This window comes from Nostoc sp. (assembly GCF_036917395.1).
Classification (GTDB): Bacteria; Cyanobacteriota; Cyanobacteriia; order Cyanobacteriales; family Nostocaceae; genus Nostoc.
This window is the reverse complement of the sequence record NZ_JBALDI010000079.1, coordinates 57,672-115,342: the sequence shown is the minus strand read 5'-3', so window position 1 is coordinate 115,342 and position 57,671 is coordinate 57,672. Positions and strand designations below refer to the sequence as shown.

Genomic DNA, 57,671 nt, shown 5'->3' with positions numbered 1-57,671 from the left:
CGGAATTAAACCCCTACTTCCTCTTGGCAGTTCATCCGTTGTCTTGAATGCTTACTACTTGCCAGACGGTTTCAGCTATGAAGAATTTCACGACCAACTCAAAGCACGAGATTATATTATTTATTCTGGACAGGGAAATTTAGCTCAATCTATCTTTAGAGTATCAACAATGGGAGCCATTACCCAATCCGATATGGAACGCTTTGTTGGCGTTGTTAAACAAATAATTTGTAATTAGTAATATTTCCTCGTTCCCATGAATAACATGGGAACGAAGAACGAATCTCTGGATGATTATTTGTTCTCCTGCCTCCTGCCTCCTTTAATTTAACGAGGTATCAAATCTCCCTAGTACTGCCATATCTTCTGCATCTAACTCCGTCGGAATACCACTGCGAATTAATTCTGAAAAGTTTTCATTGGGAACCATAACAGTCAACGTGTACAAGCGAGTAGAACCAGTATTTTTAATCAAATGAGTCCCAGTGGGAGGCACCAATAAACTATCTCCAGTTTTGATCGTGGTACTCTTGCCGTCACACATGGCGATCGCTTCCCCTTTAATAACGAAAAACATTTCCACCGCCCACTGATGGCGATTTGGCGGTGTTTCTCCACCAACATCAAAAATTTCAATGCAGCAAGTCAAGGAAGTATTAGCATTTGTCGAATCGAAGATAATTGCTAATCGATTAGAGTCGTTGGGACTGATGCGATATACTTGGTAATCTTTGGTAGATTTGATAACCGGAATTACACAACGAGTAGCATTCATTTATTTATCCCCTCGGAAGTGATTGTTGGGTATGAAAATTCCTAAAATCCAAGTCCTGAATACTGAGTTGTTAGTTGTATGTCTAAATCACCCAATTTTAGATTTTAGATTTTAAATTTTGGATTTTGGGATTAAATAATTCAAAAGCGTTCGCCTAAGCGCTTACGCCGTACCCCTACGGGGATCTTGCTACGCGTAGCGTTCCGCAGGAAAATCCAAAATTTAAAAAGTTTGATATCAAGCGAATTTAAACGCAAGAACAAATCTAAAATCTCAAATTATTGAGCAAATAAAGAGCATTCATGCATGAAATCAATCTCAAATCTCAAATCGAATTACTCCTCACTCTTTTAGAGCGCTGTTAAAATTGCTTGCGAGTCCGTGACAAAACCGAAGCATTGTTTGACATTGTACAATGTCGCCAGCCAACAATATTCAGGAGAAGTAGTAGCGGTACAGTCTTTAACTAACACACAGTCATATCCTAAAAAGTTGGCATCACATAAGGTCATTAGCACACATTGATCAGCATTAACACCAGCAAAAAATAGTGTTGTCCTTCCCAGATTCCGCAAGATACTATCTAAGGGCGTATCCCAAAAACCACTCATGCGGTATTTATCCACACGAATATCTTCCGGAATCTGTTCTAGTTCGTCTACTATTGCCGCTGCCCAACTACCTGCCATGAGTACTCTAGCACCATTGCTTGGCAGTGGATCGCCCAATCCCACACCCTCCCCTGTGGGATTATAGACGTGACGCAAACCAGCACTAATATTGAGCAAGTCGGGACGATTCCCCCAATTTACCCAAATGACTGGAATACCAACCTCACGCAGTTCTGGAAGTAAGTTGTTCAAAGGTTCAATAGGCTGACGCGCCGGAGTTACGTCCACGCCGATATGCGCTAACCAGCCATCAGGGTGACAGAAGTCGTTTTGCATATCAATGACGAGGATAGCAGCTTTTGCCAAGTCTAAATGCAGGGTTTTAGTTTCTGTTGATAAAATAACGGGTTGTGGGGTCTTTTGAGGACGAGTGATATCTGCGATCGCATCATTTACTGTCCACGCATTTGGCGCAACTCCCAATGTCCGTAATGGTAAATTCATAAAATTGCAATACCTAAGACCATTTTCTATTTTGTAACTTGAAATTCAGTTGAGAAGACGATTACTTAATCAAGGTTAAATATGCTAAATTTTACCATCCATAATGTTTATGATTGCCGGCCTACCTGATGACAAGGGGCTTAGAGCAACTTGTTTTGCCGTACTGTACTAGTAATTAACTAAAAAGCCAATAGTGGCGTGGGGTTTGAATGTGTTTAAATCTCTAGGAAATATTGTCAGCCAATTTTTAGGATGACAATGCCCTACTTATCTGTAGAGTAGAACTGTTGGGCGTAAAAACGGGCATACCGTCCTTCCTGAGATAATAGGGAGGCGTGGGTACCAGCTTCAACCACCTGTCCTTGTTCTAGTACGAGAATGCAGTCAGCACGACGAACGCTGCTCAAGCGATGGGCAATAATAAACACGGTACGGTTTTGCATCACTCGCTCCAGCGCCTCTTGAACTAATGTTTCTGATTCCGAATCCAAAGCAGAGGTGGCCTCATCCAGGATGAGAATTCGCGGATCGTTGGCAACTGCTCTGGCGATCGCTAATCTTTGGCGTTGTCCTCCAGATAGGTTAACTCCCCGTTCACCCACCCAGGTATGATAACCCTGAGAAAACTGGGTGATAAATGAGTGAGCGTTGGCAATCTTTGCCGCTTCTTGAATCGCTGCTAAATCTAATTTTTCCTGACCGTAACCGATGTTTTCGGCGATCGTTCCCGAAAAAAGAGTAATATCTTGGGGAACAATCCCAATTTGACGGCGCAGGCTGGTGAGTGTAACGTCACGGATATCAATATTATCAATCAGAATTTGACCCGCCTGAGGGTCATAAAAGCGAAGTAAAAGGTTAATTAACGTCGATTTGCCTGCTCCAGAAGAACCAACCAAAGCCATGACATCACCAGGAGAAGCGTGCAGGCAAAGATCCTTTAGCACTGGCTGGTCGGGATTGTAGGCGAAATTGACATGACGATACTCTACCTTGCCAATAACTCGTGGCATTTCCAGAGCATTCGATTTTTCGCTGAGGCTAGGCTGCTTCGCCATCAGTTCAAAGATGCGTTCGACGGAAGCTTCAGTCTGTTTGTACTCGTTGTAATTGCTAATCATCATGTCGATTGGCTGAATCAGTAAAGCCACAGCAGCTAAGAAACTGATAAACCCTTGAGATGTTAGCTGATTCTGAGAAATCTGCCATCCTCCCAATAAAAATAGCAGCATAATACTAACTGCTTCTAAAAAACCGACAACAGGAAACTGAATGGATTTGAGTTGTTGAGTGCGATACTGAGCCTGACGATTGCGTTCTGCTTCCTGATTGAATCGCTTCACTTCATACTCTTGTGCTGCAAAAGCCTGAACGACGCGAATCCCGCTAAATACTTCAGTTAGCAGCGCCGACAAATTGGAAACCTGATTTTGACTCTGGCGAGATAGCACGAGTAATCGCTGACCAAATTCTCCGATCAACCAAGCCATCAGGGGAGCCAAAATCAAACCTGCAAGCGTCAGCGGCCAATTCAGGTAGAGCATGTAAATGGGAATTACAATTAACTGCAACAGATTGGAAAGAAACTGATGCGATAACTTATCAACAATCTCGCCTACCCGGTCGATATCTTCAGTTAGGCGATAAGTGAGGTCTCCCGTCTGTGTGGTTTCAAAGTAATCCAATCCGAGTTTGTGCAGGTGAGCGTAAACTCGCTTACGCAAGTTTAAAACCATTTCCAGAGCAGCAGCGATCATAAAGACATTCTGCCCGTATTGACAAAACCCTCGAACCAAAAATACTAAAGTGGCTAGTCCGAGCCAGTAGGCAATCTGGTTAACATTTCCCTGACCAAGAAAAAGAGCGACCTTACCTGCTAAATAGGGTATTGCTAGGGTGAACAACACAAATCCTAAGATACAAGCTAATCCCCGAATTAACAGCGGCCATTGGGGCCACAGATAAGGCAACAGTTGCCAGTAGCTAGAGCGGACTTTCATAGTTCAATTCTGTATGCTTATATTCTGCCAGCGCCGCAAAGTATCCCTTCCATGATTTATCCAACAATCTCAAAATTTATTGTGCAACCTTATAAACTTTTGTCCTCTTGAATTGGCTGCATTAACTTATCCATCTGATTGGAAGATGGCACTATGACCATAGATAAAAAATTGCCGAATGCAATAATTAGCAGCTTTCCACACATAACATCTTTTTGCTCTCATGCCGGATGATTTAGTTAAATAAACTACATCCTCTTGGGCACAGAAAAAGCTCATTGGTGTCAACTTAAGCCCAAACCCCTTTTAAACCTCGTTAAGAGCCTCTGGCTGGAAATGCTCTTTCATTGCGGTGCCGCTAGTCTTGAGGCGGAGCCTCTTACTAGGCATTCCCAGTCAGAGACTGGGAACGAGACAACGAATAACTCGCTGTTTTACCTAGATTCTGTTATCCTTACCTTCATTATTAAAATTTGGCAGCAACGGTAATTTCTCCTCAGTTTCTCCTAGATAGGTTAGCAGAAAGCGGGCAATTCTCTCAGATGCGCCAGGCGGGCCAAATCGCTCAGGGCCATTTTCTTTGCACTTAGCGAGATAGTCTGAATCTTGTAAAGTCTCAACTACTCGTTGAGCCGCTTGCTTGAGAATCTCAGGGGTTGCTGGCTTAGTGCCGATAGTTTGGGCAGAAATGCCCAACAGCCGTGTTTGCGCCTCGGCAAATTGATAGGTAAATTGAGGACCCTCTCCGGGAATTTGGATAATAGGTTTGCCGATCGCTACAGCTTGCTCCACTGCCAACCCTGCCATACCAATGACGAGAGTAGAGTAACATAGGATGTCACTGAAGGCATCTGAATAACATCTCACTTCCACAATCGGTGATTCGTCAGGAGAATTTTCTGGAGGAGAATAAGTGAGTATACCTTGATTCAGCTGCCAACCTTGACTTTTGGCAATGTCGTCTAGTTGCTGCATCAAATCCGGTATCAAGGCTGCACGAAACTGAAATCCTGACTCAGGCATCACCTTGGCGATTTCTACCACTAGTTGCAACTGCAAACAAAAATTTCGCGCGGCTTCAGGCATCCGTGACCCTGGTAGGAGAGCGATCGCTCTCTCGTCCGGTTTCAGGTGCAAGTCTTTGCCAGTAGGGACGAGCCAATCTAAAGCCGGAATGCCAGCAACCTGAGCTTTAGTTAAACCTTGCCGTTGGAGGTCATAAGCCGTATAGGAATCTTTGGTGAAAACTGTTAGACATTTGGAAGAATTAAGATCATGCCACAGAATCGGATTGAGTCGTAACCGCCCTTCGTAGAGGGCAGAAAGACAAGAGATAAAGGAGACGAAGGGGCGCTTTGTTAAGTAAGCAAATGTCTGAGAGACAAAATCCCCAGTAGCCATAATCAAATCGCAATTGGGAGCATAGTGCAACACCGCTTGTAATTGTCCCCACGTTAACCCAATCAATCCCGATTGAAAATCTTTGAGCAAATAGAGGCGCTTCATGTAAAAGAATCCCCCAGAGGGCATCTTTTGCGTCGGGCCAATAATGGGAATGTTCAAGTTGCGGTAAGCTTTCCCTTCCCCGACAATCGGCATTGCTGCCATATCAAGAGAAGGACATAATTGGCACAGGGTTTGAATAACATGAGAGGTATGGTTGTCCTCTCCGTGGCCGTTACTGATAAATAAGATTCGCTTAGAAGGCATCTTGGTATTTGGATAGCAAAAGGGAAAAAACAGCGAATTTTATCTTATTTTATGGCTCTGGTAGCATTATTGATGCGTGTACCTTGGGCTGATTGTCGGCAAGTTGGGAATGATTAGCGATTGCTCCCATCGTTTGGAGATCAACGAGGATCAAAGACTCGTTAATGAGTATTAAAGGTGGATCAACGAGGATTAAAGACTCGTTCACGAGTATCAAAGGTGGATCAACGAGGATTAAAGACTCGTTCACGAGTATCAAAGGTGGATCAACGAGGATCAAAGACTCGTTCACGAGTATTAAAGGTGGATCAACGAGGATCAAAGACTCGTTCACGAGTATTAAAGGTGGATGAACGAGGATCAAAGACTTGTTAATGAGTATTAAAGGTGGATCAACGAGGATTAAAGACTTGTTCACGAGTATCAAAGGTGGATCAACGAGGATTAAAGGTGGATGAACAAATCTTAAAGGTGGATAAATTTAGTTATATTCAGCCTAAAGGTGGAAGATATTGCCCTAAAATTTATGCTGAGTATGACCCGCAAAATCTTAGATTAACTTTAAACCGCGTTCACCTTGAAAACTGTAGTTCTTTCCGTATGAACAGAGAAAACCCTCATCCCCCAGCCCCTTCTCCCAATATTGCCAGAAGGGGAGCCACAAATAAGTCCCTCTCCCAAGTAGGGAGAGGGATTTAGGGTGAGGGCAAAAACTACAGTTCTCAACGTAGATGAGGTTTAAATCTATTTAACTTTTTAAAATCCCAAACGCAAAAAGTCCCAAAACCAGTTGGCTAGTGACAAGCTGCTACACCGACAAGTTAGTAAAAAAGCAAATTAGTCTCTGGTAGCCAGGAAAGAAGAGGGAATGGTGCTTCAGTTGGCTGATGGCACTATCCAGGCTGGCAGTGCAACTTGCGATCGCATTCTGGGACTGACCGCAGAACAGCTTGTGGGGCAAAATTTGCTTGATCCCAGGTAGCATTTTATTTATGAAGATGGCTCTCCTTTCGGAGGTGAAACTTACTCTGCGATCGTTACCCAGAATACAGGTAAACCTTGCTTGAATGTGGTCTGTGGCTTTTATCAGCCAAATGGTGAGCAAAGAGGGGCTATTGTTACTCTTCACAACTTTTGTTCCAAGCTGGAGGAACTACTCCCGACGCGATCGTGACAACTTTTTCGGAATCTATTGGCGCAGCTTAAGGAAAACTGTAGCTGTGCTGAAGATACTCAACAAGTTGATGCAGATGAATTTCAGGCACTATGGGATACTCTACATTTATCACTTAATTGAGCAGCGAAATTCTAATGTTAATTACGAAATTGCTCAAGGTTGGGGCTACAAGACCAGTATAAATCCAGGCAATGGCAAAGGAGTTATAGTTATGAGCAAAATTGATGCAGATTAGACATCTTCCGAAAATCCTAGTTTATCTGTGAGTTTATTTTCATAAAATTGTCTTTTGCAAAAAAATGATTCCTAGCTAAAAATCTTGGCGCAATCATGCTCGAAAATTTTGATTGCGATCGCTAATTTCCGGTCTAGCATTTGAAAATTTCCCATCAGGGACAACTATCTAAAGAGTGAAAGTTTTTCCTCGGAATCCAGCCCTTAGTTAGTTGTATAATTTTCATCAAAGATGTAACAATACAGCTTATTGCCAAAACACATTTTATTTCTTTAATCTTGCTAAAGATCATGATAGATTGGGCTTGACGGCATTAACCCTCCTGGGCAATCATAAAGAGACGGCTATTATAAGCCAATTTTCCTAGTGCTTGACAACGATTTTATCAGTTATAAAATCGACTACTTGCACTCATTCTCTTGATTGTTGCAACATACCATATTACCACAATATGCCTGTTTATCCTTATTAGTGTTACATGCGGTTCTTTAAAAATCAAATAGGAATCCTATACTATGTGTGGTGAACATTTGGATAAATTTGATCAGATGTCAGAGCAGCTACTTATAATGCCCAACATTTAAATTTTCCAGAGTTAACGGTTGTATTTGTGGTTTCCATATCGAGGCAAACCAAACAATCATCTCGATATTTGTATTCACTTAACCTTGTATCCAGTATTTTCCAATAGTCAATCCAAGAATTTGAAAAGAGGATATTTCCATGTCTAGTTTGTTTCGTTGGTCATCAGCAAGGGTTGCTTTACTAGTTCTAGGAATGACATCTGCTATAATAGCTCCCATCCTAATTTCTACCCCAGCTTCATCTCAAAATACTGTTCCATCTACGACACCATCACCTGACACACCATCGCTCGATACACCATCGCCTGCAACACCATCACCTGACACAACATCACCTGACACACCATCGCCTGCGACACCATCGCTTACAACACCATCACCTACTTCAACAGTTAACTTGTCTGATGTTTCCTCAGATTATTGGGCGCGTCCCTTCATTCAAGCCCTAGCTGACAATAACGTGATTGCTGGCTTTCCTGATGGCACCTTTAGGCCAAATCAAGCTGTGACTCGTGCTGAATTTGCCGCTTTAATTCAAAAAGCTTTCGGTAACCAAAACCGAGTTCGGCAATTAAGCGCAGGTGGATTTAGTGATGTTCCTGCTAACTATTGGGCGGCTTCTGCAATTCAGAGCGCCTATGAAACTGGATTTTTGGCAGGTTATCCTGGGAATGTGTTTAGACCAAATCAAGAAATTCCTAGAGTGCAGGGGATCGTTGCCTTAGCGAGTGGTTTAGGTTTAACTCCTAGCAGCACTGGAACAAGTAGTGACCTCAGCACCTATTACAATGACGCCTCAAGTATCCCGAACTACGCTGTAAATAGTGTGACAGCAGCAACACAATCTAGTATTGTTGTTAATTATCCAGATGTAAAACAACTCAATCCGCAACAGTCCCTGACTCGTGCAGAAGCTGCGGCACTCTTATATCAAGCTTTGGCTAAACAGGGAAGGGTGCAACCCATTGCTAGTAATCTTCCAGCTACTCAGTATATTGTTGGTGGAACTCAAAGAGGTACCGATATTGTTTCTCTTGCTGCATCTAGTAGTTCTTTGACAACTCTGACTTCTTTATTAAAGACAGCTGGTTTAACTGATATTCTTCAACAGCCAGGCCCTTATACAGTCTTCGCTCCTACTGATGAAGCATTTGCGGCTTTACCTGCTGCTACCTTACAACAGTTACAGCAACCAGAAAACAGAGAAGCATTGATTAAGATTTTGAGATATCATGTACTTCCTGGTGCAGTAACTGCTAGTCAATTCTCGCCTGGGGAACTGGCAACCGATGAAGGAAGACCTGTAAATATTAAAATTGATCGCGCTAACAATCAAGTCGAGGTGAATAATGCCAGAGTTATCCAGGCGGACGTGAAAGCTAGCAATGGTGTTATCCATGCAGTCAACCAAGTCCTGATCCCGCCGGATGTTAACATTAGTAAGTTAAATCAGCCACCAACAGGAAGCACAAATGGGACACCTACGGTAGGTAGAGCTACTCGTGGTGGCAGAAGCTACATCGGGGTTGGTGGTAACATTGGTTTGAGCGGCGACGATACAGCTCTGAGCGATACTAACTTTACAGTAATCAGCAAATTTGGTCTGACAAACTTTCTATCAGTGCGACCATCGGTGATATTTGGGGACGATACAGTATTTCTGGTTCCCGTAACTTTGGATTTTTCTCCGCGCAGAGCAGGTTCGGTGGGTGAAAGAACCTTTGCTATATCTCCTTACATAGGTGCTGGCATAGCAATTGAAGCTAACGCTGATACTGATATTGGATTACTGTTAACTGGTGGTCTAGATATTCCTCTCGGTTCTAAACTTACACTAACAGGTGGTGTAAATGCTGCTTTTCTGGATGACACTGATGTCGGACTACAATTAGGAGTTGGCTATAACTTCTAAGTAAATAATAGTATGCATTTCCCATGCATAGGTCGTTTCAGGCTTTTATTAATCATTCTTTGATAGTAAAGAGATCCGCATCGGGGCACAACATTGCTGATAGATGTCAACTTAAGGCAAAAGCCTCTTACCTCTGTGTTCTCTGCGTCTGGAGTGGTTAGATAAATTACTTTTAAACCACAGAGGCACAGAGGAGGGCAGTTGCGTGGGCGGGTTTCCCGACTTGAGCAAACTGCCCGTAGCGCAGAGAGAAAAAACGAGATTTTTCGAGTCACCTTGAAAGGGCTAGTCCTACCAAAAAGGAAATGCACCTGATTGCGGTTCTACCGCGAATAAGGAAGGCGGAACCTCCCAGTAGACATTAAGAGCCTGAGACTGGGAACAGATTTTACTATGCAAAACTGTCCCTCTGCGAGTCGCAGAGGTGCAGACTTGAATTAAAGTTCAAGTCAGGCAGAGGTTCATCAAACTCATGTTGTATTAAGGTCGTTTGATTGCTAAAGTAAGTCCATCAGCGATGGGGACAAGGGAGAGGGTAACCCGTTCATCATGATGTAACTTTTCGTTAAGCACCCGGATAGCTTGGGTTCTTTCATCTTGATTTTGCTCCTGAGCAACTTGTCCTGACCATAAAACATTATCAATAGCAATCAATCCACCTGGACGCACCAATTGCAGCGATCGCTCATAATATCCATCATAATTTTCTTTATCAGCATCAATAAAGGCAAAATCAAATGTCTCGGCTTGCCCAGATGCCAACAATGCATCTAAAGTTTCCAAAGCTGGTGCCAATCGCAAATCGATTTTATCAGCAACTCCGGCTTCTTGCCAATATCGGCGGGCGATCGCAGTAAATTCTTCACTCACATCAGCAGCGATAATCTTGCCATCTTCAGGAAGGGCTAAGGCAACTGAGAGTGAGCTATAACCTGTAAATACACCAACTTCCAGGGTTTTCTTCGCTCCAATAAGCTGTACCAGTAGTCTCATAAACTGCCCTTGTTCTGGTGAAATCTGCATTCCACTTCGGGGATGGCTGGCGGTTTCTTGGCGTAACTTCAAAAGAATCTCCGGTTCCCGCAGCGAAACGGATAAAAGGTAATTATAGAGTTGGTTATCAAGACCAATAGACTGTTTAGGCATGGGAGATCAGAGAATTGAAATAATCTACAGTTATACTATCGCCTAAGAGTGGTTTTTCAGGAATCCCTAATGAGATTAATCTCTGTCGTCTTCGTCTAGGTCTATTTACACGTTGAATCAAGAGTTGGATTGGATGCATGATGCACTTTTATACTTGCCAAAAAGTATTGGGACAATGATCAAATGGTTATGCAGTTCATGAAGGTTATTTATGAACAATTAGGAAATTTAAAAACCTGCCAAAATGGCAACCATATTCTAATTAGCCAAGTTAAATTGTATAAAGATAAACGACTTCAAGGGTTTTATTATCAGGGACTACCACGTAAAAATTACTTTTGTAAAACACTATTTACTAAATGATTTACAAAAATAAAAAACTATTTTTACCAATTATTTGCAGAGGATTTCTCAGTAGATAAATATCAATAATCAGGTTTGACATTTGCTGCAACAGGAATATTAAATATGTATGGGCGTTGTTGTTGAAGTACGCATTAGCCCCCAAATAACGGGCAACGTCTATATATATTCCTGTCACTTCAGCGGCAAATGGCAGAGTGGGAGTTTGAAAGCTGACTGATATGCTTCCTCCCACTCTTCTTTTTATTTAGCGTAGGCATAGCCCGCACTTCGACCCAACTCTTGGAGAGGCTGCGCCCTAAGCGTAGTTATGCCGTAGGCTTTACGGCAAAGCTTAGGGCAACGCAAGCTCAGTGACTGCTGCTGGCATCGCTCTCAAATATGCCAATCAAAAAAACAACCATCAACTCAATTAAACCGCATCCACCTTGAAAACTGTAGTTCTTTCCGTATGAAAAGAAAAAACCCTCATCTCCCAGCCCCTTCTCCCAATATTGCCAGAAGCGGAGGCGGAAAAAAGTCCCTCACCCTAAATCCCTCTCCCAGTAGGGTGAGGGATTTAGGGTGAGGGCAAAAACTACGGTTCTCAACATAGATGAGGTTTAGAACATAAATTCTTTTTATAAATCACTATCCCGTAAAAACTCAAGAATCGCTGCATTCAACACCTCAAAAGCACCAGTTGAGGCATCATGACAGCAGTCAGACAAAATTTGTAATTTGGAATTGGGAATATGCTGATGCAATTTTTCACCATGACTAGCAGGAAACCAACTATCTTGATCACCCCACAAAACTAGTGTAGGACACTTAATTGAACTCAGATTATTTTGAATTTGGGTAAGCATATTGGGCTTATTTGCTTGCCAATTCTCAATTTCTCGCGCTGCTATTTGTAACTCTTCAGCAACTTTCGCAACCGTACCTGGCAGTTCAATAAACGGGTAAGTTATCCAATAGACATCTTCCTGTGTCAAAATTGATGGATCGAATAATACCCCACGTCTTTCTATTGCCATAATTTCTCTAAATAGAGGTGCAAACAAATATGCCAGCCGTAAGGAGTCAATTGTTTGCATTATTTCTAGGGGCATTAGGGCAAGTAACCACATAGCCCAATGGGGTAGATGTTCGGTAAAAATAGGTACGTTTACTACTACAAGCTGCGCGATTAACTGCGGATGTTCTTGAGCAAGAGCAAGGGCAACTAATCCCCCCAGAGATTCAGCTACAATCACTGCGGGTTCATCACATAATGCCTGAATAATTCTTTTAAACTCAATAAGTTGATGACTGTTGTGTTCTCTACGAGACAATGGTTTTTCGGAAAAACCAAAATTTTTGGCATCAAAACAGATTACCCGAAAATATTTCGATAATGGTGTTATACTGTGCCGCCAATTATAGCTCCAACTACCCATGCCATGTAATAAAATTAGCGGTTTCCCTTTACCTTTTTCGCCATAAGCAATTTGTACAGGATACCCTTTAGCATCAGTAATAACTAGACTTTGCTGCCCTTCAGGAAAAGTAGCTTGCCACCAATCTTTCATTCCTTTATCAATAAATAATTTAACCGCCAGTAAAGGCGCTCCACAATATTCTAATTAGTATTACTGGTAATGCCACTAAAACAATGGAGATTAGCAACAATCCAGCCAAAACGGCAAAGATAAACCACCTGTCTGCACTCTTTTGCTGGCTAGGAAACTTTAAGTACTCTTCCAATAGCTTGATATTATGAGTGTTAGCTCTCCAGGCAAAATCAAAAAAGTCTCCCAAAACTGGGACAGCACCTACCAAGCCATCAATGATCACATTCAAAACCATTTTGCCTAAAGTGGCTCTAGATACACCCAGCCGCGCTGCTTCTAGGATGATGTAACTAGAAAACATGACTCCCAAAAAATCACCACCAATAGGTATAAGTCCTAAAATTGGATCTAGACCAAAACCAATCTGTGTACCAGGAATGGTAATAACATTATCCAGCAGCCGACTTAACTGACGCAGGCGCTTCAAGGTGGGTGCTTTGGTATCAGGTTCAATCATCGAAAACCGAGGAGGAGAATCAGGCATAAAGGCGATCGCTAGCTTTGGATTGAATCGTTAGATATTCTACTTCCCTAATGAGCTTTAGCAAAAGTTTCATCAGGGATTTATAGCTATATCTACTATTTTTCGGGGGATTCTGACTGTGCTTTTGGGCGCATATCTTCGCCGACAGTCACGTTCAACTGCTCGCCGATTAATAGAACAGCAGCACTCATCGACAGCCAGAGCATTAAAACTATCACAGCCCCGACTGCACCATAGACTTTATTATAATTCCCAAAATTTGCCACATAAAGCCGAAATAGGGCAGACAAAATTGCCCAAAAAACAGCTGCTAAAATTGCTCCAGGCATCATTGGCGTGCCTGAGTTCCACTGGCTTGGGCCATAGCGATAGAGAAAGCTAAAGGCGACAGCAACAATACTTAAAGCTAAAGGCCAGCGTAACAGCTGCCAAAGATGCAACAAGAAGATCAAAGAACCATTTCCGCGCACTACCATTGCCAATAGCCAATCGCTGGTAAACACTAACAAAGAAGCCAATACTAAAAGCAACATAGTACCGACTGTTAATCCCAGAGAGATGAGCTTGGCTTTCCAAAAGGGGCGTATCTTTTCTGGAGGAATTTGATGGATTTGGTCGAGGGCTGTCATCACGGTACTTACCGCCCCAGAAGCTGTCCAAATTGCTAATACAAAGCTCAGAGAAAACAAACCGCTGTTTTTGGAGTCGGTAATTTCTGTGGTGGCAAAATCACGAATCAGATCCAGTGCTTGTTCAGGTAGAATTTGACTGAGTTGATTCGCCAGTTTGTTAAAGGTGGCTTGCAAAGATTCTGCCAATAAGCCAATGGCTGTGATCAGAGCCAGAATTGCTGGAAATAGCGATAGCATGGCATTGAAGGCGATTTCTGAAGCCAGTCCCAAAAGTCGTCTTTCGGTTGTCCTGGCAAAAGTTTTTTTGAGCGTGTGCAAATTGAGGTGGCGAAAGAAGCGGAAAAAACGAGGCTTTGGCATGATTTAGAGTTAAAACTAGTTGGGTTTATTAGCGATCGCATTTATCTTTTTACCGCAAGAATACCAAGTGGGGAGCAGAGGAGAGTTCCTGACTAATGACTAATGACCATTGACTAATGACTAATAACTAATAACTATTTATTTATGAATCAAGATTTAACACAAGAGTGGTTGACAGAAATCCAGGTACTCAAAGAGCAGATGGCGGGACTTCAACACGAGCGCGATGCTGCTTGGGAAAGTGCCCAAAAATGGCGTCAGCTTTACAACACAGAAGCAGAACAACGCCGCACAGATGCCCAACTGTCCCAACAGGCGATCGCATCCCTGAAGGCAGACCTGTATAAACTTCAGGGTATTGAGGTCGAGACAATGGCTGTTGAGACACCAGTAACAGCGATCCAACAAGAAATAGAACAATTAAAATCTGTGGAGGACTTACAAGCTAAACTCATCGCTGTGATCAAAGAACGCTCACGCCTTTTGCAAGCTTTAAAAACTGAGCAGGATAACCACGCCCAAACCCGCAATAGCCTAACTACTGCCTTGGGTGATGCTATTGATAGCTTGACACGGGAACGAGCCGGAGGAGAAAAAGAAAGTCAAAATAATTCGTAATTATTTGGTCATTTTTCCAGACAGGCATCAGAGCTTTCCAAGACGAATGCAAGAATTTTGAATTGTTAACTCTATCTATCCGTTTGTAGTATATTCCCTGACCCTATCCTTGTCTCGGCTGAATGCCAGATGCAATTAATGTCTCTACCGATTTGCTATCCAGAGGTTTAGAGAAAAAATATCCTTGTGCGTACTTGCATTTCATGGCTTTAAGTTGTGCCAGTTGCTCCACCGTTTCTACGCCCTCTGCGATGACATCTATATTTAGATTGTGTGCTAGGGTGATGATCGCTTGAACAATCTCCAAGTTTTCTCCATTAGCACCAATTTTGATAATAAAGGAACGATCAATCTTTAAGGCATTGCTTGGAAAGCGGTGCAGGTAACTCAAAGATGAATAGCCGATGCCAAAATCATCTAAGTGTAATTGGATATTCATCTGTTGCAGTTGCAAGAGCATAAAAGTTGCTGATTGAATATTTTCCATAAGTACGCTTTCAGTAATCTCCAGCTTTAAATTGCTGGCTTCCAGACCAGTTTCTTGCATAATTTGGTTAATTTGATCAATCAACTCGGGTTGTGAAAACTGTTTAGTGGAAAGATTTACACTGATTGTCAAGGGTGGGTCAGTAGGAAATTGTACCTGCCAAGCACGCATCTGACGACAAGCCTCGCGGAGTACCCAATAACCAATAGGGATAATCAACCCAGTTTCTTCTGCCAGTGGAATAAACTTGTCTGGAGGAACTAATCCGTGTTGCGGGTGCTGCCAGCGAACGAGAGCCTCGAAGCCAATAATCTTGTCAGTTTCTAACAAAACAATTGGTTGGTAGTGAATCTGAAACTCCTGGCGTTCAACTGCCCGTCGTAGATCCATCTCTAACTCTAATAGCTTCGTAACTTGGGTATACATGGTTGAGTCGAATATCTCATGGCGCGCCTTACCCAATGCCTTAGCGCGATACATTGCAATATCAGCATCGCGCAGGAGTTCCTCTGGTCGGTTGTAATTACCCTTGTTCAGGGCGATGCCAATGCTGACGGTAGTAAATACCTCGTACCCGCTAAGTTTGAACACAGATGTCAGAGCTTCGTGTATCCGCTCCACTACGCCTGTTACGTCATTGATGTTGTTGAAATCATCAAGCAAAATTGTAAACTCATCTCCCCCTAGACGGGCAACTGTGTCTCCAGAGCGCAAGCAATTCTCCAATCTGCGAGCAAGTGCAGTTAGTAGTTGATCACCAATCATATGACCGAGACTGTCGTTGACAACTTTGAAGCGATCGAGGTCTAGAAAGAGAACAGCGAATGTATAGTTTGCACGTCGTTTTGTCAGCATGAGCGCACGTTCTAGCCGTTCCATAAATAAGGCGCGGTTTGGTAGCCCAGTTAGGACATCGTGAAAGGCATCATGAATTAATTGCGCCTCCGCAAGTTTTAGAGCAGTAATGTTGCGAGCGATACTCAAGACAAAATATACTGAACCATCGCTAGCTAATTCAGGGACAAGACGGGTATGGTAATGTCTTGTTTGCTGGGCGATCGCTAAACTACATTCAAACTCCATCTCTTGCTTAGTTTGGAAAACTTGCTGGAGCTTATGATCGCATATCCGACAAAATTCTTCCGGCAGATTTAACTCTGCGTTTGTTTTGCCGATAAATGTTTCGGCTGATATTCTTGTAACCTTTTCAATAGCTGGATTAACGTAAACATAGCGCAATTGAGTGTTAAATCTGGAAATAATATCAGATGCATTTTCAACTAATGCTTTGAATTCTTGCTGGCGACGCGCTAGTGCCTCCAATATATGCTTCCGCTCAGTGATATCCTGAAAGACTAAAACTGCACCAGTGATGTTACCATTGTCATCTTTGATCGGTGCAATGCTATCGTCAATTGGTATTTCTGCACCGTTTCTGGCAATAAGTATCGTCTGTTCTGGTAGACCTATAGTAACGCCCGACTGAAGGACTTGCGTTATCGGACTTTCAATTATTGTACGAGTTTTTTCATGAGTAATATTGAATATTTCTGTTGCTTTTTTACCAAACGCATCTGAATAATTCCAACCCGTCAATACCTCCGCAATAGGATTCATAAAAGTTATAGATCCAGATGCGTCACTAGTAATCACAGCATCTCCAATACTTTTAAGTACAGTAGTCAGCCATTGTTCATTCTGTTTTAATTTTTTTTCCGTCCGATGTTTGGAAAGGGTAATTTCAATAGTGAACTTTAATTCTTTTTCTTTGAAAGGCTTAATAATATAGCCAAACGGCTCTGTTACCTTTGCTCGATCTAATGTTGATTCATCTGCATTAGCAGTAAGATATATGACTGGAACATTAAAAATATTATGAATTATCTGAGCGGCCTCCACACCATCCATGTTTCCTTTGAGGTGAATATCCATTAAAACCAAATCTAGAGAATTATCTGCTGCCTTCTTAATTGCTTCTTCTCCAGAATCGGCAAGCCCTAAAACAGTGTATCCAAATTTTCGTAGCCGATTTTGTATATCCATTGCCACGATGATTTCATCTTCAACAACTAATATATTTGCTGGTTTCATGATTTTGTTTAACTGATAATTTTAGAAACTTTTAGTCGGAAATATAATTTTATACTTTACTCCGTTCTGACTGATAAAATCGATATTGCCTTGTAGCTGATGTGTTAGACCTTTTACTAATCGCAGACCTAATGATTCTGTAGTTTGAAAGTCAAAATTTTGGGCAAAACCGACACCATTATCACTGATAGTAAGTGTAAAAAAGTTTGCTTCTAGGGAGCAAAATTCAATACAAATTTCTCCCGGTTCTGTTTGGGTAAAGGCATATTTTAGGGAATTTGAAATAAGTTCATTGATAATCAAGCCGCAAGGAATAGCTGCATCAATGGCTAGAAAAACTTCCTCAACGTTCATTTTCAAGGTTATAGTACTGGAATTAACATTGTATGAATAAAATAAATTAGTTACTAAATCTTGGATATAATCAGCAAAATTAATCCTTGCCAAGTCTTGAGATTGATATAGTTTCTCGTGGATCAGAGCCATTGATTCAATCCGGTTCTGGCTATCTTTGAATACCTCAAGGGCTTGATTGTCCTTGAGATAATCTGCTTGCAGGTTGAGCAGACTAGAAATAATCTGCAAATTATTTTTTACCCGGTGATGAATTTCTTTCAATAGCACCTCTTTTTCTTGAAGCGATGCTTTAATTTGCTCCTCTGCTTGTTTACGCTCCTGTCTCACCTGTGCCTCACGCAACTCGCGTGCAACAGCAGGGGTAAGTCGCACCAGATTGCCTTTGATGATGTAGTCATGGGCACCAGCTTTCATGGCGGCTACTGCGGTATCTTCACCAATAGTGCCTGAGACGATAATGAATGGCAAATCAAGCCCACTTTCCTTGACCTGCTTCAATGCAGCAGGGGCGCTAAAGGTCGGCATGGAATAATCGCAGATGACGATATCCCATGTTTGCTCTGCGATCGCAGCTTTCATGGCTGTGGGTGTATCAATCCGTTCAAAGGTTACTTCATAGTCACCACGTTGCAGTTCCCGCAGCAGCAACAAAGCGTCGTCTTCTGAATCCTCAACAAGTAATACGCGCAGAGGTATACCCATACCCATCTAAACTATATCCTCGGTGGTGATTCGTTTAAGACAAACCAGTACAACCCTAGTTGTCGCACTGATTCACTAAATTGGGAAAAATCTACTGGTTTGCGAACATAGCTGTTGGCACCCAAGCTGTAACCATTGATTAAGTCTTGCTCCTCCTTGGACGAGGTGAGAATGACGACGGGAAGGATTCTTGTCCTGTCGTCGGTTCGCAGGTGTCGTAAAACTTCCAGACCATCCATTTTAGGCAACTTCAAATCCAGGAGAATGAGATGCGGCATAAGGCTCATGTCGCGATCGGCGTACACACCTTTACCAAAGAGATAATCTAGGGCTTCCACCCCATCACGTGCCACCACTACCTCGTTCAAAATATTGTTTTTCTTAAGTGCGCGTAAAGTTAGCGCTTCATCGTCAGGATTGTCTTCTACTAATAGAATCATCTTGTTTTATATCTTCTTGTAGTTAAAGGGTGAAGTAAAATGTTGCGCCTTGCTCGACTGCGCTTTCGGCCCAGACACGGCCACCATGACGGTGAACAATCCGCTGCACAGTAGCTAATCCGATGCCAGTACCTTCAAACTCAGTCATGGCGTGCAGGCGCTGAAAGGCACCGAAGAGTTTATCGACATAGGACATATCGAAACCTGTGCCATCATCACGGACAAAATACGCATGGATGTCATCTTGCTGCAAAAGCCCAAATTCTATTTGTGCTTTTTGATGTTTTCCTGTAAACTTCCACGCATTACCCAACAGGTTTTCTAGCACAATCCGTAACAGATGAGCATCACCATTGGTAACCAATCCCGGCGCGATCGCAAACTTTACTTGGCGTTCTGGTTGGGTTTTGTGCAACTCTGTGGCGATCGTCTCCACCAGTGCGCTCAGATCAACCTTTTCACAACGCATCTCACTGCGCGTCAGTCGTGACAGATTTAGTAAATCGTCGATGAGTTGTGCCATCCGCTGCGTGGCTGCACGCACTCGCAAGAGGTAGTTTTGACCTAGTGCGTCCAGCTTGTCAGCATAGTCTTCTAATAGTGCTTGGCTAAAGCCGTCGATGCTCCGCAAGGGCGCTCGCAGGTCATGAGATACAGAATAACTAAATGCTTCCATCTCTTTGTTAGTAGCTTCGAGTTGTGCTGTGCGTTCAATGACTCGCTGTTCAAGTTGGACGTTCAGGCGCAGAATCTCTGACTCCGCGCTTTTGCGCTGATTAATTTCAGTTTGCAATTCTTCGTTAGTGTTTACAAGTTCGGCAGTCCGTTTCTTCACCTCTATTTCTAATTCATTGCGAGCCTTTTGCAGAGACTTCTCCATCCGCTGGCGTTTGACAAGTTCTTGATTGGTGATCATGGCTGCTAAACCGACGATAACAGAAGCTAGAATGCTGCCAAAAATAGTCAGCACAGTTGTTTGACGAGCGCTGGCGTCTGCCTCTGTTGACCGCTTTTTCAACAACTGATTCTCTTCATTCTCCATAGCTATAGTCAGCATTCGGATGTCCTCCATCACCTGCTGACCCTGATCTGTCTGAACTATTTGCAGTGCGGACTCTAACTGTACGTTCCTCCCCTTAATCGTCTGTTCAAGCAAAACCAGTTTTTTGGCAATCATCGGTTCAAGGCTATCGAGCCGCCGCTGTTGATTGGGGTTATCCACAGTCAATTGGCGCAGAGCCTTAACCTTCTGAGTAATCTTGCCAGTTGCAGTGCGATAGGGTTCTAGATACCGTTCTTTGCCCGTGATCAGATAGCCGCGTTGCCCAGTCTCTGCATCTTTGAGCAGTGACATTACTTCTTTAGTCTTTTCTAGCACCTCAAGTGTATGTGTGACCCATTGAGCGTTTTCTTTATATTGAAGCAAACTCAGATAAGAGACGACACCAACACCAGTCATAATTGCCACTGCTATTACAAAACTGCCTGTATTCTTTTTGTAAATAGCCCATTCCATTTTTTACCTTCCTATTTAAAAAAGTAGTCGCTGACTAAAGTGGTAAACCCGTCCCTGCGGCGACCACAAAAGAAGGATGACTAGCAACCCTAGTCTAAGCCGCTATATCTTCGTTCCACCAAATAGCACCCATGAAAAAATTGGCGTTGCTGAATAAGAAGTATGAAAATGATTTTGTTTGATGTCAAAACCTATGTAGAGACGCGATATTTCACGTCTCTACATCTGGATTCATACTTTTTCACGGCACTACTCGTCATAGTCCTGGAAACTGATACCAAGTTTCTTAACTTCGAGAGCGAATTAGCTTTAATAAAGGATATCTGTATTAATTAATTATTGGGAGGGTATATTTTCTGAGTGATGCGAACGCCAATAATAAATTTAATCAAATTATTTAGTATATTTTTGCAGCCATCTTCAAGAGATTTTCGCTTGCAGAAATTATATTAATGTACTATAAAGTATCGGTAATTGCACTTAAAAAAGTTTGATGATATTAGCTTGATATTAAATAGACTTACTAAATACGTAGACTAGATAGAAACATAAAGTCATGTAGGAGAGCAGGATAATAACCCAATATGGTTCAGTTAAGGAAATTTATCCATTGAGGCAGGGGAGGCAGGGAAGGCTGTTCTTGAGCAGGGGGAGAATAAAAGCTTATCCCAAGCTTATTGGATAATAAGCCTTGACTATTAAACGCCAGTTGCTACCTTGCGGGTTCTCCCAAGGAGTACAATTCGGGCTTTACCCACCTACTGCACTGGCTCGTCTTGACTTTCGTACTTCAACCCAACCTTGTAAAGCTGGGGAATAGTTAGTAAATAATAGGGCATGGGGATAATTACCAATTATCTCATGCAACTAACTCAAGGGAAGGTAAAGTACCCATGCTCAGGCGCTTAATTGTGATTGTTACTGCTGTTACACTCTTTAGCAGTTCCTTGACGCTGGCAGAGAGTAAAAAGCCCAAAGTACCGGATAAATTTCCTCCTAGTCCCCTAGAAATTACCACACCCGATCCACTGTTACCACGTTTGCCCAAGGATAAACAGCCGTTAACTCTCGAAGAACAGCAAAAGTTAGAACCAGCGCTGGATGCCTTAAACCAAGAAGCAGCGGCAAAACTGCAAGCAGGGGATCAGGTGGCGGCATTTGAAATTTGGAACCGAGAACTTCGCTTGCGGCGCTTTTTAGGTTCATCACTAGAGGTGCAAGCACTATCACGAGTCGGGGCGATCGCCTGGAAGCAAAACGATAGTCAAGAAGTACAATATATTACGCAGCGATTGCAAGCAATTCAAAAGCAGGTACAATCTCAGAAAAAAACTGCCCAAATTGATCTAGAATTGTGGCGATCGCTAGGGCAAGCTTACCAAAATGTGCGATCGCCTAAACTCGCTCTAGAAGCTTACGACCAAGTTTTGTTAGTGGTGCGACAGCAAAAAGATACAACAGCACTGGTAGAAATCCTCAAGACAATTGGGGAACTAAATTTGAGTTGGTTTGATTATCGCAAAGCTGCGCCAATCTACGAGGAATTGTTGGGTTTAGCTACTTCTGTTGGCGATCGTGTAAACGAGCTAACATATTTGCAACGGCTAGCTGAGATTTACGAGCAGACAAATCAACCACAGCAGTCATTGAATGTACTTAATAAATTAACAGAAATTTACGTCAATGAAAATAATCTTACTGAAATACCAGAATTAAAGCTAGCGATCGCTTCAGATTACGAATCTCTAGCAAAGAAAGATCCTAACTTACTGTTAGAAGCTTTTAAAAATTATCAAGAAGCTTATACTACTGCTTGGCAATTACAGGAGTACGTTCGTGCTGGTGAAGCTTTGCAAAAATTAATTGCGCTGTACCGTTCTCAAGGACAAACAGACGAGGCTTTGCAGGCTAGCCAAATTCTTGTGCAGACAGAGGCGCAAGCTGCCAACTTTTACGGGTTGATGCAAGCTTATGACCAAATTGGGCAATTGTATCTAGAACGTAAAGAGTTTCCTCAAGCACTAACAGCTTTTCAAAAAGGGTTAGAATTAGCGCACCAACTCAAACATCAAGAAGCATACTTTACTGGGCAAATTGAAAAAATCTCGAAAGCAAATTTGTAGATAATATTAGCTCCACTTTATCCATTCGCACCACGGCTATCAGCCATTTCCATCAGATTTTATGATAGCGTAGATTCGTGTTGAAGATTTGGCAGACTGCTACATCGCCGCAGCACGAAAAGGCTCCAAAGGAGGACACTACCTTGCAACGGCTGAAAATCTGAGTATTAGGCAGATGGCAACTTTGTTTGCGGAGGCTGCTCAGGTAAAATTTAAAGCACCAATATTTGAAAATAAAAACAACGTGGTGTTTGATGATTCTTACATCAAAGAAGTACTTCAACTTCAATGGAAATATAAAGCGGCTGATGATGTTAAGGCTTGGGTAGAGCAAATCAAAGAGTTGGGAACTTATTTCTTAGAGGATTAGGACTTACGCACACTCTACAAATTCTTCTCAACTCTTGGAGAGGCTGCACCAACGAGACGCTGTGCATTGGTGGAAGCCTCTCGTAAAAATGGCGCTTCGATAAATTAAGCTTTTTAGCAATTTTTGCGTAAGTCCTGAGAATGTTTGAAGTCGAGTCCTAACAGTATTGACAATCTTTGCCTAACGACCATTTCATAAACAATACTTATATTAATGCATCGGTTGACAATGCGATTGTTGCAGCTGACGATGCGATTGTTACGGCTGACAATGCGATTGTTGCGGCTGACAATGCGATTGTTGCGGTTGACGATGCGATTGTTACGGCTGACAATGCGATTGTTGCGGCTGACAATGCGATTGTTGCGGCTGATAATGCGATTGTTGCGGCTGACAATGCGATTGTTGCGGCTGACAATGCGATTGTTTCGACCTGCAAAAATTAACCTACATCTGTTTACAGCTATAGCGCTTCTCGTTTGTATGCAATACACTCTGACCTCACTTCCATTCCTCTTTATTAAAAGGAGAGAGGCTTTGAGGCTTACCCGCCAACGCTACAAGGGTTGGGGCTGTTCTTGTTAGGTCTGTATTTTATGCAATAGAGAACCGCTATATCTACAGCTGACTTTTGTTGGGGAAGTCTGCGCTTAAATTCCAGCACCTATGAAGTTACATATGCAGACGAACTTTTACACCTGACTCCAAAAGAATATGCCCGGTTGGAACTGCTGGTTTCTAGCGATCGCCCACTAGTAACTTATTCGTGTGATTATTATAGTGATTGAATTAAATGGGTAGCTAATTGGTTGTCAAGTTTAGAATCAACATGGCACGCATGGGGCAGATTTTTTGGAAGCGGCTCTCCCATAAGCTTTTGCCCACTAAACGCCTTGCAATGGTGCAAGCTTGTCTGATTGGTTTAGTCTCTGGATTGGCTGCTGTCTTGTTAGGGCAAGGTGTGGGATTGTTAGGTGGGTGGCGACTACAAATATCCCATCAGTTTCCTGCTTTGTTGGCACTGCCGATAATTGGGTTAGTGGGCGGATTTCTCGCAGGCTGGTTGGTGGAGCGCATCGCCCCTGAAGCTGCTGGTAGCGGGATGTCGGAAGTAAAAGCGGTGCTGGCAAAGGTGCCCATGCCTCTCAACTTGCGAATTGCTTTGGTGAAATTGGTCGGTGCAACGCTGGTGCTAGCATCTGGGATGCCCTTGGGGCGGGAAGGGCCTACAGTGCAAATTGGTGCAGCCTTAGCCAATCAGTTTAGTCGCTGGTTTCCCACCTCCCCTGAACACCGTCGCCAACTGATTGCAGCTGGAGCCGGGGCGGGACTCGCGGCTGCCTTTAATGCCCCGATTGCTGGGGTATTATTTGTTGTCGAAGAACTTTTGCAAGATGTCTCTGACATCACCTTGGGAACGGCAATCCTGGCTTCATTTATTGGTTCTGTTGTTGCCCGTGTTTGTGACACTCATAGTTTAGATTTAAATCTGCATTTAGCGGCTGCTAACACCAGCTTTTATGTGTCGGAAATTCCCTTTTATCTACTGTTGGGAATTTTGGCAGGATTCGGGGGCGTGCTGTTCAATCGCGGAGTTCTCGCCAGTTTGGGTTTAAGTCGTCGCTTTCTCAAAATCAGCTTACCTTGGCGGATGGGACTGGCTGGATTAGTGACGGGATTGGTATTTGCTTGCCTTCCCTCATTATTTCGGGACAACGCTGGATTACGGGAACTGTTGCTGACGGGTGAAGCAAACTGGCAATTAGTGGCGCTAGTTTTCTTTCTTCAGTTCCTACTTATCCTGTTTACTTACGCTTCTGGTGCGCCTGCTGGATTGCTGGTTCCCACACTAGGATTGGGAGCAGCTTTGGGTTATTTGGTAGGAACCTTAGAACACCACTTCCTAGCTGTGAGTTTGGCGACAACTTATGCACGAGTTGGGATGGGGGCATTTTTCTGTGGGGTGGCGCGAGTCCCAATTACGGCAGTGATCATCGTGTTTGAGATGACAACTGACTTTAATTTGGTGTTACCGCTGATGATTGTTTCGGTAACTGCTTATTTGGTGGCGGAAGCCTTAGAAACGGGATCACTATACGACAATTTATTAGAATTTAAAGGCATTCATTTGCCAGAAGAAACCAATTCCCAAGCGCCTTGGACGCAACTAACCGCAGCCAATGTTATGCAACCGAGTGTGGAAACTCTGGGGAGCGGGATGAGTTGGGATGAGGCATTGCAGGCATTTTCCGAATCCTCCCACCGCCACTTTCCAGTATTGGAAAAGGGTAAATTGGTCGGAATCTTAACCCAGCAAGATATCACAAATCTCTCCCAAACAGGTTTAAGTGAGCATCGCACTGTGGCCCAAGTGATGACTCCAGAACCAGTAACTACCTCTCCTGTTGATACCCTTGCCCATGTGCTGCACTTGCTCAACCGTTACAAGATTAACTGTTTACCAGTTGTGCAAGGAAACCGCTTGGTGGGTATCATTACCCGTAGTGATATTATTCGGGTGCAAGCTGCCTATTTCAATGGTTCTGAAGACTTTGCAGGTTCTAAAGCCGAACCATCCCGCGTGATTTACCATACCAGTGCGCCGGAAACTGGACAGGGAAGGTTACTGGTGCCATTGAGTAACCCAAAAACAGCAGGTATGCTGTTGGAAATGGCGATCGCAATTGCCCGCGATCGCCATTATGAAATAGAATGTCTGCATATTATTGTTGTCCCCCAGCACAAGATTCTTGCAGAAACCCAAGTGAATATCAAGGCAGCTATGGGGCCACTGCGGCAAGCAGTGCGTTTGGGACGGACATGGCATATCCCAGTACATACCCAAATTCGAGTTGCTCACGACTTGTCAGAAGCAATTTTGCAAACTATCCAAGACCGCCATATTAATTTCATGCTGATGGGTTGGAAAGGCAGCACAGCCACACCGGGAAGGGTCTTTAGTCGCGTTGTAGATACGGTTATCCGGCAAGCAGCCTGTGATGTGGTGTTAGTCAAGCTGAATAAGCAAACCCACTTGGAACGCTGGTTAGTACCGATAGCGGGTGGCCCCAATGCCCAACAGGCAATTCAATTGCTCCCAGCACTGACTTCAGTGAGTAAAACTCCAGTGGTCAACTTATGTCAAGTGTTTGAACCAAATAAAACTGAAGCGGATACAACAACTCTCAAAAAAGCTGCTGATTTTCTCAAACAACGGCTCAAAGGTTTAGTAACAATTGATCCACTCTATGCAAATTCTGTGTCAGAAGCCGTCTTGGATTGTGCTAGACGCAACCAGAGTGATGTGATTATTTTGGGGGCTTCTCGTGAGGGAATGTTGCAACAAGTAGTGCATGGTAATATCCCAGCAACTATCTGCCGTAATAATAACCAAACTGTGATTTTGGTCCGTGCAGCATCTGCTATTGGAGAAGTTAATTAATCTACTAATAATACATCTTCATATATAGCTGCTATCGCACAACGAAAATCAACGCTAGCTAAATGCACTTCTTCTTTTTCATAAGGGTAAAGTACCCAATGTCCTTCCTGATTGCGGCGGAAGCATTCCACACTCATTCGATCTGGTGAAATTAGCACATATTCTTGCAGTGATTCTAAGTGTCGGTAATTAGCAAATTTCTTTCCTCTGTCAAAGCCTTCTGTTGATTCAGAAAGTACTTCGATGATTAAGCAAGGATAGGACTTAAAATATTCAAATTCTCTATCTCGTGGATCACAAGTTACCATTATATCAGGATAGAAATAGCGATTTATCACATCAATTTGTGCTTTCATGTCTAACATGTAAACACGGCAACCACTACCCCGGAGATGGTTTCGTAACAGCATAGATATATTCATGCTAACTGTGACATGAGCATCACTTGCCCCTGCCATTGCGTAGACTTGCCCATCAATATACTCGTGTTTGATTTCACTTACTTTCTCGCCTTCTAGATATTCTTCTGGGGAGATATAGTACTCACTTTGGCTCATGACCATTTTAGTACCTTAGTAGTTTTATCAAACATTTTAACTGATATAACAAATTTAATGAGCGACAGCGCCACCGGTTGCCTTCACCTTTTTGAGGAATAAAATAGCAATCCCACTAACTAACAAAGCAATACCAATAAAGTAGAAACAATCGTTAAAAGCCATTACAAACGCTTCCCGGCGGACGATGTTAGATATGGATGCGATCGCTTCATTTTGGGCTGTACTCAAATCTGCTCCGCGACTGACAAAATACTGTGTCATTTGGTCAATTCGCTGCTGAGTTTCTGGGTTATATAAAGATACTGTATCACCCAATCTATTCGAGTGAAATTGCTCTCTGTTTGCTAATAAAGTCGCTAAAGAAGCAATTCCGAGAGAACCACCCATATTCCGCATCATATTAAATAAACCACTTGCCGAACCTGCTTCTTTCGGACTTAAACCAGCAGTTGCGATAGAACTCAGCGGCACCATAATTAGGGGTTGTCCCATTGCCCGCACAAATTGCGACCAGCGTAACTGATCTAATCCTGTTTCATTAGTCATTCCTGAGTTCATGAATGCACTGATGGAAAACAAAGTCACACCGAAAGCTACCATGAAACGCACATCAATACGTTTCATCAATCTGGGTATGAGAGGAATAATAAACAGTTGGGGAATACCAGCCCAAATTAATACTTCACCAATTTGCAGCGCATTGTATTTTTGAATTTGGGCAAGATACAGTGGTAAAATATAAATTGAACCATACAATCCTACTCCCAGCGACACATTGACAATACTCGCTAAACCAAAGTTACGCCTAAGCACAAGCCGCAAATTAATAAATGGTTGCTTCCGAGTTAATTCAATATAGAAAAATATCGCCAAAAAAATTATTGCAATCACACTTAAGCGTACAATCAGCGTTGAACCAAACCAATCTTTGCGACTACCTTCTTCTAAAACAACTTGCAGGGAACCTAACCCTATAGCCATCGCAATAATTCCCCACCAATCACCTTGTTTCAGTAAATTAATTTGGGGTTTTTCTTGCTTAATTCCATACCAAACGCCAGCTAGCATTAATACCCCTGGAATTACATTTATATAAAAGTTGTATTCCCAACCAAAATTTTCTGTTAACCAACCTCCTATTGTCGGCCCAATTGAAGGTGCAAAAACTGCACTAAAACCAAATGCAGCCAGTCCAACTGATTGCTTAGATTGGGGTAAAGTTGTTAATACAACTGTCATAGCAGTGGGAATTAATACGCCTCCACTAAGACCTTGTAAGGCGCGAAATAAAATCATGGAATTGAGATCCCACGACCAAGCACAGCATATAGAAAAGAAAATAAATAGTGTAGTATTCACTAACAAATAACGCCGCAGAGAAAACACCCGTGATAACCATCCTGTTAGAGGAATTACCACAATTTCTGCCACGAGATACGCCGTAGAAATCCAAGAACCTTCTTCTAAAGTTGCTCCTAAACTTGCTTGAATATCTTGCAGCGAAGCATTAGTTATTTGAATATCCAATACCGCCATAAATGCACCAAGCATACTGGCTAATACACCAATCCAGGTTCTTAGCGGTACACGTTCTGGTGGTACAGCAGGATTTTGCCCTTGCTGACGAATTACACCTGTATTAGCCATAGTGTTGTTCCAGTTCCAAGGTTAAGTAACAAAATTACCGCGATCGCAGGGCCAATTAATCGCGCACCGTTGATCATCGTGGAGTTAATGGCGATCGCATTGGCTAAATATTCTCTGTGTTCAACTAATTCTGGCACAAATGCTTGGCAGGCTGGAGCATCTAAGGCGTTAATAAATCCTTGAAACAAACTCAAGTCCTGACTTAATTAAATCCGGAGAACCGCACCCCGCCAAAGCTGTGCTTTGTCTCCCCTCCCCGCCGGCGGGGTGGGATTGTTGTATTATGGGATAATTTAGTGGACATGATATTACTTGACTTCCACAGCAATTTCCGCAGACATCCCTGGAGTAATCCGCGATTCATACCCTTGAATGCTCTTTTGGTCAAAAACTATTTTGACTGGGATGCGCTGTACAACTTTGGTAAAGTTACCTGTAGCATTATCCGGTGGCAATAAGGCAAACTGAGCGCCGGAAGCTGGCGAAACACTGTCAACACGACCAATAAAGGTGTGATGAGGGAAAGTATCTAGCTTGATTTCTACTGGTTCTCCTGGGCGCATCTTTTCTAATTGGGTTTCTTTGAAGTTCGCAATTACCCAATAGTTGTTATCCACGATCGCCATTAATGGTGTTCCCACTGCAACTCGGTTGCCAATCTCCACGTTTTTCCTCCCGACTCGTCCAGCACTGGGAGCGGTAACATTGGTATAGGATAGTTGCAATTGTGCGTCTTTAAGCGATGCTTCTGATTGGGCGATCGCAGCTTTTGCCGCTTCGTATTGACTACGTTTTACTGTTGTATCTTGTCCGCCAGCAGTCGCTTGTTGCAATCCTCCCTTAGATGCTGCCAATTTAGCTTGGGCGTTGGTAACATTTTCTTGCGCTTGTGCTAGTTGAGACTGGGCTTTGGCTACACCAACTCTAGCAGAGGCTAACTTAGCTTGGGCTTGTTCTACTCCCTGAATAGCGGCGTTCTTTTGTGCCGTAGCCACATTATAAGTTGCCTTGGCTGCGTCTAGCTGCTGACGAGCGATCGCACCAGTTTTATACAACTGGTTGTAACGATTGTAATCTGCTTGGGCATTTTCCAAATTCGCATTTGCTTGCGCTACCTGCGCTTGGGCGGCGGGAATCCCCGCTTGGGCTAGTCTGACTTCAGCTTGCGCCGCTGGTATCCCGGCTTGGGCTTCTTGTACTGCTGCTTGGGCTGTGGAAATTGCTGCTACCGCACCGCTGACATCGCCCTGCGCTTGACTTGTCTTACCAGTGGTAGTTTGTGAAGTTAAGGCAATATTTGCTTGGGCGGCTTGCGCCTGACCACGCGCATTTTCTAAAGCTGCTGCTGCTTGTTGTACCTTACTTTCATAGTCCCGTTCATCTAACTTCACTAACAATTGTCCCGGTTGCACCAGTTGGTTATCATTCACAAGCACCTGACTTATAGTTCCGGGAATGCGGCTGCTAACTTGGTGAATGTTTCCGGCAACAGTGGCGTTGTCTGTTTCTTGGTGGGTGGAGGCGTATTGCCAGTAGTGAAGACCAAAAGTACCTGCGGCGATCGCACCCACGCCTAATCCTGCCAAAATTAAACCAGTCGGTTTTTTCCGTTTCGGTTTCGCTGGAACTTCTTTCTCTATCTCAGGAGTTATAATCGGTGCTTCTGCTGTTGCGGATGTCTCTGTTGTCAAAGCTTCTAAACTCTCTAAATCAGGAATCACTTGTTTTTCTAAAACTGGGGTCTTATGTCCGTTGCGTTCGTTCAAAGTATTAGCGCCCATGATGGTTATCTCGCTTGCTCGTTCAATAATTTGATTAATAGTCGTTTATTTAGAATGCGTAATATTTACTGAAAAAAATCTTTTTTCCTTAGTATGCGTACTATTATCTCAAAATAAATCTTCACAGTACCTCCCCCGGTCGGGTGATTGTGGGTAATCTTTAGGAGAGGTTAGCGATCGCCCGGTTCAAGATTTGGGAAAACAGTTCTCGGTCAGCGAAGGAAATACCGTCCATTGCTTCATCACGCACTGTTGCCGCAATAGGCGGTAAGACTGCTTCTAGTTCCTTACCTGCATCCGTTAGCCAGATCCGCCAGATGCGGCGATCGTGGGTGTCGCGTTCTCGACGCACCAAGCCGCGTTCTTCCATCCGATCTAATACGCCTGTTAAAGTCCCTCCCACTTGTTTGAGTTTGTCCCCAATACTAGAAGTTGGTAAACCATCTTCTTGCCAAAGACAGCACAACACCAGCCAGTGAAATGGCGTAAGTCCAAACGGTTCTAGCCTCTCAGTAAACTTGCGACTGAGCAGTTGTGAAACTAATTTGATTCTATAGCCCAAATTGTATGGTGCCAGATTTTGCTGCCACGACTGTAAAGGTGGGGAGTGATTAGATGTAGAAACCATTTAGCAAAATATTTAGTGTACGTACTATTATTTTACCAAGATTAATCTTTTTTAGCAATAGTTGCTTTGTATCTGTCTTAGGGAAGAACTTGAATCAACTGGGACTCTTTTACTGTACCAAGAATGCGGTGAGGTCGAGATAATTTAGGGGACTGGTCAGCATAAATCTAAGCATAGCTCAAAGCTGGTACTTGGGAAATAGAAACTACTGGTTGGGCGTGAATAGAAAGATAGAACTTAAGCAGACTTTGATTTTAGCGTCTATTTGCATAATAAAGTAGATAGGACGAGTTTGAAGATTGTACAATCAGAAAAATTCAAGAAAGCTTTTGATTTTCCTAATTAACACGATTTCTTCAGATATGGACGCGTACAATGCTAACACAGTTACAAAAAGTTTTAACAACACCTATTACTCAAAAAAACAGACAAAATAAATCTAGATTGACTGTCATCTTTTGGTACAGTCTAAGTTTAACTTTTGTTGTTGGTTATATTCTTATAGGACTGCGACAAGCTTTCACTAGTAAATATATAGTCAGCGACGATGCACGGGAATATATTTCTTGGATGTATCGTTACTTTAACCCAGATTTATTTCCTGGGGATTTAATCGCTGATTATTTTCAGTCGGTGACACCAATTGGATATGGTATTCTTTATAAAATAATTGCGGCTTTAGATATCGATCTAACTTTCTTTAGCAAAATTTTTCCAATAGTACTGGGACTAATTACAACTAGCTATTGCTTTGTAGTCTGTATGCAGATATTACCAGTGCCAATGGTGGGGTTTATCGCATCTTTACTTTTAAATCAAAGTCTTTGCCTGCATGATGATCTATTTTCTGCTACTCCTAGAGATTTTATTTATCCCCTATTTTTAGCTTTTCTATATTATTCAATCCGGTCTTCTGGGTTTGGTATATTAATTGTACTTGCGCTCCAATGTTTAATATACCCTTTAATAGGTTTTGTCGATTTATTAATTTTAGCTTTGAGATTATTTTGCTGGCAAAATGGGCAGATAACTATTTCTCAGAACCGAAAAGATTTTATTTTATTTGCAGCAGCCATTATGATTACTGGTATTGCAATCTTACCTTATGCCATTCAATCATCACAATTTGGTCCGGTAATTACTGCTGCTGTTGCCAGAACTATGCCAGACTACTGGGATGGAGGAAGAGTCAGATATTTTAGTCATAATATTATTACTTATTGGGTTGATGGTAGAGATAGCGGTTTTTTTGCTTTAATTGCACCTCCTCAACTATTATTTGGTTTATTATTACCAATTATCCTGAAATTCAAGTCTCATTTTCTCTTAACCAAGCAAATAAAAGATGAAGTCAAATTATTACCACAGGTAGTAATAGCTAGTTTAATAATGTTTTTTACTGCCCATGCCTTAGCTTTTAAACTGTACTGGCCTAGCCGTTATACTCATCATACTTTTAAAATGGTACTTGCTCTTGCAGCAGCAATCTCTATTACTTTGATTTTAGATGCTACATTTCGATGGTCGAGACAAAATGGGAAACAAATTTTAATCTTGGGGACTATTATAATCCTTGGTGCAGGACTCGTTTTGTACCCTAGCAGCTTAAAAGTTTTTCCCAAAACCCCTTATATAGAGGGTAAAGTCCCAACATTATATAATTTTTTGCAAAAGCAGCCGCAAAATATTGTCATAGCCTCTACTTCCCAAGAAGCAGATAACATACCTATCTTTGCTCAAAGAACAATTTTGGTGGGTAAAGAATATGCTTTACCGACCCATACAAAATATTACACTCAATTTCGCCAGCGGATGCTTGACCTGATTAATGCCCAATATACTGAAGATATTAACCAGATTAAAGACTTTATCCAAAAATACCACGTAACTTTTTGGCTATTAGAACGTTCTGCATTCATTCCCGAATATATAACTAAAAACACTTGGCTACAACAATATCAGCCAGCGGCACAACAAGCGAACGCAAAGCTACAAAAGGCTCTACCTGTCTTAGCTACATTAATTAACTCTTGTGCAGTTTTTGAGACTGATAATTTAGTCCTTCTCAAAACAGAATGTATCAAAGTCGTAACCAAGACTTGAACACTAACTAGATTAATCTTTTTAGCAACAGTTGCTTTGCATTGGTATTAGGGAAGAACTTGAATCAACTGATACTCTTTTACTGTACCGACAATGCGGTGAGGTCGAGATAATTTAGGGGACTGGTTAGTATAGATCCAAGCATAGCTCAAAGCTGGTACTTGAGAAATAGAGACTACTGGTTGGGGGCGAATAGAAAGATAGAAATTAAGCAGTACTTTGGTTTTAGCGTCTATTTCCACATAGTAGGTAGGATGAGTTTGGATAATTGAGGCGATCGCAGGTTGTTGTAAAAACACTTTTAAAGCAGGGTTATAGTCACTTAACAGCCCTATGCTACCTGTCGCCGCCAAAGCCAGCCAACAGGGAATTAACCAACCTGCAATCCAGTAACGGGCTGTGAGAAACTTTATGCCAAAGTGGTAACGACTAATCCACACTATAGGCAAAATTAACCAACCTAAGCCCATAGCCAAGCCAATAGTTGCATACTTGCGAATATCAGAACCACCCCAACTAAGAACGCCAATACTTGCCATAACAAGTAAAACACCTAACCCACCAAAACCATAACTGAGATTTCGGGGAAGATTCTTGATCGCAAAAAGGGATAATATATTTATTCCACGTTTTTGAAGAGGGAATTGTGAGGGAATCCCTGTCTGGTAAATATTGCCTAACCAGTTTAAACCCACAGATGCAAACAAAGCTATAAACGGATAAAGGCAAAGACTATAGTGAGGGAAACGACTGCTAAAAATACTAAGTTCACAAAATAGGACAAGTGGAAAGCCAACTAATATTAACTGGTAATGAGGAATGGGACGACGGAGAGTCGAAACTAAACCTAAAATCCCGAAAAAAGCCCAAGGAAATGCTATTAAAGGGATATTCCATATATAAAACAGCGGCCCATTATTATAATGATCCTCAGAACCTTGTCGCACAACAAACTTGAACAACTCCTCAAAACTTTGATTTCCGTAGTGCAACCAGTTTAACCACAGCCAAATACAAGTAGGGATTAAACCTACGAAAAAGCCTAAATACAAAATTGGGTTAGTAAGATGACGATGACGGCGATGTTCCCAAATTAAATAAGGGAATAAAGCTACAATAGGCAAAAAAATCATAAAGCTTCTGACTAAGAAGCCTAAACCTAAACTTAAACCAGCTATAAAACTCCAAAAATAGTGATATTTAGGATATGATTCTGTTTTTATTAAACACCAAATCGCTAAAAGTACCAAGAAGATCATTGGTACATCAGGTGTACTTAAGCGGCAGTATTGCAGCCAGAGAAATTCCACACTTAAAATTGCAGCAGCTAGCCAAGCTAATTTTTTGCCCAGCATAATTTTGCCGATTTCATACACTAGCCATAAGCTAAAAATTCCAGCAATCATACTAGGAAGACGCGCACTGGTATCACTGATCCCAAACAGCTTGTAGAAACTAGCAATTAACCAATAAGGGCCAGGGGTTTTATGATGTGCCCTTTCCCAAGGATCTATCCAATTACCAGAATCAAACATTAGACGGGCACGCGATGCGTAAAGCCCTTCATCATGTGCCATCAGACTATTGTGCCCAGAAGTAAGTAATAATAAGGGCAGTATCCAAACTAACAAACTAAAATAGGGTAATGATCGGACTAAACGGATTTGTCGCCAAATATGCTGCAAGAAGTGTAGTTTATAGAACATTGAATTGCTCAAAATTGAATGTTGCTATTTAGACGAGTTTATGTGTCCTGCTGTTATTAAAATATCTTACATAGTGATTGTGAAAAAATACCTGAAATTGCCGCATTTTTCGGAAAAAGTAATCCCAAACAGAGATTTATGCAGTTAAGACCGAATCAACGCCTGAAATTAGACGACACAGATGATAAGCTGTTCTATGCCTATCCCCGCTTCGTCACCCATGTCGATGAAGGATTTATTCAACGGCTAACGGATTTATATCGCGATCGCCTTAAACCCAACACCCGCATTTTTGATATGATGAGCAGTTGGGTGTCTCATCTGCCAGAAGAGATGCAGTTTGACCATGTGGAGGGACACGGACTCAATGGTGAGGAATTAGCACGAAATCCCCGCTTAAATCATTACTTGGTGCAAAATCTCAACGAAAATCCACAGCTACCTTTACCAGATGAGGATTTTGATGCTGTTCTCAACTGCGTATCTGTGCAGTATGTGCAATATCCAGAAGCAGTATTTTCTGAAATTTATCGCATCCTGAAACCTGGTGGTGTCGCAATTATCAGCTTTTCTAACCGGATGTTTTTTGAAAAGGCAATTCAAGCTTGGCGGGAGGCTTCAGAAGCAGAGCGGGTGGAATTAGTCAAAGCCTACTTCGCCTCAGTTCCAGGATTTACAGCCGCAGAAGTTATAACTCATAAGTCAACATTACCAAATTTATTACAGTGGTTGGGTGCAGCTGGAGGAGACCCATTTTATGCCGTCATAGCTTACCGCAGTTAAGCCAAATAATCACCATTACCACAGGGGCGTAAATCCAGCTACTATCTCAAACAATACTTGGGACAAAATCCCCTTGTTAAAGCCCCTGTACTTCACGCCCATTGCACAGGATCTAATTGATAGTAACGTTGCAGTTGCTCATAAAGTGCTGGATGCTTGGATAACAATTGGTGCGGTTTCTCAAAGAATGTCTCAGTCGCTACGGCAAAAAATTCTGCGGGATTTGTTGCGCCATAGCTATCCATTACTGTCTTTACGCCTTGCATAACATCATTACAAAGTTGCTGATATGCTTGTGTCATCACCTTCGCCCAAATAGGATAGTCTGAATTGCGTTGCAGTATCGGAACTCCTTCAGCTTTACCATCCTCTTGATCTAACTGATGGGCGAATTCATGAAGCACAACGTTACGTCCATCCCTCCAGTTATTAGTGTCTTGTTTCACCTGTTCCCAAGACAGTACTACTTGGTCATTTGTCCACGATTCCCCTAATCTTGCCACACGCCTTTCTTCAACAACATAATTTCCGATTGAAGTCGTTTCCTGAACAAAATAAGTATCGGGATACACCAGAATTGAACGAAGTCTGGGGAAGTACTGCCCACGTTCATTTAGTAGGAGTAAACAAGCGACGGATGCAAGGGTCAGTTTCATTTCCTCCGTTACCTGTAATCCTTTACAGCCAATAAATTGCTTTTCTGCTAAGAACACTTGAATATGTCCCTGAAGTCGTCTGAGTTCATTGGGAGAAAGACAAGGATAAATGGGAAGATTATTCTCAATAATGGCATTCCAAAGTGAGGGGAAAGGACGATGTTTGAGACGGTTTCTTCGCCTTTTTACTAGAATGGGATTGACTAAAATACCAGTAATAATCAGCCCAATGATCAGAAAGACAACTATTGTTTGAATCATTGAATTTTGAGCAATTTAAATACTTCCGTCGCTGGTAAGCAGAAAAATTAGATAAAATAATTATTCTGATTGTGGCTCGCTAACTAAATTAAAATGGGGGGCTTCTCTAATTTTGCCCTTGCCAACACTCTAACTATCGCCATCATTTTTAAATCCTTAGTAGATGCAATCAGAATTTATAAAAACTATACTTACTGGCACACATCACCGCTATTGGATCAGAATTATGCAAGATTGAACCTTGGTGGAAAGGGTTTTTTGAAGCCCTTGCTCAACTTTGCCAATCAGTTTGTCAAAAGCCTCTTGATCCGCTGTCAGTTGTTCTTGAATAACTTTCTGTAACTCAGGCTTTATTTGCTCACATATATCCTCGATTTTTCTGTCGCCCAAAAAACTAGAACGAATCCAACCAGGTACATCCACATTTGTCTTGATGACTTCTTGAACAGTCTTGCGATTTAGCTCCATTCCTGCTGCCATAAGCGAAGCCCCATATACTAATGCAATAGGCCAGGTTAAATGTCCAGTTAGTATTAGAGTGATGATGCTAGCCACAGCGCCTCCACCAATTATTACATTGACAATAAACGCCACTGTCTCAGCAATGATAGCATCTCCAATTCGTAGCTCTGGGTTAACAAAATTTGGGTCAATGCTATCCTCGAATCTCAAGCTGCTTCTAGGGATCTGAAACTTTCGACAGATTGGATCAGTTTGTGCAGCTAAATCAGGTTGGATTTTATTATTAAACCAAGAAGTGCATTGATTATTAATTATCTGCCCAGCGCGATCGCTTTTGAGCCACTGTTCTGCTCGACTGATCAAAGATGTTTCCAAATCTGCTAAAGTCCGTATTTTGTTTTTTTGCCAATCTTTTAAACCAGGTTTAACTGCGTTGACAATCAAGCCATCTGTCAAAGGCTTAGTTAGTGATTCAATTAACTCTGGGATATGTCTCTCAATCAAATTTTTAAGCTGATTCGAGGTAAATAGTTTGTTGACTTCTTGTTTAAAAGCAGCAGCACGCAAATCCCATCGTCCTACTCGTGCTAAACCCATTGCAATGCACCGTTCCGGCTCTGGATCAGGGCGAAGCAGCGTTTCTGGTTCAGGAAACATTTCCTGACAAAGAAAGTGCGTAAACTTCATGCGAGACGCACCGCCAGTCATCAGCACAAGTTTTGGCACAATTCCAAGTTCGTCCAGCTTTTCTTTCGCCTCGGTTAAAGAGTCACGAAACGATCGCACCCAACTATGATGCTCCAGTTCAGGTAAAGGTTGGTTTAAGATTTCCTCCATCATCAATTTATTTACTTGCGGAATAAAATAAATCTGTTCATTAATCGACTCAAAGCCACGCGCAAAGGATTCAGGATCACTGTATAGTTGTTCATTAGAAAAGTAATCTTCTTTAGCTTTGCGGCAAGCAAGTTCACAACGAGCTTGGTGATGCGGATATTCCTGAAATACTTTTTCGAGTAATGCTTTTTGCTCGTGGTTGGCGAGAGTCCGGGCAAAAATAGCTTTGTCAATTAGAGATGCACCTAAAGTATTACTCCCGAAATCTATGGGGATCTCTTCTAAGCTCTTAACCAGAGTAAAATCTGTGGTTGAAGAACCAATATCGACAATTAGCACCGATGCAACAAGTTTGTCATACTCCAGCTTCCCGGCTTCCTTGGCTTGCATAAAAGCAGCCCGCGATTCTGGTACAACATTTAGTTGGGGAATGCCGGCTTCTTGAAGTAGCTTTTGGTATTCGGTGCGATCGCTAACTGACCATCCGGAAGGGCAACCAATGTAAAAATAGCTACCTTCCCCACCTTCAAGTTGTTTGCTTTCTTTCAAAAGGCGGTAGTAGGTTGCTACAAAAGTGCTAATTGTTTCCCGATATTTAGGATCGTTGTTAGGTTTTTGCTTAAAAGAGATTGTCAGTTGGGTAACGCCAGCTTGAATTAATGCTTGTTCTCCCACAAGATAACCCAGTTTAGGATGCCAACCAAGAGCTGTAACTTGGTTCTTCTTGTTATTAATCTCCAGCATCTGCGGGGGTTCGATGCTTTCCACTATCGCTTTAGCTACAGCCGTTTCACCGTGTCCCAAATCAAAACCGATTGTTTCTAAAATTTCCATACCCTTATTGTCTATTATTCTCTAGAAGAAGAATATGCTGGCTCAATTACCCTACCGCGTCTCAGGAGGCGATCGCCTTTCAACAAAGCCGGAGTTAGAGTTACATGATCTTTGGTATCAGGGTCGATACTTGGCTCAAAGTCAAAATACTCGCGATCGCTATGAGGGTCATTTTGTCGGTAAATTTGAGCGTTAATTCCCTGAGACATTAAAATCTGTGGCAGAAGCTTCGCCAGTTCATGAGCCATTTGGGGTTTATCAAGTTTTGATGCGCCCATTAGCCTTTGCAGAAAGTTCAATAGCTCTGGCAGTTCTTCTATTGCTAAATCGCCTTCATGTTTATTCGATTCTTCTACTCTAGCCACTGCTAGGTCGATCGTGTTGAGAGCATCGCCAAGGTGATCTAGAAATACTTTGCTATCAACCCGGAGAATAGGTTGAGGTAATTCCAATAGCTCTTGAGACATAGAATGCTGGTTGTTTAAGTCGAGTTGAAGCACAACTTCTAGTCCTAAAAGTACAGAGGTTAGTAAGATAACCATCCATGCACCAGGGGTAGTTTTAGTTAAGGAGAATAACGAACCTAAAATGCCTATAGAAATTAGTCCCTGTAGCAGTTTCAGGATTAATCTGTTGGTAAAAAACTTTGTAGCTGGGTTAGTAATTTGGCTTTGCTCTATGGGAGCAAGTTGAGAATAGTTAGCCGCCGCGAGAGTGGCGATCGACTGCCGCAGCGTATCCAGGAAAAAGGAAGCCAGACGAACTTGAGCTAGATTAAGCTTTTCAATATAAATTCTTTCGAGATGATCGAGTCGGTTTTGAACCAGCTTAACTGTCTGCTCAATGTTGGTTGTGTTATCAATATCTGTCTGAAGTTGGTTGCGTTCTTCGCTAAAAAGTGAAGTTATTGTTTTCATTGCGTTGACTAAGACTTTAAGGTTACTAATAGGGGTAAAATGAGCAGTTGTTTGTTCATTTCAGACTATAAACAGATGATGACTGAATAATTTATAGTTCATAATTGATGATTCATAATTATGTTACATCAAGGATTTAAACCCCAACTAAAACAGGACTGCTTGTAGAAGCACCGCGTACAAACCCTTTTTAATTATGAATTATGAATTATGAATTAATAATTATGAATTAAGTTGATTGTAAATTACTACACTCAAAAAGGAGAAACAGAATGTTTATCTGCGTCATTGCAGACTACGGTACAGGAGATCCGGCATTTACAGAAGTCACACAACGTCTGCTGATGGCTTTTCCGGATGCCCAAATTCATTTGCTTTCGGTTCCAGCATTTAGTACCTTGGCAACGGGATTCTGGATTGCCCAACTGGGACTCAACCCAGGAAAGAGCGATCGCCTAATTTATCACAACTGTGCGCCTCGTCAAGATGATCCCGAAGCCCGGCGGGACAATGAAGGTGAAGGACTAACTTATGCGCTTTTATCCAATGGTGTAAAAGTAGTGGGTGTGAATGCGGGCTACACCCTCTCCTTCATCAAAGACTATACAAAGGAGTTGCGAGTGGTCAACGTTTCTCGTGGTGGATCGCAGTTTCGCTCACGGGATGTGTTTCCTCCGGCGGCGGCTGCCATTATGAATGAAGATTTTAGCCTTTTGGGAGATAGCCTCAAGAGTGAGCAAATCCCAGATGTTCCACCAGATCGAATTGCTTGGATTGATGGCTACGGCAACATCAAAACAACTATTGGGGCGCATACACTTAATTTGGAGCCTCAAAGCAAGATCGTGATCCGAATTGGAGATGTAGTCAGTGATGCAATCTATTCTGATGGCAGCTTCAAGGTGTCTGAAGGAACTTTAGCCTTTGCTCCTGGTAGTTCCGGTTGGTCAACAGGCGATTCCGGAGAACCATTGCGCTTTTTAGAGCTGTTTCTGCGAGGTGGAAGTGCTTGGGAGCGCTTTGGCCGTCCCCGTGTGAATCAGCAAGTAACTCGAATTGCGTGAAATCGGGTAGTTGGCTTTTGTTATTGGGATTTTTTTGACCTTGCCCAAAAATATACTGTTCAACTACCAGTTTTTCTGGATTAAATTTTCATATTTTGCATTTTGAGTAGCTTTTGCCAGACCCGTGAAAGTTACAGAAATTTTTAGAGACTAACAACTAGAAAAACTCTTTATTTGTATGCACATTGACTAACTCATCTACACGAAATTCAAGAGTGTCGAGAAAAACTCGCTCGAGCTGGTACAAAGATTCTCACTTCACTGATGCTTGCTTATAACGGGGTAGGAGCGTTGATGAACAACAATTTATTCTCAGTAGTAACTCGCACTGAAGCGACTTTAGTTGACCTGTTACGCAAAAGAGCACTACAGCAACAAAGTTAGGTAGGATATACCTTTTTAGTTAATGGAGAAGCAGAAGAAGTTAGCTTAACTTATCAAGCATTAGATCAAAAAGCGCGATCGCTTGCAGCAAAGTTACAGAGCATGAAAGCTACTGGAGAAAGAGCGTTGCTTTTATACCCTCCTGGACTGGAATTTATTACTGCTTTTTTCGGGTGTCTGTACGCAGGTGTTACTGCCGTTCCCGTATATCCACCGCGCCGCAATCAGCGCATGACAAGGTTACAAGCGATTGTGAAAGATGCCCAAGCTAGTTTAGCCCTGACAACAACATCTGTTCTTACCAATATTAAACGCAGCTTAAAACAAGAACCAGAACTAGCAGCTTTACATTACTTAACTTACTTTGATTTCTTCTCGCCTACTTACTTAGTGGTAACAATATCATAAATGATTTAGGATTCTTATAGGATGAGATAATTACTCTGTAAAACTGGAATATTAGTCACACTCCAATAACCAAAAGACTTGACCGATTTAATAATGCGATGAATCTTGCTAGTGTCACAGATAGAACAGAGGGAAGAGATTTCTAACAAATAAATTATCCAACCTTGTAGGGTGGGACGAAAAGTCCACCTTTAGCTATGGGCGGGCTTTTCCACTCACCCCACAAGAAGTAGTTGAGTATTTTTTTAATTGTCAGTCCCTAATTTATTGTGGCACTGAAAGCTCGAATGACTGTTGTTTTGAGATTTTAAGTTGGTAAGCAATCCACAATTCACTGATGCTATATAGACGATTTGGACGCACAGAATTACAGATGCCAGTGTTTTCCTGCGGTGGCATGAGATATCAGTTTAAATGGGAGGATGTTCCCAATAATGAAATTCCTGCTGATAACCAGGCGAATCTAGAAGCGACTATTAGAAGGGCAGTTGAGGTTGGGATTAATCATATTGAAACTGCTCGTGGTTATGGCAGTTCCGAAATGCAATTGGGGAGAATATTGCCCCAGTTTGCCCGCGAAAAGTTGATTGTTCAGACCAAAGTCAACCCAACAGCAGATGCGAAAGAATTCCGTGATAAATTTGAACAATCATTGAAAAATCTCCAACTAGATTATGTTGACCTTTTAGGGTTGCACGGCATCAATCATGCTGAGTCATTCGACTACAGTATCCGTCCTGGTGGCTGTTTGGAAGTAGCGCAGCAATTGCAAGCTGAGGGAAAAGTCAGATTTATTGGCTTTTCTACACACGGCCCAACAGATATGATTGTGCAGACAATTAATACCAATAAATTTGATTATGTCAATCTGCACTGGTATTACATTAATCAATGGAATTGGGAGGCAATTGAAGCAGCTAAACGCCACGATATGGGGGTGTTTATTATTAGCCCATCTGATAAAGGAGGTTTGTTATATAAACCTCCAGAAAAGTTAGTAAATCTTTGCGCCCCTTTGAGTCCAATGGTGTTTAATGATTTGTTTTGTTTGAGTCATCAAGAGGTGCATACTCTGAGTTTAGGAGCAGCAAAACCACAAGATTTTGATGAACACCTGAAAACTTTAGAATTAGTAGACCGGGCATGGTCAATTTTGCCACCAATTTTAGCAAGGTTGGAATCAGAAGCGATCGCTTCTTTGGGAGAAGATTGGGTAAAATCTTGGGAAACAAATCTACCAACCTTTGACCAAACCCCTGGTGAGGTAAACATTCGGGTGATTTTGTGGCTGCGGAATTTAGCGATCGCCTACGATCTGCTAGACTACGCTAAAATGCGCTACAACCTGCTTGGCAATGCCAGCCACTGGTTTCCTGGTAACAAAGCTGATCGGTTAGAGGAATTAGACTTGCGGCAATGTCTCGCCCGCAATCCCCACGCCCATAAAATCCCCCAAGTTTTGGAACAAGCCCATCAGTTGTTAGCGGGTGAAGCCGTCAAACGTCTATCTAAGACTTGACAAATTGCATAAATAGGGCATTGGGCATGGGAAATAGTAAACAATAATTATTAATCCCCGATCCCCAATGCCCAACACTAATCAGATTTTATCGTATCCGATGATTTATTTCCTTTCGGTACGACTAGCACCTTATCAACGCGGTTACCATCCATATCCATCACTTCAATTCGCATACTTTGCCATTCAAAATAATCTGCTGCGGCAGGAATACGACCTAAATTGGTGATCACAAAACCGCCTAAGGTTTGATAACTGCCGCGTTCCTCAGATTGCCACTCTTCCATACCGAAAAGTTCCAAAAAATCCTCTACAGGCAACATCCCATCCAAAAGCCAGGAACCATCTTCGCGTTGCACAGCTTGTGGTTGATCCTGCCCATCTGTTGAAGGAACATCACCCACGATTTCGCTCATGATATCGTTGAGAGTGACTAATCCTTGAATCACGCCGTATTCATCGACTACTAGCGCCATATGAGTGATAGTTTGCTTGAACAATTCCAAAACTTTCAAACCACGGGTGCTTTCTGGCACGAATACTGGCTGTCGCAATCCCATCGTCAAGTCTAGCGGTTCTCCTCGGAAACTCCTGGCTAATAAGTCGGTAACTGGGATAACACCCAGTACATTGTCAAGTCCCCCCTGACAAACCGGATACCGAGAATAGGCACTATCAACCATTTTTTGGCGATTTTCTTCGGCAGAGTCTTCTAAGTCCAGCCAGACAATATCGGGACGGGGTGTCATTAAGTAGCTGACAGGGCGATCGCCTAAACGAAAGACTCGCTCCACCATATCCTGTTCGGCTTCCTCAAAGGTTCCCGCCTCGGTGCCTTGCTCAATTAAGATTTTAATTTCTTCTTCGGTGACTTGCGGCTCGGTAGAAGCTGTAATTCCCAGCACTCGCAGGATCAAATCTGTAGAAGCGCTTAAGAGATAGACTACAGGAGAAGCGATCGCCGCCAAAGCTTGCATCGGAATAGCTACAATCGATGCAATCCTTTCTGGGTTATTTAATGCCAGACGCTTCGGTACCAATTCGCCAACAATGAGTGAGAAATAGGTAATGATTAAAACCACTATTCCGAAGGAAAGCGGGTCACTATAAGGTGCTAATAAGGGGACACGTTTTATATAGACTGCCACTCGGTTGGCAATTGTTGCTCCTCCAAAAGCACCAGTCAGGATACCGATTAGGGAAATACCTATTTGAACAGTTGACAGAAAATGATTTGGAGACTCAGCTAGCTTTAATGCTGCCTTTGCCTTGGGATCTCCTTGATTGGCAAGCTGTTGTAGTCTAACTTTCCGGGCTGAGACAATTGCCATCTCAGACATAGAAAACACGCCGTTGGCAATAATTAGCACCAAAATGATTAAAATTTCAAAAGTTGTGGAGGACATGTTTAAAATTGCTGCTTATCAGAGCGAACGTAGCTCAATTTTTAGTATCTAGTATTAAAGGTGCATCTATAAATGCTTTAACTGTACACAAAGTAGTAGTTATAGTTCTTATGTCTATTAGTCGCTGTGCATTATTCTTCCACCGAAAGAATAAGAAGACTGTTAACACTTTTAAAATAGTTGACATAAACTGCTTCAAGATTTTCTGACCCACAAAGACTCCCACCGCAAGTAGTACTTATGTCATTTTCTTCTATTGTGCGTGCCTTAGCGCGATCGCCCCTCACCACTGAATTTATTTCTAAGCTAAACCGACAACAAGAATTGCGGTTAAATGGCATTCCCAGGCTGCCCAAGGCTCTGGTAGCTTCGGCATTAGCACGGGCTACGGGCAAGGATTTGTTTGTAGTTTGTGCCACTCTGGAAGAAGCTGGACGCGTTTACGCGCAACTTGAGGCAATGGGATGGCAAACAGTACATTTTTACCCCACCTCCGAGGCTTCTCCCTACGAACCTTTTGACCCGGAAACTGAAATGAGTTGGGGACAAATGCAGGTACTGGCAGATTTGAGTATGGGGCATGGGGAAGAAAACCAGATTCCCAATCCCTCACAATTACCTAAGATGGCGATTGTGGCTACCCAAGGAGCGTTGCAACCCCACTTACCACCACCAACAGCTTTTCAACAATTCTGTCTTACCCTGAAGCGGGGGATGGAATTAGACTTGAATGCCTTCAGTGAGAAAATAACGATTCTGGGGTACGAACGAGTCCCTCTGGTGGAAACGGAAGGACAGTGGAGCCGGCGGGGCGATATTGTTGATGTGTTCCCAGTTTCATCTGAGTTTCCAGTCCGGCTGGAATGGTTTGGCGATGAAATCGAGCAAATGCGGGAATTTGACCCAGCAACTCAACGTTCCGCCCTAGACAAAGTTGGCCAGTTAATTCTTACCCCCACTAGCTTTTCTCCCGTGGTGATGGCGGCACTCAAGAATGGTTCTGAGTTAGGAGTTAGGAATTATGAGTTAAATTCTGAATCAGAACTTAGCACTCAGAACTCATCACTCTTGGAGGGTAGTCGTCGCTTTTTGGGGTTAGCTTTCGAGCAACCAGCATCTCTGCTAAACTACTTAGCAGAAAATACCCTGATTGCCATTGATGAGCCAGAACAGTGTCATGCTCATAGCGATCGCTGGGTGGAAAATGCTGAGGAACAGTGGGGAATGGGGAATAGGGAATGGGGAGTAAGGAATGGGGAAGAATCTACTCCCTACTCCCTACTCCCTACTCCCCTAACATTGCCGAAAATTCATCGGTCTTTTGATCAGTGTCTGGCTGACGTTGCCAAGTTTAAAACATTATATTTATCGGAACTGTCAGAGGAGAATAGTGGAATTAATCTTGCCTGCCGACCTGTTCCAGTTACGCCGCACCAGTTTGCTAAACTAGCTGAAACAATCCGTCAAGAACGCGATCGCAATTTCTCGATCTGGCTGCTTTCTGCTCAACCTTCGCGTTCTGTCTCGCTATTACAAGAACATGACTGTCCGGCTCAGTTTATCCCCAATCCCCGCGACTACCAAGCGATAGATAAGCTCCAAATTAACCATACTCCCATAGCCCTAAAATATTCTGGTCTTGCCGAACTAGAAGGTTTTATCCTGCCTACATACCGATTAGTAATCGTTACAGATCGGGAATTTTTTGGGCAGCATTCCTTGGCAACTCCGGGCTATATTCGCAAGCGCCACAAAGCTACTTCTAAACAAGTTGATCCCAATAAGCTGCGTCCAGGCGATTATGTGGTTCACAGGAATCATGGTGTTGGCAAATTTGTCAAGCTGGAAAGTTTGACGATTAATAACGAAACCCGTGATTATTTAGTGGTGCAATATGCTGACGGGTTACTCAGAGTCGCAGCCGATCAAGTAGGTGCTTTATCCCGGTTCCGCGCCGCAGGTGATAAAGCACCGGAACTCAACCGGATGACCGGTAAAGCTTGGGAAAATACCAAGAATAAAGTCCGCAAAGCGATCAAAAAGTTGGCGGTGGACTTGTTGAAACTGTATGCAGCGCGATCGCAACAACAAGGTTTTAGCTTCCCAGGCGATATGCCTTGGCAGGAAGAATTAGAAGATTCCTTCCCCTACCAACCCACAACGGATCAACTCAAAGCTGTCCAAGATGTGAAACGAGACATGGAAAGCGATCGCCCAATGGATCGCTTAGTTTGTGGCGATGTCGGTTTCGGGAAAACGGAAGTGGCGATTCGTGCTATTTTCAAAGCAGTCATCGCCGGTAAACAAGTGGCACTCCTTGCGCCAACGACTATTTTAACACAGCAGCATTACCATACACTCAAAGAACGTTTTGCTCCCTACCCGGTAAATGTCGGCTTACTCAACCGCTTTCGTTCCGCTGAAGAACGCCGCGATATTCAAAAGCGATTGGCAACGGGTGAATTAGATGTAGTAATTGGTACGCACCAACTTTTAGGTAAAGGCGTGACATTTCGGGATTTAGGACTGTTGGTAGTAGATGAAGAACAGCGGTTTGGGGTGAACCAAAAAGAGAAAATTAAAAGCCTGAAAACTCAGGTGGACGTGCTTACCCTCTCCGCCACTCCCATTCCCCGAACTTTGTATATGTCCTTGTCGGGAATTCGGGAAATGAGTTTGATTACCACGCCACCCCCAACCAGACGCCCGATCAAAACCCATCTGTCACCGATTAATTCCGAAAGTATCCGCAGTGCAATTCGTCAAGAATTAGACAGAGGTGGACAGGTGTTTTATGTAGTTCCACGAGTGGACGGAATTGAAGAGACAACAGCTAATTTACGAGAAGTGATACCGGGGGGTAGGTTTGCGATCGCTCACGGTCAAATGGATGAAAGCGAGTTAGAATCAACCATGCTCACCTTCAGTAATGGCGATGCAGATATCCTCGTTTGTACGACAATTATTGAATCTGGCTTAGATATTCCGCGAGTCAACACCATTTTGATTGAAGATGCTCACCGCTTTGGATTGGCACAGTTGTATCAATTACGCGGTCGTGTAGGACGTGCCGGTATCCAAGCTCATGCTTGGTTATTTTATCCGAAGCAACGGGCATTATCTGATGCAGCACGGCAACGATTACGAGCAATTCAGGAATTTACTCAATTAGGTTCTGGATATCAGCTAGCAATGCGCGACATGGAAATCAGGGGTGTGGGTAACTTGCTAGGTGCAGAACAATCTGGTCAAATGGATGCCATTGGCTTTGATTTATATATGGAAATGCTGGAAGAAGCAATTCGGGAAATCCGAGGTCAAGAAATTCCGAAAGTGGAGGATACCCAGATTGACCTTAACCTCACAGCATTTATCCCAGCAGATTATATTACTGATTTAGATCAAAAGATGAGCGCTTATCGGGCGGTGGCGACAGCTAAATCTAAATCAGAATTAAAGCAAATTGCTGCCGAGTGGAGCGATCGCTATGGTAGTTTACCAGTCTCTGCAAATCAACTTTTGCGAGTCATGGAACTCAAACAGCTAGCGAAAAAACTTGGATTTAGCCGGATTAAACCAGAAAACAAGCAGCACGTTGTTTTAGAAACGCCGATGGAGGAACCCGCTTGGAATTTATTGGTAGCGAATTTACCAGAAAATCTCAAGACGCGCTTTGTCTATTCTCCTGGTAAAGTGACGGTGCGCGGGTTAGGAGTTTTTAAAGCAGATCAACAATTGCAGAATTTGATTGATGCTTTCGGAAGAATGCAAGGTGCGATTCCAGAGGCGGCTGTTGTTTGATCGGTAGAAAAAGATTAGTCATCAAGTGAAAACCTATGTCATTTTGAGCAGGTGGGAATTCCAAACCCAGCCCTTTGAGACTAGTTAGTAGAATTAAAGGAAATACCAACCCAACTTCAACTCATGATAAAAACTATCGAAGGCATTTATCAGGATGGGGAAATTCACCTCACCCAGCTACCGCAAGATGTTAGCGATCGCTCTCAAGTCCTTGTCACCTTTCTAGATCCTGGCAAAATCGACCCCACCAAACTACGCCAACTGATTGATCAGTTGGAGACAATTGCAGGTATTGGACAAGGTTTCGAGGAACTCAACGCTGGTAAAACTCGCCCCATAGGGGATTTCGCCCTAGAAATGCAGCAAAAGTATGGCATTTCAGGTTGAGATTACGCCAATTGCGGAAGCTCAAATTGAGCAAGCTTATCGCTGGTATCGAGAGCGGAATCCTGAATTTGCTGATCGTTGGTTTCGAGGATTGATGAATGCTATTGCTACTCTACAAGAGAAGCCCCAACGTTGTGCCTTAGCAGTCGAACATGAAATTTTTCCAGAAGAAGTACGCCAACTCCTTTATGGGAAAGCTAAAAACGTATATCGAGTACTTTTTACGATTCGAGGTACTACAGTTGATGTGTTGTATGTGCGCTACAGTGGTCAAGCACCACTGACAGTAGATGACCTAGAAGAGTTAGAAGGTGGAGTTTAGGATTTTAAGGCGATCGCTATGGTAATTTACCAGTGTCGGCGAATCAACTTTTGCGAGTCAGGGAACTTACAACAGCTAGCGAAAAAACTTGGATTTAGCCGGATTAAACCAGAAAACAAGCAGCACGTAGTTTTAGAAACGCCAATGGAGGAACCAGCTTGGAATTTATTGGCGGCGAATTTACCAGAAAATCTCAAGACGCGCTTTGTGTATTCTCCTGGTAAAGTGACAGTGCGCGGGTTAGGAGTTTTTAAAGCAGATCAACAATTGCAGAATTTGATTGATGCTTTCGGAAGAATGCAGGGTGCGATTCCAGAGGCGGCTATTGTTTGATCGCTAGTTTAACCTTATACCTATTGTGAAATTATTTACTGCTGTATGTATTACGTTCTTACTACAGTCGAAGGTTTACACCTAATGTGCGATTTTGTTGTTTACTCAGCTGCTTTATATGGCTGTCAGCCAGATTACACACCTAGCCCCACAGGACTACATGAAGTGTATCGTCAGCCATATGAATATCTTGGCGTGATTAAATTCAAAGATTACGCTTTATTTAGCCCTATTTCAGCAATGGATAATTTGACTCTAGAGGCTATGGATAGTCTGGAAACTAAGAGACTTAAGGATTTTACTTGCATTGCTTTTGAAGCAAATTTTAACGCTCAAGATTTAGCTTCAATCGGAAGTCTAAACAACAACGAAAAATTTTTACAGCAATTACTGGAGCAGGGGGAAAGAATTATCGATGTAATTAGATTATTCCTCTTCAAACCTGGAAATAACACAAGTATCGGGCGTGTCGGGGCTGTTGGAAATGGGATTTCTGGTGTGTGGATTGGTGATGATGGTCAACATGCAAAATTTATTGCTAGACAAGTTTCGCCTTATCAATTTGTTCAAAAACCAATGCGGGTAACGCTTACAGATGTGCGAAAAATATATAACGACCCTGTATTCAAAGAGCTTTGTTCTGCTGCCTGCAATACTCTTGATAACCTTGATCCTTTGCTTAAACGAATTTTTCAAGGATTATTCGCATTTCGAGAAAGTCGAGAAATTCAAAATCAAGAGGCAAGATTTTTGAGGTTGGCTTCTTTGGCAGAGCATTTAGCAAAAAAAGATGCGACTGAGCATCTCCAGGGACTCAAATTACGAAATCGTATTGCTCAGATAGCACAATCAGGTTGGGATGAAAAAAGTGATGTATTGAATGTAGTGAAGGATTTGTGGAAGCACGTCAGAAATCCACTTACTCATTCAGTTGAGACCTTTACTTCGATTGCTCGCGATCCAAAGCAAGACATACCAAACATGGAGAGGATTGTAATAGATATGCTGCAAGCAGTTGTTATTGCATGGCGTGATGAGCAATTTGGCACTGACGCATATACATCACTGCTATCAGAGTAAAGTATGCTTTGATAACAAGCTAAGTAAACTGAAGCATTGCTTGCTAATGAACAAGATGCGATCATAGCAATAGTTGTGAAATATCTCGAATACAAGTAAATTATGTCAACAATATCGGGAAAATTAGAAGAACGAGTAGCGATTATAGAGGCAGAAGTTGCACGCCTCAAAAGTAAATTAAAGGTTGTTTCTTTCCCGACAATACCTTGGTGGGAGAAGATCGCTGGAACAGTCATCATATTTATGAAAACCCTGAAGTAGAAAAATCCTATCAATTCCTGTTCACTGCAATCAAGATTTGAAAGTTGGAACCTTGAAAGCCTTGATGAAAATAGCCCAGCTATCTGAAGAAGATTTACTTTAATTTCAAATTACTGCTCTGATTCATCTATTAACTTGCTTGGTTCACCTGGGTAAAAATCATCGTCCACAATCTCTACTAAACTGTAAGGACACTCTACCGGAAAAGTCCGCTTGGGCAAATCTGTTTCTCCAATAGCCAATTCGACACTTTTAAGGTAGGCTTTGCGAAGTGCTTCTTCAAGGTAGGGTTTTAGGCTAGGATTGTCTTCAAGCAGTTCAGCAATATCTAAGCGTTGAATCCGAAGTGTTGCTAACCAGCTACGGCTACGACGCTCTGACTGGTAGTGCCATTTTAGTAAATGTCCAATCAACACACTCAGACGGTTTCGCAGTTCTTGACGTTGCTGTTTACCCAAAGATTGAATCTCCTCAATCAGATTTTGTAAATCAATCTGACTCCACTGCTCATTACGAAGTAAAGTTGCTTGTTCCTGTGTCCAAGCGTAAAAATCAGTTTCGTAGAGGCTTGGTGAAGGCATTGGTATCTTTGGGTTTGTTTCAGGTACACGCATTAGGTTAGTTCAACCTCAACGTCTTTGCCTTTATTGTAGAACTGTCTCAAATCGAGGTGAGCAATAAGAGGACAAAAGTGTTTGCACAAGCGGGATCTAAGATTTCAGTTGGAGCGATCGCGATTGTGTGAGTATTATCTATAGGCGATCGCTATGGTAATTTACCAGTGTCGGCGAATCAATTTTTGCGAGTCATAGAACTCAAACAGCTAGCGAAAAAACTTGGATTTAGCCAGATTAAACCAGAAAACAAACAGCACATCGTTTTAGAAACACCGATGGAAGAATCCGCTTGGAGTTTATTGGCGGCTAATTTACCAGAGAATTTCAAGACGCGCTTTGTGTATTCTCCTGGTAAAGTTACAGTGCGTGGGTTAGGAGTTTTTAAAGCAGATCAATAATTGTAGAATTTGATTGATGCTTTCGGGAGAATGCAGGGTGCGATTCCAGAGGCAGCTATTGTTTGATCAGTTTTGCTCAAGTTTCTATAATAGTACCCTCAAGGGTACTATTAGATACATTTTTTAGTTGATATCGTAGCTTTTAAGTACAGCGATGGAAGCAATCTTTCTTTCCTCTAGCTGGCATTAAAAATTACAGGTTCAACAAAAAATGATTATGAATTCACTCAAAAAGTCCATGCGCTTGACCAAGATTTTAGCATTTGCTCTATCATTTCTGGTTTTCTGTTTCTCTACAGAGGCGATCGCAGCGCCAAGCACCCTTGCTACCTTAATTATCACGGAAAAAGCGCCAATTACTGAAGGAAAGTTCAGTATCGACACAACAACTCCTTTGCCAGAAAAAACAGTTATTCGCTCTGCTAAACTTTTTTTACCAGCTGGTGAAACTGGAACAATTAATAAGATTAAAATTACTGGACCAAATGGACTTGAATTTGGTTGTCAAGATATTAAGGTGAAGAACGGTGTTGATTTAATTAAAGCCTGTGGTGGCCCTGCTGTTTTAGAAGCTGGAGGAGCGATTACTTATGTAGCTGAAGGAAGTGGTTTTGCACCAAAACTTAACACCAAGTTAAAAGTGGTTTTATCGGATGATTTTTAGACACCAGTTTTAACCGGAATTACAACCACAAGTTTAGTGAATAAGTCGCTCTAACTTTTATTCCAGGCACAAATTAGCCTTATCGGCTTATGCAGTCAGTATTTGTGCTTGGAATACATTTTGCTATGTGAATACATTACTTATGTCAATAATTTATCCTGTAACACATTTCAGTCTTGCCTTGCTCGAATGGGTATTAATAAGCTGGGCAATTCGTTTGTGGCAGCAATCAACTAGCCTCGCAATGATTGTATTACCTATAGTGCTAGTGAGCATTAGCTATGACAATCTTATTCTTTCAATAGGAAGTCTGATTGGTGAAGGAGAGCTTTTGAAAACTCTCAGTATGCTACGCTTTCTATTACATTATTTGGTTGTACCGCTATTCATTGTGATTGGTGTTGAACTTGCTCACCGCGCCGGAGCTAGTTGGGCTAATAGAGTAGTGCGGGTTTTATCTTGGCTAATTGCATTAGGACTTACAGCGATAGATGTTGCCACCCACTATATAGGGCTGGAACTAGTTTCAATAGAGTTTGCGGGAATCCTGCGCTATCATGTTGCCAACTTGAGCGGCCCGCCAATTATCACGATTGTAGTTAATCTATTTGTTCTACTAATTGGCATTGGTATTTGGTTCCGACTGAAATGGCCGTGGTTATTTTTGGGAACATTGGTTTCCCTTGTTGGTAATGCTTTGCCCTCCTTAGCAGTAGGTACACTTGCTGGTAGTGCATCTGAATTTGTCATGGCTGTAAGTTTGCTCTTAAGTGAGGAGTTTTCCCAAAGAACGAGACAAAGTATAAGCATTTATTCGTGAAATAGATGCGATCGCCCCTCAATCAAGAGAGGAAAAGTAGAGAAATGCGGCAAGCTACGCTCATGATCAAAGCTTTCGCGTTGAGCGTCTCGGAAAGAGGAAAATGGGAGAGCGTCGCACCCACCCCAACCCCCCATGAGTACTAGATTATATCTGTAGTTAGAGTTTTACTATCTGTAGTTAGAGTTTTACTAGTTGTAATTGAGCGATTATTCAACCATTTGTATGAGGTAAACAGTAAGTGAATAGATGTATTTTGTTATTCATAACAGCATGAAAAACAAAATACTTATACTTTTACCAAATTTTATTTACCGTGAATATTCATCTAAGTTTTCAGTTATTGAAGCGAGTATTTATTTTTTTTACGTTAATTGGTTTAGTAACAGCTTGCGAATCAATTCAAGCACAGCAAATAACTGCTCGGCAATCCAAAGTTATTTTTGGTGCTAGTGATGGCGAATTAACTGAGCAAGGTTCTGTGCGTACTTACTATATTTATACACCTAAGTCTTATTCTTCTAGTCGTCCTATGCCATTAGTTTTAGTATTTCATGGGGACGATGGTAGCGGGCGTTCAATTAGTAATGTCTCAGGGTTTAATGAATTAGCAGAACAAAAAGGGTTTATTGTAGTTTATCCTGATGGAATTGACCATACATGGAGCCTGAGAAAGAAGGGTAAAAGGAAGATTGATGATATCTCTTTTGTGAAGAATTTAATTAATCACCTACAGCAAGTTAGGAATATTGATAAGCGTAGAATCTACGCTACTGGCTTTTCTAAAGGTGGAATATTAACTCAGGCTTTGACTTGTCAACTATCTGATCAGATAGCTGCTTTTGCTTCGGTTGCTGGTTCTCTGCCAATGCGACTTGAACAAACATGCCAACCCCTTCTTCCTGTGTCAATGTTGATGATTAACGGCACAAACGACCAATCTGTACATTATCAGGGCGACGAAAAAACTCAAAAAGGAGCGCTCGTTTCCATTCCGAAAGTAGTAAATTTTTGGCGCGATCATAACCAATGTCCCACGTATGCTGCAAACGATGTAGCATTTGCCCTTGACAATGCTCGCAGTAGCGATAAAGTTAAAACCTATTCCTACTCCGGTTGTAGTGCTGGTTCAGAGGTTTTAGGATTAGCTGTAGTTAATGGGGGACATCTTTGGTACGGTGGTACTTCTAATGATAAAAATATTAACAAGTTCAATAAAAACCTGGGTTTGGACTCAACTCAGATGATTTGGAATTTCTTTGAGCGTCATACTCTACCTCCAGTTCCAAGCAAAAGCATCTCGTAGACAGGAAAACCCAATCTTCAAACTTCCTCTAAAAGTTGGCGGGCAGGTACGCCATCGCTCGCCTTGATCGCGTCGCGGTCTGGAGTCCAACCTAAACGTACAGCACTCAAATCAGCAGCAGCAAGCAGGCTTTTAGTGAGAACAAGGGGCTTAAGCCCCTTGTGTGGAACCTACTTGCGTGGTTAACGTTTCGTGTAGACGCAGTTTCTAACCGCCCTTTTTACTCCTGATTTAAATGTTTGAGAATCAACGAGCAAACATCTGTAGGCTCAATTCGATTTTCATTAACTAAGTGAGTTTGATGGGTGATAAATAGAGGCCCTTCAGCTAAAGAAGTGGTAATGTGACCGTGAGAGCCACGTACTAGGGAAGCATCCAAAGGAATCACATCCATTAAGTAGCGAAAACCTAGTTGTTTCTTAACTAACTTGAGAGCAACTTTTACTTGAGGCAATTTCATCTGCGGATCGAGGAAAAGTTCTACAGGATCGTAACCAGGTTTGCGGTGGATATCTACAGTTCTAGCAAAATCGGGCGCTTTGGCATCATCGAGCCAATAATAATAGGTAAACCAAGCGTCAGGCGCAGCGATCGCCACCAACTCTCCCGATCTAGGATGAGCAAGGTGGTAGGCTTGCTTACCCTCTTCATCCAATACCTGCGCCACACCTTCAGTTGCTTCTAAAAGCGATCGCACTTTTGGGATGTATGCCGGATCATTCACATATACATGAGCAATTTGGTGATCAGCAACAGCAAAGGCAATGCTAGCACCAAAATCGAGCAGTTCTCGCCCCAATTCCTCCCGCACAGCTATTAAACCGTTTTCCCTTAATACGCGGTTGATATCCACTGCTTTGGAGACTGGCGTGATGCCATACTCAGAAAGAATAATTACCTGAATATTTCGTGCTTGATAATATTTAATTAAATCGCCACAAACAGCATCAATTTCTCGCAAATCAGCTTGGATCTGTGTTTTATTGTTACCAAATCGTTGCAAACAGTAATCTAAATGTGGCAGATAAACTAGTGATAAAGTGGGGCTGTAGCGTTCCTCAATCCATTTTGCGGAATTGGCAATCCATTGGCTAGAACTAATAGAAGTTTTTGGCCCCCAAAAATCGAACAGAGGGAAGTTACCTAAATCAGATTGAATTTGCGATCGCACATCACTAGGATGGGTATAAATATCAGGTAATTTTCTGCCATCTGCGGGATACATTGGGCGCGGCGTAATGGCATAATCGACTGAGGAATACATATTGTACCACCAAAAAAGGTTGGCACAACTGAAGTTTGGATCTATTGATTTAGCTATTTCCCAAACTTTGGGAGCCTGCACTAGTTTATTAGATTGTCGCCAAAATTTAACTTCACATTCATCACGGAAGTACCAGCCATTAGCGACAATTCCATGCTCATCAGGCAATTTTCCTGTTAAATAAGTAGCCTGAACCGAACAAGTCACAGCAGGTAACACTGTTGCGATCGGAACTACCTGCCCTTTATCAGCCCAAGAAGATAAAAACGGCGTGTTTTCTCCTAGTAAACTGGGCGTTAATCCCACGACATTTAGAACAACCGTTTTCTGCATAAAATCAATCTCCTCTTAATTGGCGGCAAATTCTTTTAATACCCACTCATATTCCCGCTGAATAGAAGTCAGCAAATCTATCTTCATTTCTGATGGCAATACATCCCAGGTATAAGTCTCAATTTCTAAATGTTGACAAGCATTGTTTGTTTGAAGTAGATGCAAAACAGTAGCAATATCATCTTGCGTAGACTGCAAAATTTGATAATCATGAATAAAAATTGGCACATGGAAGTGAGTACGCCATTCTTCAGCTAGAGATTTTTCTAAGTTTGGTAATGCAGTTATTAAGTCAGGATAGTGAGACAGTGTATCGTCACTGCGACGTTCTATTACCTGGTGAAGATAAGTAGATTCAGCAAAAGGACGTAAACGCTCAACTATCAAACTACGTTTCTCAACCTCAGCAGGTATTTTTACTTTAATTGCGGCGCTGATTTGAATTTTGCCAATCTTAATACCTGCTGATTGCAAACGTCCAAATACAGATTGAGGCTGCTCATATTCAACTGAAAAATGGCAGGTGTCATAGCAAACCCGAACATGTTCTAGCAATTTAGTCTCTGCTAAACTCTGCTCAATATTTAACTTTTTTGATAAGTAATTCCCACCAATTGGCAATAACCAATTGTGATAGAAATCAATTACTTCTGAGGTATTTTCAATTAATCCATCAGGCTCAGGTTCTAAATCAATATGGAGTATCTTTCCTGTTTTTTCGCAAATGTGAATCATTTCTGCGACAACTGATGCTATATTAAAACAACTCTTTTTCATAACTGTTTCAAAAGTTGCTTGGTCTTCTCCCGACCAAGGTTTATAGGATAATGGCAGTGTAGAAATTCCACCATCCAGTCCTTCTGGTAACAGAGTAGCTAAAATTTGTGTCAACTTTAATGTATAATTTACCCTTTCTTGTGTAGACCAATCTGGTGCATAAACTTGGTCTTTTACCACCTGTCGATGGAATCCGCCATAAGGAAATCCATTTAAGGTGAAAACATATAAATTGTGTTGAGTCAGCCAAGCTTGGAATTGAGCTAAATTATTACTTTCTAAAAGTTCTTTGGTAGCAATATCTGCTAACCTCAAACCAATCCCAAAAGGTTCTGTAGGTGATAAACGTGACTTGAGATTGAGAACATATTTTTCTAAATTGGCGAAAACCTCTAGCCAACTTTCACCAGGATGAATATTGCTGCAATAAGTTAAATGAAAGTTGCTGTCTTTTGTAATTTTCATTTTCTAGCTTTATACCCTATATATGCTAATAATCTGTTTTCTTGGATTTATACAATTTCACAAAATCCCTACTACATATTCATGAGTATGGGCGCACATCTATCATTGGTGTCAACTTAAGCTACAACCCCTTTAAAATGTCGTTTTCAGCCTCTGGCTGGAAATGCTCTTTCATTGCGGTTCTGCCGCTAGTCTTGAGGCGGAGCCTCTTACTAGGCATTCCCAGTCAGAGACTGGGAACGAGACAATCTCTAAAAGCAAGTTCATGAGAGGCTTTCACCTTAAGTTGACACTAATGCACATCTATGCGCCCATACAGCCGATTTATGGTATTACTGGGTACGTACATTCAAATTTAAGTTACGGCAAATAGTTGTGCTAATTTCATCGAAATTGGCAGCAAGATTAGAACTAATAAACCGTAATACAAACCAGCAAAACCAGATGCAACGGTTGCATCTAAGACAATTAGAGATAACACGCCTATTTTTACAGCATTTCGGATGTTTTCAGCTAGTGGTTGACGCGCAGCTTTGATAAAATTAGGCAACACTCGGATAGCTAATAGAACAGCAAATGGTAGTGCTGCGATCGCTGTATACTCTCTTAATAATCCTAAAGCTAAAACTGCTGTCAAAACTATTGCAATTAGC

Annotated in this window: 46 protein-coding genes and 4 pseudogenes (2 of these 50 cut by a window edge); 22 read left to right on the top strand and 28 right to left on the bottom strand. The window is 42.2% G+C overall.

Going from position 1 to position 57,671, the window contains the following annotated elements:
* Positions 1–238, top strand: partial view of a 2-aminoethylphosphonate aminotransferase gene (locus V7K46_RS27845; RefSeq protein ID WP_335119006.1) — the end only. Its footprint begins 839 nt before the window's first position; the window shows 238 of its 1,077 coding nt (coding positions 840–1,077); the start codon falls outside the window, past its left edge; its stop codon occupies positions 236–238.
* An 84-nt stretch (positions 239–322) separates the two neighbouring features.
* Here the strand turns inward: V7K46_RS27845 and V7K46_RS27840 are convergent, their stop codons facing one another.
* The 5 genes from V7K46_RS27840 to V7K46_RS27820 all read right to left on the bottom strand — a co-directional run bounded on the left by V7K46_RS27840 (position 323) and on the right by V7K46_RS27820 (position 6,018).
* Positions 323–775 carry a cupin domain-containing protein gene (locus V7K46_RS27840; protein ID WP_335119004.1) on the bottom strand — a complete coding sequence of 151 codons (453 nt, stop codon included), beginning with the start codon at positions 773–775 and terminating at the stop codon, positions 323–325.
* Positions 776–1,125: 350 nt separating this feature from the next.
* Positions 1,126–1,890 carry a cysteine hydrolase family protein gene (locus V7K46_RS27835; protein ID WP_335119002.1) on the bottom strand — a complete coding sequence of 255 codons (765 nt, stop codon included), beginning with the start codon at positions 1,888–1,890 and terminating at the stop codon, positions 1,126–1,128.
* Positions 1,891–2,153: 263 nt separating this feature from the next.
* Entirely contained in the window at positions 2,154–3,890 is a 1,737-nt protein-coding gene (locus V7K46_RS27830) for an ABC transporter ATP-binding protein (protein ID WP_335118999.1), read from the bottom strand.
* Between the two features lie 438 nt (positions 3,891–4,328).
* A complete protein-coding gene (locus V7K46_RS27825; RefSeq protein ID WP_335118997.1) occupies positions 4,329–5,600 on the bottom strand; it encodes a lipid-A-disaccharide synthase-related protein in 1,272 nt (423 codons plus the stop codon).
* Between the two features lie 49 nt (positions 5,601–5,649).
* Positions 5,650–6,018 (bottom strand): hypothetical protein, encoded by a 369-nt coding sequence (locus tag V7K46_RS27820; protein WP_335118995.1) that lies wholly within the window; start codon positions 6,016–6,018, stop codon positions 5,650–5,652.
* 658 nt (positions 6,019–6,676) lie between these two features.
* Between V7K46_RS27820 and V7K46_RS27815 the strand changes: the two genes are divergently transcribed.
* Positions 6,677–7,012, top strand: a complete 336-nt coding sequence (locus V7K46_RS27815; protein ID WP_335118993.1) for a hypothetical protein — start codon at positions 6,677–6,679, stop codon at positions 7,010–7,012.
* Between the two features lie 723 nt (positions 7,013–7,735).
* Positions 7,736–9,508: a fasciclin domain-containing protein gene (locus V7K46_RS27810; protein WP_335118991.1), complete on the top strand. Its 1,773-nt coding sequence runs from the start codon at positions 7,736–7,738 to the stop codon at positions 9,506–9,508.
* A gap of 480 nt (positions 9,509–9,988) precedes the next feature.
* On the opposite strand, the gene V7K46_RS27805 is transcribed toward V7K46_RS27810, so the two are convergent.
* The 4 genes from V7K46_RS27805 to V7K46_RS27790 form a co-directional block, all read right to left on the bottom strand.
* A complete protein-coding gene (locus tag V7K46_RS27805) occupies positions 9,989–10,654 on the bottom strand; it encodes a class I SAM-dependent methyltransferase (RefSeq protein WP_335118988.1) in 666 nt (221 codons plus the stop codon).
* A gap of 983 nt (positions 10,655–11,637) precedes the next feature.
* Positions 11,638–12,570 carry an alpha/beta fold hydrolase gene (locus V7K46_RS27800; protein ID WP_335118986.1) on the bottom strand — a complete coding sequence of 311 codons (933 nt, stop codon included), beginning with the start codon at positions 12,568–12,570 and terminating at the stop codon, positions 11,638–11,640.
* 19 nt (positions 12,571–12,589) lie between these two features.
* The gene (locus tag V7K46_RS27795) at positions 12,590–13,096 is read right to left on the bottom strand and encodes a DUF4112 domain-containing protein (protein WP_335118984.1); all 507 of its coding nucleotides are present in this window, start codon (positions 13,094–13,096) and stop codon (positions 12,590–12,592) included.
* A 95-nt stretch (positions 13,097–13,191) separates the two neighbouring features.
* Positions 13,192–14,088 (bottom strand): YihY/virulence factor BrkB family protein, encoded by an 897-nt coding sequence (locus V7K46_RS27790; protein ID WP_335118981.1) that lies wholly within the window; start codon positions 14,086–14,088, stop codon positions 13,192–13,194.
* A gap of 144 nt (positions 14,089–14,232) precedes the next feature.
* On the opposite strand from V7K46_RS27790, the gene V7K46_RS27785 reads away from it, so the two are divergent.
* A complete protein-coding gene (locus V7K46_RS27785; protein ID WP_335118979.1) occupies positions 14,233–14,706 on the top strand; it encodes a hypothetical protein in 474 nt (157 codons plus the stop codon).
* A gap of 103 nt (positions 14,707–14,809) precedes the next feature.
* Here V7K46_RS27785 and V7K46_RS27780 read toward each other — a convergent pair whose 3' ends face one another.
* The 4 genes from V7K46_RS27780 to V7K46_RS27765 are packed head-to-tail and all read right to left on the bottom strand — an operon-like array spanning position 14,810 to position 20,299.
* Positions 14,810–17,284 carry a GGDEF domain-containing response regulator gene (locus V7K46_RS27780; RefSeq protein ID WP_335118977.1) on the bottom strand — a complete coding sequence of 825 codons (2,475 nt, stop codon included), beginning with the start codon at positions 17,282–17,284 and terminating at the stop codon, positions 14,810–14,812.
* A 21-nt stretch (positions 17,285–17,305) separates the two neighbouring features.
* Entirely contained in the window at positions 17,306–18,343 is a 1,038-nt protein-coding gene (locus tag V7K46_RS27775) for a sensor histidine kinase (protein WP_335118975.1), read from the bottom strand.
* A gap of 11 nt (positions 18,344–18,354) precedes the next feature.
* Positions 18,355–18,783 (bottom strand): response regulator, encoded by a 429-nt coding sequence (locus V7K46_RS27770; protein WP_335118973.1) that lies wholly within the window; start codon positions 18,781–18,783, stop codon positions 18,355–18,357.
* Positions 18,784–18,805: 22 nt separating this feature from the next.
* Positions 18,806–20,299: a sensor histidine kinase gene (locus V7K46_RS27765; RefSeq protein WP_335118971.1), complete on the bottom strand. Its 1,494-nt coding sequence runs from the start codon at positions 20,297–20,299 to the stop codon at positions 18,806–18,808.
* 893 nt (positions 20,300–21,192) lie between these two features.
* Here V7K46_RS27765 and V7K46_RS27760 point away from each other — a divergent pair.
* Both V7K46_RS27760 and V7K46_RS27755 read left to right on the top strand, forming a co-directional pair.
* Positions 21,193–22,422 carry a tetratricopeptide repeat protein gene (locus tag V7K46_RS27760; protein ID WP_335118969.1) on the top strand — a complete coding sequence of 410 codons (1,230 nt, stop codon included), beginning with the start codon at positions 21,193–21,195 and terminating at the stop codon, positions 22,420–22,422.
* A gap of 88 nt (positions 22,423–22,510) precedes the next feature.
* A complete protein-coding gene (locus V7K46_RS27755; RefSeq protein WP_335118967.1) occupies positions 22,511–22,792 on the top strand; it encodes a hypothetical protein in 282 nt (93 codons plus the stop codon).
* 113 nt (positions 22,793–22,905) lie between these two features.
* On the opposite strand, the gene V7K46_RS32200 is transcribed toward V7K46_RS27755, so the two are convergent.
* Positions 22,906–23,286 (bottom strand): hypothetical protein, encoded by a 381-nt coding sequence (locus V7K46_RS32200; protein WP_442939879.1) that lies wholly within the window; start codon positions 23,284–23,286, stop codon positions 22,906–22,908.
* 335 nt (positions 23,287–23,621) lie between these two features.
* On the opposite strand from V7K46_RS32200, the gene V7K46_RS27745 reads away from it, so the two are divergent.
* Entirely contained in the window at positions 23,622–26,234 is a 2,613-nt protein-coding gene (locus tag V7K46_RS27745; protein ID WP_335119080.1) for a chloride channel protein, read from the top strand.
* Here the strand turns inward: V7K46_RS27745 and V7K46_RS27740 are convergent.
* The 5 genes and pseudogenes from V7K46_RS27740 to V7K46_RS27720 all read right to left on the bottom strand — a co-directional run bounded on the left by V7K46_RS27740 (position 26,231) and on the right by V7K46_RS27720 (position 30,850).
* Positions 26,231–26,797: a Uma2 family endonuclease gene (locus V7K46_RS27740; protein ID WP_335118962.1), complete on the bottom strand. Its 567-nt coding sequence runs from the start codon at positions 26,795–26,797 to the stop codon at positions 26,231–26,233. The two genes, V7K46_RS27745 and V7K46_RS27740, sit on opposite strands and share 4 nt — an antisense overlap.
* Positions 26,798–26,845: 48 nt before the next feature.
* A complete protein-coding gene (locus V7K46_RS27735) occupies positions 26,846–28,441 on the bottom strand; it encodes a DHA2 family efflux MFS transporter permease subunit (RefSeq protein ID WP_335118960.1) in 1,596 nt (531 codons plus the stop codon).
* 14 nt (positions 28,442–28,455) lie between these two features.
* Positions 28,456–28,635 (bottom strand): annotated as a pseudogene (locus tag V7K46_RS27730) (MFS transporter); the annotation flags it as partial.
* Positions 28,636–28,749: 114 nt separating this feature from the next.
* The gene (locus V7K46_RS27725) at positions 28,750–30,222 is read right to left on the bottom strand and encodes an HlyD family secretion protein (protein ID WP_335118958.1); all 1,473 of its coding nucleotides are present in this window, start codon (positions 30,220–30,222) and stop codon (positions 28,750–28,752) included.
* A 160-nt stretch (positions 30,223–30,382) separates the two neighbouring features.
* Positions 30,383–30,850, bottom strand: coding sequence for a MarR family winged helix-turn-helix transcriptional regulator (locus V7K46_RS27720; RefSeq protein ID WP_335118956.1), 468 nt, complete (start codon positions 30,848–30,850; stop codon positions 30,383–30,385).
* Between the two features lie 375 nt (positions 30,851–31,225).
* Here V7K46_RS27720 and V7K46_RS27715 point away from each other — a divergent pair, with 375 nt between their 5' ends.
* Complete coding sequence (locus V7K46_RS27715; protein ID WP_335118955.1) at positions 31,226–32,953, top strand: hypothetical protein; 1,728 nt, start codon at positions 31,226–31,228, stop codon at positions 32,951–32,953.
* Between the two features lie 47 nt (positions 32,954–33,000).
* Here the strand turns inward: V7K46_RS27715 and V7K46_RS27710 are convergent, their stop codons facing one another.
* Positions 33,001–34,659: a glycosyltransferase family 39 protein gene (locus tag V7K46_RS27710; RefSeq protein ID WP_335118953.1), complete on the bottom strand. Its 1,659-nt coding sequence runs from the start codon at positions 34,657–34,659 to the stop codon at positions 33,001–33,003.
* A gap of 138 nt (positions 34,660–34,797) precedes the next feature.
* Here V7K46_RS27710 and V7K46_RS27705 point away from each other — a divergent pair, with 138 nt between their 5' ends.
* Complete coding sequence (locus tag V7K46_RS27705) at positions 34,798–35,442, top strand: class I SAM-dependent methyltransferase (RefSeq protein ID WP_335118951.1); 645 nt, start codon at positions 34,798–34,800, stop codon at positions 35,440–35,442.
* Positions 35,443–35,534: 92 nt separating this feature from the next.
* Here V7K46_RS27705 and V7K46_RS27700 read toward each other — a convergent pair whose 3' ends face one another.
* The 3 genes from V7K46_RS27700 to V7K46_RS27690 all read right to left on the bottom strand — a co-directional run bounded on the left by V7K46_RS27700 (position 35,535) and on the right by V7K46_RS27690 (position 39,409).
* Entirely contained in the window at positions 35,535–36,359 is an 825-nt protein-coding gene (locus tag V7K46_RS27700; RefSeq protein WP_335118949.1) for a zinc-dependent peptidase, read from the bottom strand.
* Between the two features lie 210 nt (positions 36,360–36,569).
* The gene (locus V7K46_RS27695) at positions 36,570–38,492 is read right to left on the bottom strand and encodes an Hsp70 family protein (RefSeq protein ID WP_335118947.1); all 1,923 of its coding nucleotides are present in this window, start codon (positions 38,490–38,492) and stop codon (positions 36,570–36,572) included.
* A 14-nt stretch (positions 38,493–38,506) separates the two neighbouring features.
* On the bottom strand, positions 38,507–39,409 hold the full coding sequence (locus V7K46_RS27690; RefSeq protein ID WP_335118945.1) for a hypothetical protein: 903 nt from the start codon (positions 39,407–39,409) through the stop codon (positions 38,507–38,509).
* Between the two features lie 272 nt (positions 39,410–39,681).
* Between V7K46_RS27690 and V7K46_RS27685 the strand changes: the two genes are divergently transcribed.
* The 3 genes and pseudogenes from V7K46_RS27685 to V7K46_RS27675 all read left to right on the top strand — a co-directional run bounded on the left by V7K46_RS27685 (position 39,682) and on the right by V7K46_RS27675 (position 42,784).
* Positions 39,682–40,473, top strand: coding sequence for an SAM hydrolase/SAM-dependent halogenase family protein (locus V7K46_RS27685; RefSeq protein WP_335118943.1), 792 nt, complete (start codon positions 39,682–39,684; stop codon positions 40,471–40,473).
* 408 nt (positions 40,474–40,881) lie between these two features.
* Positions 40,882–41,265 (top strand): annotated as a pseudogene (locus tag V7K46_RS27680) (AMP-binding protein); the annotation flags it as partial.
* A 337-nt stretch (positions 41,266–41,602) separates the two neighbouring features.
* Positions 41,603–42,784 carry an aldo/keto reductase gene (locus V7K46_RS27675; RefSeq protein ID WP_335118941.1) on the top strand — a complete coding sequence of 394 codons (1,182 nt, stop codon included), beginning with the start codon at positions 41,603–41,605 and terminating at the stop codon, positions 42,782–42,784.
* A 77-nt stretch (positions 42,785–42,861) separates the two neighbouring features.
* Here the strand turns inward: V7K46_RS27675 and V7K46_RS27670 are convergent, their stop codons facing one another.
* Positions 42,862–44,190, bottom strand: coding sequence for a hemolysin family protein (locus V7K46_RS27670; RefSeq protein ID WP_335118939.1), 1,329 nt, complete (start codon positions 44,188–44,190; stop codon positions 42,862–42,864).
* Positions 44,191–44,430: 240 nt separating this feature from the next.
* On the opposite strand from V7K46_RS27670, the gene mfd reads away from it, so the two are divergent.
* From mfd to V7K46_RS27640, 6 genes and pseudogenes are all read left to right on the top strand, one after another.
* Positions 44,431–47,991, top strand: a complete 3,561-nt coding sequence (gene mfd / locus V7K46_RS27665; protein WP_335118937.1) for a transcription-repair coupling factor — start codon at positions 44,431–44,433, stop codon at positions 47,989–47,991.
* A gap of 123 nt (positions 47,992–48,114) precedes the next feature.
* Positions 48,115–48,378, top strand: coding sequence for a hypothetical protein (locus V7K46_RS27660; protein ID WP_335118935.1), 264 nt, complete (start codon positions 48,115–48,117; stop codon positions 48,376–48,378).
* Entirely contained in the window at positions 48,362–48,700 is a 339-nt protein-coding gene (locus V7K46_RS27655; protein ID WP_335118933.1) for a type II toxin-antitoxin system RelE/ParE family toxin, read from the top strand. The genes V7K46_RS27660 and V7K46_RS27655 overlap by 17 nt, the downstream gene beginning before the upstream one ends.
* Positions 48,701–48,711: 11 nt before the next feature.
* Positions 48,712–49,033 (top strand): annotated as a pseudogene (locus V7K46_RS27650) (TRCF domain-containing protein); the annotation flags it as partial.
* An 84-nt stretch (positions 49,034–49,117) separates the two neighbouring features.
* Positions 49,118–50,113, top strand: a complete 996-nt coding sequence (locus tag V7K46_RS27645) for a hypothetical protein (protein WP_335118929.1) — start codon at positions 49,118–49,120, stop codon at positions 50,111–50,113.
* 102 nt (positions 50,114–50,215) lie between these two features.
* Positions 50,216–50,374 (top strand): hypothetical protein, encoded by a 159-nt coding sequence (locus tag V7K46_RS27640; protein ID WP_335118926.1) that lies wholly within the window; start codon positions 50,216–50,218, stop codon positions 50,372–50,374.
* Between the two features lie 110 nt (positions 50,375–50,484).
* Here V7K46_RS27640 and V7K46_RS27635 read toward each other — a convergent pair whose 3' ends face one another.
* On the bottom strand, positions 50,485–50,955 hold the full coding sequence (locus tag V7K46_RS27635) for a DUF29 domain-containing protein (RefSeq protein WP_335118924.1): 471 nt from the start codon (positions 50,953–50,955) through the stop codon (positions 50,485–50,487).
* A gap of 179 nt (positions 50,956–51,134) precedes the next feature.
* Between V7K46_RS27635 and V7K46_RS27630 the strand changes: the two are divergent.
* From V7K46_RS27630 to V7K46_RS27615, 4 genes and pseudogenes are all read left to right on the top strand, one after another.
* A pseudogene (locus V7K46_RS27630) lies at positions 51,135–51,395 on the top strand (TRCF domain-containing protein); the annotation flags it as partial.
* 211 nt (positions 51,396–51,606) lie between these two features.
* On the top strand, positions 51,607–52,053 hold the full coding sequence (locus V7K46_RS27625) for a hypothetical protein (RefSeq protein WP_335118922.1): 447 nt from the start codon (positions 51,607–51,609) through the stop codon (positions 52,051–52,053).
* A gap of 142 nt (positions 52,054–52,195) precedes the next feature.
* Positions 52,196–52,873 (top strand): hypothetical protein, encoded by a 678-nt coding sequence (locus V7K46_RS27620; protein WP_335118920.1) that lies wholly within the window; start codon positions 52,196–52,198, stop codon positions 52,871–52,873.
* A gap of 316 nt (positions 52,874–53,189) precedes the next feature.
* Positions 53,190–54,179 (top strand): extracellular catalytic domain type 1 short-chain-length polyhydroxyalkanoate depolymerase, encoded by a 990-nt coding sequence (locus tag V7K46_RS27615; RefSeq protein WP_335118918.1) that lies wholly within the window; start codon positions 53,190–53,192, stop codon positions 54,177–54,179.
* 220 nt (positions 54,180–54,399) lie between these two features.
* Here V7K46_RS27615 and V7K46_RS27610 read toward each other — a convergent pair whose 3' ends face one another.
* The 3 genes from V7K46_RS27610 to eboC all read right to left on the bottom strand — a co-directional run.
* Positions 54,400–55,776: an alkaline phosphatase family protein gene (locus V7K46_RS27610; RefSeq protein WP_335118916.1), complete on the bottom strand. Its 1,377-nt coding sequence runs from the start codon at positions 55,774–55,776 to the stop codon at positions 54,400–54,402.
* 15 nt (positions 55,777–55,791) lie between these two features.
* A complete protein-coding gene (gene eboE / locus V7K46_RS27605) occupies positions 55,792–57,018 on the bottom strand; it encodes a metabolite traffic protein EboE (protein WP_335118914.1) in 1,227 nt (408 codons plus the stop codon).
* A gap of 355 nt (positions 57,019–57,373) precedes the next feature.
* Positions 57,374–57,671 carry the 3' end of a UbiA-like protein EboC gene (gene eboC, locus V7K46_RS27600; RefSeq protein ID WP_335118912.1) on the bottom strand. Its footprint extends 635 nt past the window's final position, so the window shows 298 of its 933 coding nt (coding positions 636–933); its start codon lies beyond the right edge, outside the window; its stop codon occupies positions 57,374–57,376.

Excerpts from the sequence above, each read along its gene's own strand:
- V7K46_RS27690 (WP_335118945.1), bottom strand. The coding sequence starts at position 39,409 with ATGAAAACAATAACTTCACTTTTTAGCGAAGAACGCAACCAACTTCAG.
- V7K46_RS27790 (WP_335118981.1), bottom strand. The coding sequence starts at position 14,088 with ATGCCAAAGCCTCGTTTTTTCCGCTTCTTTCGCCACCTCAATTTGCAC.
- V7K46_RS27655 (WP_335118933.1), top strand. The coding sequence starts at position 48,362 with ATGGCATTTCAGGTTGAGATTACGCCAATTGCGGAAGCTCAAATTGAG.
- V7K46_RS27720 (WP_335118956.1), bottom strand. The coding sequence starts at position 30,850 with ATGGTTTCTACATCTAATCACTCCCCACCTTTACAGTCGTGGCAGCAA.
- V7K46_RS27745 (WP_335119080.1), top strand. The coding sequence starts at position 23,622 with ATGGCACGCATGGGGCAGATTTTTTGGAAGCGGCTCTCCCATAAGCTT.
- V7K46_RS27825 (WP_335118997.1), bottom strand. The coding sequence starts at position 5,600 with ATGCCTTCTAAGCGAATCTTATTTATCAGTAACGGCCACGGAGAGGAC.
- V7K46_RS27610 (WP_335118916.1), bottom strand. The coding sequence starts at position 55,776 with ATGCAGAAAACGGTTGTTCTAAATGTCGTGGGATTAACGCCCAGTTTA.
- V7K46_RS27765 (WP_335118971.1), bottom strand. The coding sequence starts at position 20,299 with ATGGAATGGGCTATTTACAAAAAGAATACAGGCAGTTTTGTAATAGCA.
- V7K46_RS27710 (WP_335118953.1), bottom strand. The coding sequence starts at position 34,659 with ATGTTCTATAAACTACACTTCTTGCAGCATATTTGGCGACAAATCCGT.
- V7K46_RS27805 (WP_335118988.1), bottom strand. The coding sequence starts at position 10,654 with ATGCCTAAACAGTCTATTGGTCTTGATAACCAACTCTATAATTACCTT.
- V7K46_RS27685 (WP_335118943.1), top strand. The coding sequence starts at position 39,682 with ATGTTTATCTGCGTCATTGCAGACTACGGTACAGGAGATCCGGCATTT.
- V7K46_RS27800 (WP_335118986.1), bottom strand. The coding sequence starts at position 12,570 with ATGAAAGATTGGTGGCAAGCTACTTTTCCTGAAGGGCAGCAAAGTCTA.
- V7K46_RS27715 (WP_335118955.1), top strand. The coding sequence starts at position 31,226 with ATGCTAACACAGTTACAAAAAGTTTTAACAACACCTATTACTCAAAAA.
- V7K46_RS27785 (WP_335118979.1), top strand. The coding sequence starts at position 14,233 with ATGAATCAAGATTTAACACAAGAGTGGTTGACAGAAATCCAGGTACTC.
- V7K46_RS27620 (WP_335118920.1), top strand. The coding sequence starts at position 52,196 with ATGTCAATAATTTATCCTGTAACACATTTCAGTCTTGCCTTGCTCGAA.
- V7K46_RS27660 (WP_335118935.1), top strand. The coding sequence starts at position 48,115 with ATGATAAAAACTATCGAAGGCATTTATCAGGATGGGGAAATTCACCTC.
- V7K46_RS27645 (WP_335118929.1), top strand. The coding sequence starts at position 49,118 with ATGTGCGATTTTGTTGTTTACTCAGCTGCTTTATATGGCTGTCAGCCA.
- V7K46_RS27835 (WP_335119002.1), bottom strand. The coding sequence starts at position 1,890 with ATGAATTTACCATTACGGACATTGGGAGTTGCGCCAAATGCGTGGACA.
- V7K46_RS27840 (WP_335119004.1), bottom strand. The coding sequence starts at position 775 with ATGAATGCTACTCGTTGTGTAATTCCGGTTATCAAATCTACCAAAGAT.
- V7K46_RS27625 (WP_335118922.1), top strand. The coding sequence starts at position 51,607 with ATGAATTCACTCAAAAAGTCCATGCGCTTGACCAAGATTTTAGCATTT.
- V7K46_RS27635 (WP_335118924.1), bottom strand. The coding sequence starts at position 50,955 with ATGCCTTCACCAAGCCTCTACGAAACTGATTTTTACGCTTGGACACAG.
- V7K46_RS27670 (WP_335118939.1), bottom strand. The coding sequence starts at position 44,190 with ATGTCCTCCACAACTTTTGAAATTTTAATCATTTTGGTGCTAATTATT.
- V7K46_RS27725 (WP_335118958.1), bottom strand. The coding sequence starts at position 30,222 with ATGGGCGCTAATACTTTGAACGAACGCAACGGACATAAGACCCCAGTT.
- eboE (WP_335118914.1), bottom strand. The coding sequence starts at position 57,018 with ATGAAAATTACAAAAGACAGCAACTTTCATTTAACTTATTGCAGCAAT.
- V7K46_RS27760 (WP_335118969.1), top strand. The coding sequence starts at position 21,193 with ATGCTCAGGCGCTTAATTGTGATTGTTACTGCTGTTACACTCTTTAGC.
- V7K46_RS27775 (WP_335118975.1), bottom strand. The coding sequence starts at position 18,343 with ATGGGTATACCTCTGCGCGTATTACTTGTTGAGGATTCAGAAGACGAC.
- V7K46_RS27780 (WP_335118977.1), bottom strand. The coding sequence starts at position 17,284 with ATGAAACCAGCAAATATATTAGTTGTTGAAGATGAAATCATCGTGGCA.
- mfd (WP_335118937.1), top strand. The coding sequence starts at position 44,431 with ATGTCATTTTCTTCTATTGTGCGTGCCTTAGCGCGATCGCCCCTCACC.
- V7K46_RS27740 (WP_335118962.1), bottom strand. The coding sequence starts at position 26,797 with ATGGTCATGAGCCAAAGTGAGTACTATATCTCCCCAGAAGAATATCTA.
- V7K46_RS27705 (WP_335118951.1), top strand. The coding sequence starts at position 34,798 with ATGCAGTTAAGACCGAATCAACGCCTGAAATTAGACGACACAGATGAT.
- V7K46_RS27695 (WP_335118947.1), bottom strand. The coding sequence starts at position 38,492 with ATGGAAATTTTAGAAACAATCGGTTTTGATTTGGGACACGGTGAAACG.
- V7K46_RS27735 (WP_335118960.1), bottom strand. The coding sequence starts at position 28,441 with ATGGCTAATACAGGTGTAATTCGTCAGCAAGGGCAAAATCCTGCTGTA.
- V7K46_RS27700 (WP_335118949.1), bottom strand. The coding sequence starts at position 36,359 with ATGATTCAAACAATAGTTGTCTTTCTGATCATTGGGCTGATTATTACT.
- V7K46_RS27810 (WP_335118991.1), top strand. The coding sequence starts at position 7,736 with ATGTCTAGTTTGTTTCGTTGGTCATCAGCAAGGGTTGCTTTACTAGTT.
- V7K46_RS27830 (WP_335118999.1), bottom strand. The coding sequence starts at position 3,890 with ATGAAAGTCCGCTCTAGCTACTGGCAACTGTTGCCTTATCTGTGGCCC.
- V7K46_RS27770 (WP_335118973.1), bottom strand. The coding sequence starts at position 18,783 with ATGATTCTATTAGTAGAAGACAATCCTGACGATGAAGCGCTAACTTTA.
- V7K46_RS27795 (WP_335118984.1), bottom strand. The coding sequence starts at position 13,096 with ATGCCTGATTCTCCTCCTCGGTTTTCGATGATTGAACCTGATACCAAA.
- V7K46_RS27640 (WP_335118926.1), top strand. The coding sequence starts at position 50,216 with ATGTCAACAATATCGGGAAAATTAGAAGAACGAGTAGCGATTATAGAG.
- V7K46_RS27675 (WP_335118941.1), top strand. The coding sequence starts at position 41,603 with ATGCTATATAGACGATTTGGACGCACAGAATTACAGATGCCAGTGTTT.